The organism is Streptosporangium album, assembly GCF_014203795.1.
Lineage (GTDB): Bacteria > Actinomycetota > Actinomycetes > Streptosporangiales > Streptosporangiaceae > Streptosporangium > Streptosporangium album.
The window spans coordinates 229,285-284,556 of record NZ_JACHJU010000004.1 but is presented as its reverse complement, the minus strand read 5'-3'; the positions used below and the strand labels follow the sequence as shown (position 1 = coordinate 284,556).

The 55,272-nt window shown below is 68.1% G+C and carries 58 protein-coding genes and 4 pseudogenes (2 of these 62 cut by a window edge); 36 read left to right on the top strand and 26 right to left on the bottom strand.

All coding sequences use genetic code 11. From position 1 onward, the window contains the following. Positions 1–338, bottom strand: partial view of an IS701 family transposase gene (locus tag FHR32_RS35195; RefSeq protein WP_281391168.1) — the 5' end (the start) only. 571 nt of this gene lie to the left of the window's left edge; the window shows 338 of its 909 coding nt (coding positions 1–338); its start codon is at positions 336–338; the stop codon falls past the left edge of the window. 65 nt (positions 339–403) lie between these two features. On the opposite strand from FHR32_RS35195, the pseudogene FHR32_RS35190 reads away from it, so the two are divergent. Further along, positions 404–2,055, top strand: a pseudogene (locus FHR32_RS35190) (ISAzo13 family transposase). A 41-nt stretch (positions 2,056–2,096) separates the two neighbouring features. Here the strand turns inward: FHR32_RS35190 and FHR32_RS35185 are convergent. Continuing rightward, positions 2,097–2,441: pseudogene (locus tag FHR32_RS35185) on the bottom strand (transposase); the annotation flags it as partial. Between the two features lie 132 nt (positions 2,442–2,573). Here FHR32_RS35185 and FHR32_RS35180 point away from each other — a divergent pair. From FHR32_RS35180 to FHR32_RS35165, 4 genes are all read left to right on the top strand, one after another. Further along, positions 2,574–2,837, top strand: a complete 264-nt coding sequence (locus FHR32_RS35180) for a hypothetical protein (RefSeq protein WP_184758843.1) — start codon at positions 2,574–2,576, stop codon at positions 2,835–2,837. Beyond that, positions 2,813–3,337, top strand: a complete 525-nt coding sequence (locus tag FHR32_RS35175) for a hypothetical protein (protein ID WP_184758842.1) — start codon at positions 2,813–2,815, stop codon at positions 3,335–3,337. The genes FHR32_RS35180 and FHR32_RS35175 overlap by 25 nt, the downstream gene beginning before the upstream one ends. A 488-nt stretch (positions 3,338–3,825) precedes the next feature. Then, a complete protein-coding gene (locus tag FHR32_RS35170; protein ID WP_221466671.1) occupies positions 3,826–4,683 on the top strand; it encodes a GNAT family N-acetyltransferase in 858 nt (285 codons plus the stop codon). Positions 4,684–5,170: 487 nt separating this feature from the next. Further along, positions 5,171–6,469 (top strand): ISAs1 family transposase, encoded by a 1,299-nt coding sequence (locus FHR32_RS35165; protein ID WP_184758840.1) that lies wholly within the window; start codon positions 5,171–5,173, stop codon positions 6,467–6,469. A gap of 213 nt (positions 6,470–6,682) precedes the next feature. On the opposite strand, the gene FHR32_RS35160 is transcribed toward FHR32_RS35165, so the two are convergent. Then, a complete protein-coding gene (locus FHR32_RS35160) occupies positions 6,683–7,891 on the bottom strand; it encodes an FAD-dependent oxidoreductase (protein WP_184758839.1) in 1,209 nt (402 codons plus the stop codon). Between the two features lie 53 nt (positions 7,892–7,944). Here FHR32_RS35160 and FHR32_RS35155 point away from each other — a divergent pair, with 53 nt between their 5' ends. The 3 genes from FHR32_RS35155 (at position 7,945) to FHR32_RS35145 (ending at position 10,065) form a co-directional block, all read left to right on the top strand. Beyond that, entirely contained in the window at positions 7,945–8,637 is a 693-nt protein-coding gene (locus FHR32_RS35155) for a TetR/AcrR family transcriptional regulator (protein ID WP_184758838.1), read from the top strand. 269 nt (positions 8,638–8,906) lie between these two features. After that, entirely contained in the window at positions 8,907–9,119 is a 213-nt protein-coding gene (locus tag FHR32_RS35150) for a hypothetical protein (protein ID WP_184758837.1), read from the top strand. Positions 9,120–9,585: 466 nt separating this feature from the next. Continuing rightward, the gene (locus FHR32_RS35145; RefSeq protein WP_184758836.1) at positions 9,586–10,065 is read left to right on the top strand and encodes a hypothetical protein; all 480 of its coding nucleotides are present in this window, start codon (positions 9,586–9,588) and stop codon (positions 10,063–10,065) included. A 91-nt stretch (positions 10,066–10,156) separates the two neighbouring features. On the opposite strand, the gene FHR32_RS35140 is transcribed toward FHR32_RS35145, so the two are convergent. Beyond that, on the bottom strand, positions 10,157–10,564 hold the full coding sequence (locus tag FHR32_RS35140) for a RidA family protein (protein ID WP_155346770.1): 408 nt from the start codon (positions 10,562–10,564) through the stop codon (positions 10,157–10,159). 142 nt (positions 10,565–10,706) lie between these two features. Here FHR32_RS35140 and FHR32_RS35135 point away from each other — a divergent pair, with 142 nt between their 5' ends. Further along, the gene (locus FHR32_RS35135; RefSeq protein WP_184758835.1) at positions 10,707–11,102 is read left to right on the top strand and encodes a winged helix-turn-helix transcriptional regulator; all 396 of its coding nucleotides are present in this window, start codon (positions 10,707–10,709) and stop codon (positions 11,100–11,102) included. A gap of 4 nt (positions 11,103–11,106) precedes the next feature. On the opposite strand, the gene FHR32_RS35130 is transcribed toward FHR32_RS35135, so the two are convergent. After that, positions 11,107–12,147, bottom strand: coding sequence for an IS3 family transposase (locus FHR32_RS35130; RefSeq protein ID WP_281390987.1), 1,041 nt, complete (start codon positions 12,145–12,147; stop codon positions 11,107–11,109). Beyond that, a complete protein-coding gene (locus FHR32_RS35125; RefSeq protein ID WP_184754836.1) occupies positions 12,144–12,614 on the bottom strand; it encodes a hypothetical protein in 471 nt (156 codons plus the stop codon). Before FHR32_RS35125 ends, FHR32_RS35130 begins: the two co-directional genes overlap by 4 nt. Before the next feature lie 1,084 nt (positions 12,615–13,698). Here FHR32_RS35125 and FHR32_RS35120 point away from each other — a divergent pair. Next, positions 13,699–14,334, top strand: coding sequence for a reverse transcriptase domain-containing protein (locus tag FHR32_RS35120; RefSeq protein ID WP_221466670.1), 636 nt, complete (start codon positions 13,699–13,701; stop codon positions 14,332–14,334). Here the strand turns inward: FHR32_RS35120 and ltrA are convergent. Continuing rightward, positions 14,265–15,539 carry a group II intron reverse transcriptase/maturase gene (gene ltrA, locus FHR32_RS35115; protein ID WP_184758833.1) on the bottom strand — a complete coding sequence of 425 codons (1,275 nt, stop codon included), beginning with the start codon at positions 15,537–15,539 and terminating at the stop codon, positions 14,265–14,267. The genes FHR32_RS35120 and ltrA overlap by 70 nt on opposite strands. A 661-nt stretch (positions 15,540–16,200) precedes the next feature. On the opposite strand from ltrA, the gene FHR32_RS35110 reads away from it, so the two are divergent. Then, entirely contained in the window at positions 16,201–17,280 is a 1,080-nt protein-coding gene (locus tag FHR32_RS35110; protein WP_221466669.1) for an amidase, read from the top strand. 38 nt (positions 17,281–17,318) lie between these two features. Here FHR32_RS35110 and FHR32_RS35105 read toward each other — a convergent pair whose 3' ends face one another. From FHR32_RS35105 to FHR32_RS35085, 5 genes are all read right to left on the bottom strand, one after another. Next, positions 17,319–17,759, bottom strand: a complete 441-nt coding sequence (locus tag FHR32_RS35105) for a MerR family transcriptional regulator (protein WP_246468300.1) — start codon at positions 17,757–17,759, stop codon at positions 17,319–17,321. A 10-nt stretch (positions 17,760–17,769) separates the two neighbouring features. After that, the gene (locus tag FHR32_RS35100; RefSeq protein WP_184758832.1) at positions 17,770–18,654 is read right to left on the bottom strand and encodes a DUF2268 domain-containing putative Zn-dependent protease; all 885 of its coding nucleotides are present in this window, start codon (positions 18,652–18,654) and stop codon (positions 17,770–17,772) included. A gap of 820 nt (positions 18,655–19,474) precedes the next feature. Then, positions 19,475–20,062, bottom strand: coding sequence for a recombinase family protein (locus FHR32_RS46890; protein ID WP_184758831.1), 588 nt, complete (start codon positions 20,060–20,062; stop codon positions 19,475–19,477). Positions 20,063–20,124: 62 nt separating this feature from the next. Then, positions 20,125–20,994: a plasmid pRiA4b ORF-3 family protein gene (locus FHR32_RS35090; protein WP_184758830.1), complete on the bottom strand. Its 870-nt coding sequence runs from the start codon at positions 20,992–20,994 to the stop codon at positions 20,125–20,127. A gap of 77 nt (positions 20,995–21,071) precedes the next feature. Then, complete coding sequence (locus tag FHR32_RS35085) at positions 21,072–21,290, bottom strand: hypothetical protein (protein ID WP_184758829.1); 219 nt, start codon at positions 21,288–21,290, stop codon at positions 21,072–21,074. Positions 21,291–21,401: 111 nt separating this feature from the next. On the opposite strand from FHR32_RS35085, the gene FHR32_RS35080 reads away from it, so the two are divergent. The 4 genes from FHR32_RS35080 to FHR32_RS35065 all read left to right on the top strand — a co-directional run bounded on the left by FHR32_RS35080 (position 21,402) and on the right by FHR32_RS35065 (position 24,645). Next, positions 21,402–21,812 carry a CBS domain-containing protein gene (locus tag FHR32_RS35080; protein WP_184758828.1) on the top strand — a complete coding sequence of 137 codons (411 nt, stop codon included), beginning with the start codon at positions 21,402–21,404 and terminating at the stop codon, positions 21,810–21,812. Positions 21,813–22,177: 365 nt separating this feature from the next. Beyond that, complete coding sequence (locus FHR32_RS35075) at positions 22,178–22,621, top strand: helix-turn-helix domain-containing protein (protein ID WP_184758827.1); 444 nt, start codon at positions 22,178–22,180, stop codon at positions 22,619–22,621. Between the two features lie 3 nt (positions 22,622–22,624). Then, on the top strand, positions 22,625–23,047 hold the full coding sequence (locus tag FHR32_RS35070) for a hypothetical protein (RefSeq protein WP_184758826.1): 423 nt from the start codon (positions 22,625–22,627) through the stop codon (positions 23,045–23,047). 236 nt (positions 23,048–23,283) lie between these two features. Further along, positions 23,284–24,645: an ISAs1 family transposase gene (locus FHR32_RS35065; RefSeq protein WP_184758825.1), complete on the top strand. Its 1,362-nt coding sequence runs from the start codon at positions 23,284–23,286 to the stop codon at positions 24,643–24,645. A gap of 74 nt (positions 24,646–24,719) precedes the next feature. Here FHR32_RS35065 and FHR32_RS35060 read toward each other — a convergent pair. Beyond that, a pseudogene (locus FHR32_RS35060) lies at positions 24,720–25,427 on the bottom strand (IS256 family transposase); the annotation flags it as partial. Between FHR32_RS35060 and FHR32_RS47795 the strand changes: the two are divergent. The 10 genes from FHR32_RS47795 (at position 25,408) to FHR32_RS35015 (ending at position 35,203) form a co-directional block, all read left to right on the top strand. Beyond that, complete coding sequence (locus tag FHR32_RS47795; RefSeq protein ID WP_486389403.1) at positions 25,408–25,833, top strand: hypothetical protein; 426 nt, start codon at positions 25,408–25,410, stop codon at positions 25,831–25,833. The pseudogene FHR32_RS35060 and the gene FHR32_RS47795 sit on opposite strands and share 20 nt — an antisense overlap. A gap of 51 nt (positions 25,834–25,884) precedes the next feature. Further along, positions 25,885–26,373: a S26 family signal peptidase gene (locus FHR32_RS35055; protein WP_312882842.1), complete on the top strand. Its 489-nt coding sequence runs from the start codon at positions 25,885–25,887 to the stop codon at positions 26,371–26,373. Between the two features lie 26 nt (positions 26,374–26,399). Then, positions 26,400–29,345, top strand: coding sequence for an AfsR/SARP family transcriptional regulator (locus tag FHR32_RS35050; protein ID WP_312882841.1), 2,946 nt, complete (start codon positions 26,400–26,402; stop codon positions 29,343–29,345). A 78-nt stretch (positions 29,346–29,423) separates the two neighbouring features. After that, entirely contained in the window at positions 29,424–29,612 is a 189-nt protein-coding gene (locus FHR32_RS35045; protein ID WP_184758822.1) for a hypothetical protein, read from the top strand. Between the two features lie 115 nt (positions 29,613–29,727). Then, a complete protein-coding gene (locus FHR32_RS35040; protein WP_184758821.1) occupies positions 29,728–30,258 on the top strand; it encodes a MauE/DoxX family redox-associated membrane protein in 531 nt (176 codons plus the stop codon). Positions 30,259–30,317: 59 nt separating this feature from the next. Beyond that, the gene (locus FHR32_RS35035; RefSeq protein WP_184758820.1) at positions 30,318–30,827 is read left to right on the top strand and encodes a hypothetical protein; all 510 of its coding nucleotides are present in this window, start codon (positions 30,318–30,320) and stop codon (positions 30,825–30,827) included. A gap of 50 nt (positions 30,828–30,877) precedes the next feature. Beyond that, the gene (locus FHR32_RS35030) at positions 30,878–32,698 is read left to right on the top strand and encodes an ABC transporter ATP-binding protein (protein ID WP_221466667.1); all 1,821 of its coding nucleotides are present in this window, start codon (positions 30,878–30,880) and stop codon (positions 32,696–32,698) included. A gap of 197 nt (positions 32,699–32,895) precedes the next feature. Continuing rightward, positions 32,896–33,090, top strand: a complete 195-nt coding sequence (locus FHR32_RS35025) for a site-specific integrase (protein ID WP_184758818.1) — start codon at positions 32,896–32,898, stop codon at positions 33,088–33,090. A gap of 251 nt (positions 33,091–33,341) precedes the next feature. Next, entirely contained in the window at positions 33,342–34,295 is a 954-nt protein-coding gene (locus FHR32_RS35020) for an MBL fold metallo-hydrolase (RefSeq protein ID WP_184758817.1), read from the top strand. Continuing rightward, the gene (locus FHR32_RS35015) at positions 34,292–35,203 is read left to right on the top strand and encodes a DUF2867 domain-containing protein (RefSeq protein WP_312882840.1); all 912 of its coding nucleotides are present in this window, start codon (positions 34,292–34,294) and stop codon (positions 35,201–35,203) included. The genes FHR32_RS35020 and FHR32_RS35015 overlap by 4 nt, the downstream gene beginning before the upstream one ends. A 209-nt stretch (positions 35,204–35,412) precedes the next feature. Here FHR32_RS35015 and FHR32_RS45160 read toward each other — a convergent pair whose 3' ends face one another. Together FHR32_RS45160 and FHR32_RS35005 are read right to left on the bottom strand one after the other, a co-directional pair. Beyond that, positions 35,413–35,745, bottom strand: a complete 333-nt coding sequence (locus tag FHR32_RS45160; protein ID WP_246468299.1) for a sigma-70 family RNA polymerase sigma factor family protein — start codon at positions 35,743–35,745, stop codon at positions 35,413–35,415. A 518-nt stretch (positions 35,746–36,263) separates the two neighbouring features. Then, positions 36,264–37,634 (bottom strand): aspartate aminotransferase family protein, encoded by a 1,371-nt coding sequence (locus tag FHR32_RS35005; RefSeq protein ID WP_246468297.1) that lies wholly within the window; start codon positions 37,632–37,634, stop codon positions 36,264–36,266. Positions 37,635–37,636: 2 nt separating this feature from the next. On the opposite strand from FHR32_RS35005, the gene FHR32_RS35000 reads away from it, so the two are divergent. Continuing rightward, complete coding sequence (locus tag FHR32_RS35000; RefSeq protein ID WP_221466666.1) at positions 37,637–38,608, top strand: LysR family transcriptional regulator; 972 nt, start codon at positions 37,637–37,639, stop codon at positions 38,606–38,608. A 22-nt stretch (positions 38,609–38,630) separates the two neighbouring features. Here FHR32_RS35000 and FHR32_RS34995 read toward each other — a convergent pair whose 3' ends face one another. From FHR32_RS34995 to FHR32_RS46885, 4 genes are all read right to left on the bottom strand, one after another. Then, the gene (locus FHR32_RS34995; protein WP_184759025.1) at positions 38,631–38,921 is read right to left on the bottom strand and encodes an aldo/keto reductase; all 291 of its coding nucleotides are present in this window, start codon (positions 38,919–38,921) and stop codon (positions 38,631–38,633) included. Between the two features lie 2 nt (positions 38,922–38,923). Continuing rightward, positions 38,924–39,148: an ATP-binding cassette domain-containing protein gene (locus FHR32_RS46315; protein ID WP_221466665.1), complete on the bottom strand. Its 225-nt coding sequence runs from the start codon at positions 39,146–39,148 to the stop codon at positions 38,924–38,926. After that, on the bottom strand, positions 39,145–39,267 hold the full coding sequence (locus FHR32_RS47790) for a permuted SH3 domain-containing protein (RefSeq protein WP_512700856.1): 123 nt from the start codon (positions 39,265–39,267) through the stop codon (positions 39,145–39,147). Before FHR32_RS47790 ends, FHR32_RS46315 begins: the two co-directional genes overlap by 4 nt. Positions 39,268–39,638: 371 nt before the next feature. Further along, entirely contained in the window at positions 39,639–39,854 is a 216-nt protein-coding gene (locus FHR32_RS46885; RefSeq protein ID WP_184758816.1) for a hypothetical protein, read from the bottom strand. Between the two features lie 53 nt (positions 39,855–39,907). On the opposite strand from FHR32_RS46885, the gene FHR32_RS34980 reads away from it, so the two are divergent. After that, positions 39,908–41,626 (top strand): ATP-binding SpoIIE family protein phosphatase, encoded by a 1,719-nt coding sequence (locus FHR32_RS34980; protein WP_184758815.1) that lies wholly within the window; start codon positions 39,908–39,910, stop codon positions 41,624–41,626. Between the two features lie 38 nt (positions 41,627–41,664). Continuing rightward, on the top strand, positions 41,665–42,330 hold the full coding sequence (locus FHR32_RS45145) for a hypothetical protein (protein ID WP_246468295.1): 666 nt from the start codon (positions 41,665–41,667) through the stop codon (positions 42,328–42,330). An 11-nt stretch (positions 42,331–42,341) separates the two neighbouring features. Here the strand turns inward: FHR32_RS45145 and FHR32_RS47430 are convergent. The 3 genes and pseudogenes from FHR32_RS47430 to FHR32_RS34960 all read right to left on the bottom strand — a co-directional run. Then, positions 42,342–42,461: pseudogene (locus FHR32_RS47430) on the bottom strand (transposase); the annotation flags it as partial. Positions 42,462–42,559: 98 nt separating this feature from the next. Beyond that, complete coding sequence (locus tag FHR32_RS34965; RefSeq protein ID WP_184758812.1) at positions 42,560–43,165, bottom strand: response regulator transcription factor; 606 nt, start codon at positions 43,163–43,165, stop codon at positions 42,560–42,562. Next, entirely contained in the window at positions 43,162–44,358 is a 1,197-nt protein-coding gene (locus FHR32_RS34960) for a sensor histidine kinase (RefSeq protein ID WP_184758811.1), read from the bottom strand. Before FHR32_RS34960 ends, FHR32_RS34965 begins: the two co-directional genes overlap by 4 nt. Positions 44,359–45,319: 961 nt before the next feature. Here FHR32_RS34960 and FHR32_RS45135 point away from each other — a divergent pair. The 3 genes from FHR32_RS45135 to FHR32_RS45125 are packed head-to-tail and all read left to right on the top strand — an operon-like array spanning position 45,320 to position 47,746. Beyond that, on the top strand, positions 45,320–45,937 hold the full coding sequence (locus tag FHR32_RS45135; RefSeq protein ID WP_246468287.1) for a DUF4158 domain-containing protein: 618 nt from the start codon (positions 45,320–45,322) through the stop codon (positions 45,935–45,937). Beyond that, positions 45,895–47,166, top strand: coding sequence for a Tn3 family transposase (locus FHR32_RS45130; protein ID WP_312882839.1), 1,272 nt, complete (start codon positions 45,895–45,897; stop codon positions 47,164–47,166). Before FHR32_RS45135 ends, FHR32_RS45130 begins: the two co-directional genes overlap by 43 nt. Then, complete coding sequence (locus FHR32_RS45125) at positions 47,063–47,746, top strand: Tn3 family transposase (protein ID WP_312882860.1); 684 nt, start codon at positions 47,063–47,065, stop codon at positions 47,744–47,746. Before FHR32_RS45130 ends, FHR32_RS45125 begins: the two co-directional genes overlap by 104 nt. 353 nt (positions 47,747–48,099) lie before the next feature. Here the strand turns inward: FHR32_RS45125 and FHR32_RS34950 are convergent, their stop codons facing one another. Then, complete coding sequence (locus FHR32_RS34950; RefSeq protein WP_184758810.1) at positions 48,100–48,843, bottom strand: SDR family NAD(P)-dependent oxidoreductase; 744 nt, start codon at positions 48,841–48,843, stop codon at positions 48,100–48,102. A gap of 99 nt (positions 48,844–48,942) precedes the next feature. Here FHR32_RS34950 and FHR32_RS45120 point away from each other — a divergent pair, with 99 nt between their 5' ends. Continuing rightward, complete coding sequence (locus tag FHR32_RS45120; RefSeq protein WP_184758809.1) at positions 48,943–49,221, top strand: MerR family DNA-binding transcriptional regulator; 279 nt, start codon at positions 48,943–48,945, stop codon at positions 49,219–49,221. A 65-nt stretch (positions 49,222–49,286) separates the two neighbouring features. On the opposite strand, the gene FHR32_RS34940 is transcribed toward FHR32_RS45120, so the two are convergent. After that, positions 49,287–49,745: a hypothetical protein gene (locus FHR32_RS34940; RefSeq protein ID WP_184758808.1), complete on the bottom strand. Its 459-nt coding sequence runs from the start codon at positions 49,743–49,745 to the stop codon at positions 49,287–49,289. 300 nt (positions 49,746–50,045) lie between these two features. Between FHR32_RS34940 and rox the strand changes: the two genes are divergently transcribed. Both rox and FHR32_RS34930 read left to right on the top strand, forming a co-directional pair. Beyond that, on the top strand, positions 50,046–51,473 hold the full coding sequence (rox, locus tag FHR32_RS34935) for a rifampin monooxygenase (RefSeq protein WP_184758807.1): 1,428 nt from the start codon (positions 50,046–50,048) through the stop codon (positions 51,471–51,473). Between the two features lie 235 nt (positions 51,474–51,708). Further along, complete coding sequence (locus FHR32_RS34930; protein WP_184758806.1) at positions 51,709–52,143, top strand: ATP-binding protein; 435 nt, start codon at positions 51,709–51,711, stop codon at positions 52,141–52,143. Between the two features lie 405 nt (positions 52,144–52,548). Here FHR32_RS34930 and FHR32_RS34925 read toward each other — a convergent pair whose 3' ends face one another. Together FHR32_RS34925 and FHR32_RS34920 are read right to left on the bottom strand one after the other, a co-directional pair. Beyond that, positions 52,549–52,785, bottom strand: coding sequence for a hypothetical protein (locus FHR32_RS34925; RefSeq protein WP_184758805.1), 237 nt, complete (start codon positions 52,783–52,785; stop codon positions 52,549–52,551). A gap of 164 nt (positions 52,786–52,949) precedes the next feature. Then, on the bottom strand, positions 52,950–54,347 hold the full coding sequence (locus tag FHR32_RS34920) for an MFS transporter (RefSeq protein ID WP_184758804.1): 1,398 nt from the start codon (positions 54,345–54,347) through the stop codon (positions 52,950–52,952). 91 nt (positions 54,348–54,438) lie between these two features. Here FHR32_RS34920 and FHR32_RS34915 point away from each other — a divergent pair, with 91 nt between their 5' ends. Continuing rightward, complete coding sequence (locus FHR32_RS34915; protein ID WP_184758803.1) at positions 54,439–55,044, top strand: TetR/AcrR family transcriptional regulator; 606 nt, start codon at positions 54,439–54,441, stop codon at positions 55,042–55,044. A 163-nt stretch (positions 55,045–55,207) separates the two neighbouring features. After that, a protein-coding gene (locus FHR32_RS34910; protein ID WP_246468283.1) for a GNAT family N-acetyltransferase crosses the window boundary here: on the top strand, positions 55,208–55,272 show its 5' portion. It continues 454 nt past the right edge of the window; 65 of the gene's 519 nt are visible here — the first part of the coding sequence; its start codon is at positions 55,208–55,210; its stop codon lies beyond the right edge, outside the window.

The following is a 55,272-nucleotide window of genomic DNA, read 5'->3' as shown; positions in this document are numbered from 1 at the left end:
GCGTAGGTCAGACCGCGCTCGGTCAGGCCCTCACGGAAGCCCGTGGCGTCCCCGTACCCCGCGTCGGCGACGACCGGCAGATCGGGCAGTTCCCAGTTGCCGCGCACCTCGTCGAGCATGTCCAGTGCCAGGCGCCACTTCTCCCGGTGGCGTGCCGCGTCGGGGACGGCGGCCTTGGCGCGGCGGCGCCGGATCGCCCCGGCCAGCGGCGCGTCCTCGCCGTGCTTGGCGTCGTCCCAGCTCTCGGGCAGGAACAGGCGCCAGTCGACGGCCGAGGACGCGCGGTCCGACACCAGGTTCACGCTGACGCCGATCTGGCAGTTGCCGCGCTTGCCCAGGGCTTGTTCGTGAATAACTGTCAGAGTTGATCTGCGGGACCGGGTCGACGGTGAGACGCTGGAGCATGACCGCCTCTTCGAAGGAAGATGTACCCGCAGCCGAGCTGCGGGCCAAGTTCGAGCAGATCCTGCCGCACCTTGACGAGCGGTGCCGTCGCCTCTACCTGGCCAGCGAGGCCGCCGTGCTCGGCCATGGCGGGATTGCCCTGGTGGCCGCAGCCTCCGGCATCAGTACCGCCACCATCGCGCGTGGCATCATCGAGCTGGAGACGCACCCCGCGCCGACCCGCCGCATCCGGGCCTCGGGCGCCGGGCGCAAACCGCTGACAGTCACCGACCCCGGCCTGCTACCGGCCCTTGAGTCACTGATCGAGCCGCACACTCGCGGCGACCCCGTCTCCCCACTGCGCTGGACCACGCTGTCGCTGCGCAGCCTGGCCCATGCCCTTTCCGCGCAGAAGCATCCGATCGGTGCCACAACCGTCGGCCACCTGCTGCACGGCCTGGGCTACAGCCTGCAGGGCACGGCCAAGACCACCGAAGGCACCCGGCATCCGGATCGCGACGCCCAGTTTGCCCATCTCAACGCCACCGCCGCCGCCTTCCTCGACGACGACCAGCCGGTGATCAGCATCGACACCAAAGCCAAAGAGTGGCTCGGCAACCGCGACCGGCCTGGACGTACCTGGCAACCGGGAAAGAACCCGATCAAGGTGGACAGCCACACCCTCGTCACCAGCGACCAGCCAGTGGCCATCCCCTACGGAATCTACGACCTCGCCACCAACAGCGGCTGGGTCAACGTCGGAACCGATCACGACACCGCCGAGTTCGCGGTGGAGTCCGTCCGCCGCTGGTGGCGACGCCGCGGTTGTCTCGACCACCCGCACGCCACCCGGCTGTTGATCACCGCGGACGCCGGTGGCTCCAACAACCCCCGCTACTGGACATGGAAGAAGCAACTACACGACTTCGCCCGCGAGAGCGGCCTTGAGATCACGGTCTGCCACTTTCCTCCCGGCACTTCGAAGTGGAACAAGATCGAGCACCGGATGTTCTGCCACATCACCGCCAACTGGCGTGGCCGCCCGCTGACCAGCTACCAGGTCGTCATCGAGACGATCGCCGCGACGACAACAGAGGCCGGACTGAGAGTCAGCGCCGAACTGGACACCGGCAACTACCCACTGGGCACCGCCGTCACGCCCGCCGAGTTCCATGCCCTGCCGATCACACCCGATGCATTCCACGGCGACTGGAACTACACCCTGGCCCCCACCCCTCCCAGACTTTCCGAAGAAGCCGAGACCAACCAACCGATCGATCCGGACGTGACCTGGATGCTCACCGATCCGGCCCTGACCGGCATGCCGCGCTCGGACTTCGCCCGCCTGGTGCAGATCTCGGAGCCCTACTGGGACGCGCTGGCAGAGGCGGCCTTTCAACGCCGTTTCCACCGCCCGCGCCGCTACCTCCATCCGCAGACCAGCAGCCTAGATCACTTCCACCGGCTCCTGACCGCTTTACTCCGTCGCCGCAAGGCCGCGACCAGCACCCTCCTAGCCCGCCTGCTGGGCGTCACCCGCACCAACCTGTCCAACCAGTTCCAAGATGGCCACCGGATCCTCGACCTGCACAAAATCTCCGTCACGCCGATCCCCGGATCGCCCGCACGTACGCTCGAGCAACTGCAAGATCGTATTACGTCCGCCGATGACTGCCCCGCAGATCAACTCTGACAGTTATTCACGAACAAGCCCCCAGCGCGCCGCAGTACATCCGCGCCACCCCCGGCGAGTCGTAGCCGTCCTTGGGAAAGCCGACATCGTCGATGGCATACGCCTCGGGAGCGATGTGCGCCGCAGCCCAACGGGCCAGCCGCTCGCGGACCTTGGCGTAGTCCCAGGTGGAGGAGGATACGAACTGCTGGAGTTGCTGGTGATCCACACCCAGACGCTCGGCCATGGGCTGCATGGACTTGCGCTTGCCGTCCAGCATCAGCCCGCGTACGTACAACTCGCCCTTGGCCCGCTGATCCCGACGGGGCAGCGAGCCCAGCATCTCCGCCGCGAACGCCTCCAGGCGCGGACGGATCTCTTCCATCTCCTCAGGTGCCACAGCTGAAAGAAAACCACGACACTATCTCTGATGGGTGTAGCTCGTTTTCAGGGACCTGTTGACCTGGGAGGTTGAAGGTCTGCTCGCCGCGGGCGGGATCGTCTTCTACCGTGCGAGGTGGAGGCGATCGCGATGGGCTCGTTGCTGGAGGAACTGGTTCGGCGGGAGGCTGCGGCCAGGGAACGGGCCGAGGCGATCCGGGAGCAGATCGACCACTTGGGCCAGCGGCCGGCGGCCGAGGAGGAACTGCTGTCCCGGCTGGTGGTGGTGTCGGTGGACGGCAAGGGCGCGGACGGCACGGCCATCGGCCGCTGCGACCCGGACCCAAGGCCCGCGGTAAGTGGCTGTGCGGGTCGGTGTCCGCCGACCCCGACGAGGTGATCGGATCGGTGTTCGACCAGGCCGAGGCCCGCGACCCGGCCCATGTGCGGACCTGGGTGGTGCTGGTCGACGGCGCCCGCCATCAGCTCGACCTCGTTCATGCCGAGGCCGAGCGCCGCGGTGTGCGGATCAACGTCGTCATCGATGTGATCCATGTGATGGAGTATCCGTGGAAGGCGGCGTGGTGCCTGCACACGGGCGGTGATCCGGCCGCTGAGGACTGGGTCGCCACTCATGGGCTCGCCGTGCTGGCCGGTCACGTCGAGGACGCTGTGGTGGCCATCGACGCTCAGGCCGGCGCCGTCGGCCTGGCCCGCGATCGCCGCGGTGGCGTGGATGCGGCCGTCCGTTATCTGCGGGGCAACGCCGCGTTCTTACGCTACGACGAGGCGTTGGCATCCGGTTGGCCGATCGCCACCGGCGTCATCGAGGGAGCCTGCGTGCCGAGCATGGCGACCGGTTGCCATGCGGGCTGTCCCCGGAGCAGGCCGCACCTTTGATCATCGCGGTCAACGACGGGCTTCAGCTCCAATGGCTGCTCAATTCCCATGACGTGGTGATCGGCGAGCTGTTCCGGGCGTTCCTGGCCACGTTGGAGGGCGAACCGCCCGCGCGGACCCGACCCGGACGCGGTCCTCAAGGCCTCGGGGAAGGGCGGATCGGACCTTGATGGGGTGCGGCCGGAATACGGGGGAACGGGCCGCGCCGGGCCACCGACCGGACAGAACCTGGATTCTGCCCGGTCCCCGTAACCGCATCTCCGCAGGTCAGCAACCTGGCGTCGGCTTGGGTGCCAATCCGGTCTCACGCCCCGCACGACAGTCTGCCGCCGAAACCCCAGTTCCCGACCCCACCGTCCGACCTGCGGTTTCAGGTGGACGCGGCCCGTTCCCGCCGTATTCCGGTGGCACCCCTTACTGACTGCCGGCGGGAAATTCGGGTGCGGAGGGTCGGTGGGATGGTGTGTGATCGGGGGATGATGATCGAGATGGGTAGGCCGGGGGTCGACGGGCTCGGTGACGTGGTGCGGGTGTTGGGGGAGTGGCAGTACGACGGAGGGCCCGTGCAGTTGCATCCGGGGGATGTGGGGTGGTTCTGGCAGTTCGGTGCGGAGCGGATGGCGGAGGCTACGCGGACCTGGAGTCGGGCTGGGGATGTTCTGGCGGTCGGGCTGCTGGATGGTGCGGAGTTGCTGCGGTTGGCGTTCGCGCCGGAGGCGTTGCGGGACGAGGAGTTGGCGCAGCAGGTGGTCGAGGACGTGTCGGCGCCTGAGCGTGGTGTGCTGCTCGAGGGCAAGGTGTACGTCGAGGCGCCGACGGGTGCGCTGGTCCAGGACCTGTTGTTCAAGGACGGCTGGGAGAGTGGCGAGCCGTGGACGCTACTTCGGCGTGACCTCGGCGCGCCTGTGCCGGATCCCGGCGTTCGCGTCGAGGTGATCGGGCCGGAACAGGCGCACGAGTGGTCCGCGGTCCTGCGGGCGTCGTTCGACGGGTCGACGTTCACCGACGAGCACTGGCACGCGATGGCGGCAGGTGCGCCGTATGTCCACGCGCGGTGCCTGGTCGTGCGCAATGAGCAGGGCGAGGCGGTGGCGGCCGTGACCGTGTGGTCTGCGGGTGAAGGCAAGCTAGGGCTGATCGAGCCGATGGGGGTGCACCGGGCACACCGCGGTCACGGTTACGGCCGAGCGATCACGGTCGCCGCGGCGCGCGCACTCCAGGAGTTGGGTTCGTCCAGCGTGGTCGTGTGCTGCCCGAGCTCCAACGTCGGCGCCGTCGCCACCTACCAGTCGGCCGGCCTCGAGCAGTTGCCCGAGAGACGGGACCTGTACCGCAACGCTTCCTGAGGCTTTCGGTGTGGGGTCGGGGTGTGGCCAGTGATCGCGAGGCCGGTCTCGGCGAGGCAGCCGTCGATCAGCGGCCAGCGCCTCCAGCACGCCCGCGTGCGCGGCCAGCACCGTGATGTCCAGATGCACGTCGCCGGCGGTTGGTCCGGCCTGGTCGAATCGGTCGGCCACACGTGCGCTGGCCCCTGCGGCGGATTGGTGCTGCCGGAGGTCAGGGGAGGTGAATCAGCACCGTGACGTCCGGGCTGGGCAGGTTGTGGATGTCGGTCAGCCCTTGATGGAGAAGAAGATCGTGTCCGGGGCGTGCCCATGCTTGAGGTCGTACTGCCATTCGTCGTGCTCGAACTGCCACGGCCCCGGCGTTGTTCCGGCTTGATGTGATGGGTCTGGTTGGTCCGGTCGCCATCTGGGCGAGTTGGCAAACGAGCACGACTTCTGCTGATCTTTCAGGTCTCTAGGCCAAAAGATCTTCACAGGAGTCGTGCTCGTGTCCGTATCTTCCCCGATCGGCCCCGTCCTTGACCAGCTCGCCGATCTGGCCCTGTGGGAAGCCGAACTGCAAGCTGACCCGATCCGGGTGGAATCCTCACTGGTCAGCAGGCTCGCCCGGGTCCCAGATCGGCGTCGCCTGCGTGGTCGCAGGCATCCGCTGCCGGTGGTGCCGGTCTTGACCGCGTGCGCGACGCCGGTGGTGGGCAACGACTCGGTCGCAGCGATCCGGCAATGGGCGGCGCGGACCTCCCAGGAGGTGCTGGAGAGCCTGGGTGCTCGCCGCGATCCTCTGCTGGGCCGGTCCGTCGTGCCCGGCGAACGGACCTTCCGGCGGGTGCCGGCGGACCTGGACGCGGACGCGCTGGAGGTGGCGACGTGCGGGTATGCCGCCGACGTCGTGCGGGGCATAGCCCCCGTGCCGGTGATTGCCCGAACCCCCGGACCGGCCGAGTGCGAGGAACGCCGTGCCGTACGAGACACGGCCCGCAACCCCGCTCCGGCCGGACTGCTGCCAGGCGTGGCCGTGGACGGCAAGGCCCTGCGCGGGGCCCGCACCGCCGACGGCCGGGTGTTTCCGGTCGGGGCGATCGCTCACCGCGGCGGCGTGGTCTTGGGACAACGCCGGGTCCCCGACAAGCGCGGTGAGAACACCGTGGTCAAGGAACTGCTGACTCCGCTGGACCTGGCCGGGATGGTGGTGGCCCTGGACGCTCTGCACACCACCAAGAAGACCGCCCGCCTGATCACCCAAACCCTCCACGCGCACTATCTGCTGATTTTGAAGGGCAACCAGCCGCCGGCCCGGCAAGCCGCGCGTCTCCTGCTGACCGGCACCGACGCCGAGTTCGTCGAGGCTACCGACGTCGACGACGACCGCGGCCACGGCCGGGTCGAGCGCCGGACGCTGCGCACCGCCCCCGCCGACGCCACCTTGCTCCCCGGTGCCCGCCAGGTCTTTCGGCTGCGCCGCGACAGCGGGGACCTCGATGGCGTCTGGACCGGCAAGGAGATCGTCTTCGGCGTCACCAGCCTGCCTGCCGACCTCGCCGGTCCCGAGCATCTCAACTTTCACGAACGCGCGCACCGGTGTGTGGAAAACCGGCTGCACTGGGTCCGCGATGTTACCTTTCACGAAGACTCATCCCAGCTCAGGACTGGTACCGCACCGCGCCCCCTGGCCGGCTTCCGCAACCTGGCGATCAACACCTTCCGCCTGGACGGACGCGCCAACATCGCCCACGCCCGCCGCGATCTCCTCAACCACAACGACGCCTTCGCCGTCTACGGCATCTGATCAACCGTGCCAGAGGGTCTGCCTGCATCGGACCGCCAGGTGGCGGTAACCCCGCCCACTCTGGCTCGCTAACGCCACTGGCCGTTCGGTTGCTGCTCACCGCCCCGTGGCGGAGTTCGTATGGCGGGCGGTGGATCTGCCGGAAGGAATCCCGGCGGTGCCGTGCTGTCCCGTGAAGCCGTGGCGAGCTGCTGGTGCTCTCGCGCTTGGCAGTCAGGATGGCTGAACTTCGTCGAAGAGGGCGAGGGCTTCGGTGGGGTCCGGGCTCACGAGGCGTTCCAGACCGGCCGTCGTGATCTTCGCCCATCTGCCGGCCCGTGCCCACATCTGTTCCTCGAAGGCGCGGACGGCCTCGTCCAGATCGCCAGGGCCGGGGGCGGCGGCGACGGACTCGGCGAGTTCGGCGCCTTCCAGCATCGCGAGGTTCGCGCCCACCCCCAATGGGGGCATCAGGTGGGCGGCGTCGCCCAGTAGCGTCACCCCGGGGACGTGGGCCCAGGTGTGGGACACGGGCAGGACGTAGAGGGGGCGGTGGACGAAAGCGGTGCCGTGGCGGAGGAGGTCGAGGACGGGAGCGGCCCAGTCGTCGAACAGAGCCAGCAGGCTTGATCGCACGGCCTCGACGTCGGCCAGGTCCAGGCCCGCGTCCATGCTTGCGTCCAGGCCCTCGTCCATGCCTGCGTCCAGGCCCGCGCGCCGGTTCAGGCCCATATGCCGGTCCAGGTTCGTGTGCCAGTCCAGCGGCGCGCGGAACTGGGCGTACACCTTGACGTGGCCGCCGCTGTTGCGCTGGGCGACGAGGGCGCGGTTCACGCCGTACACGGCCATGGAACCGTCGCCGATCAGCCGGGCGAGGTCGGGGTGGCGGGTGTCGACGTCGTCCAGGGAGGTCTCGACCGAGGTGACGCCGGTGTAGTGCGGCGTCGCGGACGAGATTGCCGGGCGGACCCGGGACCAGGCGCCGTCTGCGCCGATCACGAGGTCGAACGTCTCCTGTCGCCCGTCCGCGAAACGGACCAGCACGCCGTCCCGGGTCCCCGGCACTACCTCCGTCACGCCCCGCCCCCACTGAACGTCGAGGGGGCCGAGCAGCAGGTCACGGAGTTGCCCCCGGTCGATCTCGGGATTGGCCCGGTCACCCGGACGGGGTTGCCAGTCGCGGAGGACGGTCCCGTCCGCGTCCAGGATGCGCATGGCCTGCCCCTCGGGACGGGACAGCGCCTGGAACTCCGCCAGCAGCCCCGCCTTGCCCAGCGCGAGCTGGCCCATCCCTTCGTGCAGGTCCAGCGTGCCGCCCGGGGGACGGGTGTCGGGGGCGGGATCGCGTTCGAGGACGGTGACGGGGTGACCGTGGCGGTGCAGGACGCGGGCGAAGGTGAGGCCGGCGGGGCCGCCCCCAATCACGGCGATACGATGTCTCATGTCGATATACTGTATAGTATCAATACGGTGTATCGCAACAGTACGATGCAACCATGACTGTGTGGGACCGGCCGGAGCCGCCGACTCGCCCCGTGCCGCTCGACCGGGAGCGAATCGTCGCCGCCGCCATCGCGCTGGCCGACGAGGGCGGGCTGGAGGCGGTGTCGTTGCGCAAGGTCGCCGCCCGGCTGGACGCCGGCCCGATGCGGCTGTACGGATATATCTCCACCAAGGAGGAGCTGTTCGACCTCATGGTGGACGAGGTCTACGCCGAGATCCTCCCCGAGGAGCAGCTCGGCGACTGGCGGGAGGTGTTGCGCATCCGCGCCCACCGCACCAGGCAGGCCACCCTCCGTCACGAATGGCTGGCCGACCTGCTCGGCGGCCGTCCGACCCTGGGCCCAAACGCCCTCGCCGTGACTGAGGCCACGCTGGCCGCCCTCGACGGCCTCGCCGACCTCGACACCGTCATGCGCGCCGTGGAGACTGTCAGTGCCTACTTCACTGGCGCGATCAGGCGCGAGATCGCGAATCTGCGGGCCGAGCGCGCCACGGGCCTGTCCAAGCGCGACTGGCAGCGCGCCTCCGGCCCGCATGTGAGGAGGATGCTGGCCACGGGCCGCTTCCCGGCGCTGGCCAAGGCCGTGTACGACGGCACGGAGGTGGACGCCGAGGCGTCCTTCGCGACCGGGCTGGACTGGGTCCTCGACGCCGTGGCCGCCAAACTCGCCCGGCCGCCGGCGTGACGCTCAGGATTTCCAGGTGACATCCGTGGTACCGCATAACGCCGCCAGACTGCGCACCTACCTGCTCGACTGGTTCAGAGGCAAGCTCTGACGCCGGACGACCGGGCGGCGCTGGAAGGGCTGCGCCATCTGCAGCGGTACGCGGGCTCCTACGCTCATGTCCATGGCCAGCAGCCGCAGACCCTCGGATTCGCGCTCACCGACTCGCCGGTCGGCCTGCTCCCCTGGAACAGCCAGGCCATGGGCGGTCTCGACGCCGACACGGCACCTTGACCCACCAGTCCGTCAGGCTGGACTTCGGCGCCACACACGGCGCCTGGCAGAGTCAGAGATTCTGGTGCGCCGACACGCCGGTCCCCATCCAGGTCTATGGGCAGAGGAGTCACGGCGACACCGTCGATCTGAAGGTCGGCGCGACCAGCGGCGTCTTCAACACCTACAACTACGGCCCGACCTTCCGGGTCAGCATCGGAACCGACTGATCCCGTAGCGCACCACCGGGGACCGCGCGCCGACCATCAGACACGCATGTCGGGCGCGGCCCCCTTCTGTGTCAGCCGATCAGATGCGCCTGGGGACGCTAGAAGTTGCGGACGTACTTCTCCGAGTGACCCGCTTTAGCTGCCCGGTCGGCCAGGGTGACGCCATCCTGTCGCTCTTCATCGAAACCCTCCTCCACCTGCCTGATCACACGCTGTTACTGACATTCAGTGTCGCGGCCCACTGGCGTTCTCTTGTCGCTCAACAGACGCGCCGCCAGGCGGACGCGGGCGGGACCGGCCCCAGGTCGTATGCCCGGCCGCCTGGCCGCCGGAGCGCGCGGCGGGACGCGCCGGGCGCGGGCCGTCCTTGACGGCCCTCCGCTCGGGTCGGCGTCACCGGGGGAAAAGTTGCTCTACTCAGAACCTTTACCGGCGTTTCGCAGTCATACAGAGCATGATGAAGACGATGATCGGGGCCTCGCTCCTCGCAGGCTCGCTGCTGGTCTCCGGCGCCACCGCGGCGGACGCCCAGACGAAGCCGACGCTGGGTCCCTACGGTTATGGCGCCGTCAAGTTCGGCATGACCGTCAAGCAGGCCAAGACGACGGGGGACGTCGTCAAGAAGATGCCGGGCAACGGCGGCTGCTCCGGCTGGGACCTGAAGAAGTTCCCGACCCCCAAGGACTCGGTCGGCATCTACATCTCGCCGAACGTGGGACTGGCCGCCATCTTCGCCGCGAAGGGCATGAAAACCCCGGAAGGCATCAAGATCGGCTCCACCGTCAAGCAGGTGAAGGCGGCCTACCCGCACATCAAGAAAGACGTCCACGGCTTTTATGTGATCACGGTCCCCGGCAACAAGGAGGCTTACTACACCTTCGGCGTCACGCACGGCAAGGTCACCCAGTACGGCATCGCGCTCAACAAGCAGGACTGTTTCAACTAGACGAGCCATTCCGATGTGTGACTGAGCACGCTGGTTGGCCACTGAGCGCCGTAGTTGGCCACTTTGGCGCTCAGTGGCCAAGAGCATCTGTTCAGTCGAGGATCGCGGTGGCTTCGATCTCGACGAGATGGTCGGGGACGTCCAGTGCCGCAACGCCCAGCAGCGTGGCCGGCGGGACCGGAGTGACCCCCAGCTTCGCGGCCGCCCGGGAGATCCCCTCCAGGAGTGTGGGCATCTTGTCGGGGGTCCAGTCGACGACGTAGACGGTCAGTTTCGCCACGTCGTGGAAGGAGCCGCCGGCCTCAGCGAGGGCGGTGCCGATGTTGAGGTAGCACTGCTCGACCTGCGCGGCGAGGTCGCCCTCACCGACCGTTATCCCCTCGGCATCCCAGGCGACCTGCCCGGCGATGAAGACCAGCTTCGACCCGGATGCGATCGACACCTGCCGGTAGACATCGATTTTGGGCAACTCGCTGGGGTTTACCAGGGTGATGGCCATGCTGCCTGCCTCCTTGTTATGAGGGCCCGAGGGCCCGCGTCCATCCGATCAAGACATTCTTGGTATCTTGTGGTTACTCAGGAACCGTAGGAGAGTGGCTACTGACATGGAAGAACGCACTTTTCAGTGACTGGGGAACCTGATGGTGACCAAGCAGTTCAAGGGCGGCTCGGCCGACGAAGCGGACCTGAGGCGCGCGGACTCCCTGGCACGGGAGATCTTCTCGGACATAGCCAACAAGTGGGCATTTCTGATCATCGAGATGCTCGGTGAACGCACCCTGCGCTTCAGCGAGCTGCGGAACGAGGTCGAGGGCATCAGCCACAAGATGCTCACCCAGAACCTGCGCATGCTGGAGCGCAACGGCCTGGTCGAGAGGACGGTGCACCCCACCGTGCCGCCGCGGGTCGAGTACACCCTCACCGAGCCGGGCCAAGCCCTGCGCGCAACGGTCGATGGAATGTGCGGCTGGACCCACCAGTACCTCGGTCACATCGAGGTCGCCCGCCACCGCTTCGGAATCTGTCAAACCGGTTGAGACATCAGGCTACTTGTGTGGTTTGTGGTGAAGGATCGACCTCTTGGGTCGTGGGTGGTTTGTTGATCCACACTCGTGAGGGCAGCGGCGGCGGACAGGGCCGCCGGCCGTGGAACCGCTCGGGGTGGGCCAGGAACGCCGCGTTCAGCGTGGCGGCCCGCCTGGCGTGGATCTCGGCCGCGGAGCCGTCGTGCACCGATGCCGGGGTGTGCATTCCGATGCCGGAATGGCGATGCTCATTGTTGTAGTACCGGAAGAACTGGTCGCAAAAGACGTTGGCATCTTCGATGGACCCGAACGTGCCAGGAAACGCGGGACAGTACTTGAGTGTTTTGAACTGCGCTTCTGAGTACGGATTGTCGTTGGACACACGCGGCCGTGAATGGGACTGGTCGATTCCCAGCAGCGCGAGCAGCCCGGAAACGGTGTTCGAGGTCATCGAGGTGCCACGGTCGGCGTGGATCGCGCCGGGGGCGATCCCGCCGTTGGCCTCGATCGCGTGCTCGATGAACTCCCTGGCAAGGGTTCCCGTCTCCGTCGGCCAGATCTCCCACCAGATCACTTTCCGCGAGAAGATATCGATGATGACATACAGCAGGTAATAGACGCCGCGCACCGGTCCTTTTAGTTTCGTGATATCCCACGACCACACCTGATTCGGCCCGTCGGCTTCCAGTTCGGGTTTCTTCTTCGCCGGATGGACGGCCTGGACGCGCCGCTCACCGGACTGGCCGCGCTGGCGCAGCAGCCGGTACATCGTGGCCTGCGAGCACAGGTAGACGCCCTCGTCCAGCAGGGTCGCCCACGCCTGGCCCGGTGACTTGTCGGCGAACCGGGGCGAGTCCAGCACGGCCAGCACCTGCTCGCGCTCGTGTTCCGACAATTGGGCCGGGTGATGAAATGGGCGGCGTGGACCCAGCCGGGGCGGGGTGGGATTACGGCGCCGGTGCAACGTGGCCCGCGACCTTCCCAAGATCGCACATGCCCTGGCCGTGCCGAGCAACTCCTCCATTTCCGGGAAATGCTCGTCGATGACCCGAGTCAGTTCGTGTCGGAGTCCGCGCTGCTTGAGATGTCCCGAAGCAGCGCGAATGCTTTTCCCGCGATATCAAGCGCGGTCCTGGTCTTCCCGAGTTCGCCGCTGAGCTTCTCGTTTTTGGCCTCCAGTTTCGCCGCGTCGGCCTTGAGCTTTCTGTTCTCGGCCCGCAACCGGGCCAGCTCCTCCGACTCCGTGCTTTTTTTCGGCTTACCCGTCGAAGCGGCCAGTGTGCCGTTCTCCTGCTGCTTTCGCCAGTGCTCGATGTGGGAGTGATACAGCTTCTCGGTGCGCATCAGCGCGCCACGCTCGGGGCTGCCCTCGGGCAGGGCGTCATAGGCCGCCAAGATCCGCGCCTTGTAGGCGGCGGTGAAGGTCCGGCGCACCGGCCGGCGCACCCGATCGTCGGTCACCAGACCATCCTGCCCCCTCATGGCGGCCTGGTCTGCGAGGGTCATCGTCACTGTCTCGATCATCCTGTCTCGCCCTGTTTCACATCATGAAGACTCATTCATCCCATGTCTCACAAGAGTCTGACAGAGAGGGCTTCGACGCCTGACGGCTGGAGCGCGCGCACGCGCAGCCATCGGGGTTGAGGAACAGCGGAACAGCCGTTGGCGGTACGCCGCTGCGTCGCAGGTCGCGGAAGGTTATGCAGGGCGTCGGGGCGGTGTTTCCCGGGGCCGCGCCCTCGCGTCAGCGGGCTCCAACCGCCTGGCCCTTTCGCATTCGACCAGCTCACCGCCACAACGAGAAACAAGATCTTTCTCACGTGCGTCCAGTAGGGATAGGTGGTTGATCGAAATGGGTGGTTAACGATTGATCTCGTAAGTTCGTCGTCGCTTGCCGGTGCGAGTCCGGTCCGGGTAATCGTCAGGGAGCCCGGTAGCAGGCTGGCGGCTCCGTCTGGAAACGGTCGGAGTCGAAGCCCAGCGTCAAGCGTCCCTTGGGGGCGTGCAACTGTGCGGTCCGCAGCATGAAGCGAAGCCTGCCGCGTCGTTAGATCTCTCACCCGGTGACGGGTGGGGCGAGGGGATGCCGAGCCCGGCTGAGAAGGGCGAAGGCCATGGAAGCGGTGAAGATCCTGAAGATGCAGCCGTGAAGGATCCCCCGGCGTAGAGGGCGTGGAACGTACAGATAGTGGCGGCGGGAACTGGAGAGGCCCTCCCCGGCCCGGTGACCTGCGCAGTCGTGTTGCCGGAGCGTGGTGTCCCATAACCGATGACCTCGGGAAGTGGATGGCTGGCCGGGTGGGCGTCGGAGGGGGCCGTAGTACCGCTTGAGCCGATCGGACAGCATAACCGGCGGTGAGGGAAGGGCCCCTGCTTCGTCGACGCGTGCTGATGCAGACGCCCCAGATGATGCCGGGGCAGATGGAGGTGCCCGGTGAGTGCCGAGGTTTCGGCTGGTCCCATCGCCCTGGTGAAGGCTCCCTTGGACAAGGTGCGTGCCCTGCAGCACACGCTTTACCGGACGGCCAAGGCCGATCCCGGACGACGGTTTCACGCGCTCATGGACAAGGTCTCCCGCAGGGACGTCCTGTGGCGTGGGTGGGCCGCGGTGCGCGCCGACAACGGCGCACCCGGCATCGACCAGACCACTTTGGACCAGATCGAACACGAGTACGAGGCAGTCCGCCTTGTGGACGAGCCGGCCGCCGAACTGCAAGAAGGCCGATACCGTCCGCTGCCCGCGCGCGGGGTAATGATCCCCAAACCGGGACGGGCGGAGGAGTACCGGCCGCTGTCGATCTCGACGGTTCGGGACCGGGTCGTGCAGGCCGCTTTGAAGATCGTGCTTGAGCCGGTCTTCGAAGCGGACTTCCTGCCGTGCAGCTTCGGGTTCCGGCCGAAACGCGCGACTCACGACGCGCTTCAAGTCGTCATCGATGAGGCTTGGCGGGGCCGCCGGTGGGTGGTCGAGACGGATATCGCCAACTGCTTTTCGGCGATTCCGCATGACCGGTTGATGCAAGTGATCGAGGAACACGTCTGCGACCAGGCGGTCTTGAAGCTGATCCGGCAGATCCTGCGAGCCGGTGTCATGTGGGTCGGGTGGCCGGAGGGAATCTCACCCTCCGGCTCCCACAGATCCGGACGTAAGCCTCTCGACTTATCCGGCTCCTGTCATCCAGCTCGCGCCGCTGCTGATCTCCTGAGCGCATTCCGCTTCCAGTGCGCGAAGAGCCCCGGATAAGATCTCATGATCTTCTTCAGGGTCTCCCACGCCCGACGTGGAGAGCGCCGCAGGTGCTTGTACTTCCGTCGGGCCCACCGAACGAGATACTGATCGACGTGAGACAGCACATGAGCCGCCTCCGACGGGCGAAAGCGCCCGAAGTAGACGGCCCACGGCCCGACCTTGACATTGATCAACTTGGCGATGTCCTTGAAGCTCAGGTCGCTGCGCAGGTGAAATCGCATCCGGCGTAGTTCCTGCCGGATCGCTTTGGCGCTGCTACCGCTGATGGCCGGAGAGAAGGTCGTGAACAGCGCTCCGCCCTTCTGGATGGCCATCCGCGGTTTGAAGGTGTACCCCAGGAAGTCGAACGTCACGGTGTCGTGCCTGCCGTAGCGTCCAGTCTGCTTGCAGTACACAATGCGGGTTTTGTCCGGATGCAGCTGCAACCCGCCACACTCCGCCAGTCGCCGGGCGATCGCCTCTTTCACCCTGCAGGCCTGCTGCTCGCTCACACAATGCACGATCACGTCATCGACGAACCGCTCGAACGGCACAGACGGAAATTCTCTGGCCATCCAGGCATCGAAGGCGTAACGCATGAACAGGTTGGCGATCAGCGGGGAGATCGACGCGCCCTGGGGGCTGCCCCGATCCCGCGCGGCAAGCGTTCGGTCCGGCATCGACAGCGGGGCCTTCAGCCACCGCTCGACATACAGCAGGATCCACGCCTCGGCGGTGTGGGCAGCGATCGCCTTGAGGATCAGATCGTGATCGAGATTGTCGAAGAAACCCGCGATGTCCAGATCGATCGCCCAGGCACACCGGAAGCAGCGCTCCCGGCAGGTGGCCACCGCATCCAGCGGCGACCTGCCTGGCCGATACCCGTAGGAGTCTTGGTGGAATATCGGTTCCACCAACGGCTCCAGATAGGCGACCGCCACCGTCTGCGCGATGCGATCTGCAACGCACGGCACTCCAAGAATCCTCGATCCCGAGCCGCTCTTCTTGGGGATCTCCACCATCCGCACCGGGGCCGGGAAGTAACTCCCCGACGACATCCGGTTCCACAGTTTGTACAGGTTGTCCTTGCGGTCCTGTTCGAACTGCTCGACCGTCACGCCATCGACCCCGGCCGCCCCCTTCTTACTCCTGACCTTCTCAAACGCCGTCACGAACACCTGCCTGGAGATGTCGTACGGCTTCGAGCCTGGCTCGTTCATCCGGCTCCTCCCGAGAACTTCGGTTGACCATCAGACAAACCTGAATGACCCGTCCCCTTCGCTCCACGCCCATTACGGCGCTTCACCGCTACTACGAGACGGTCCGCCCCTGTGCCCGGCCACCGGTACTCAGCCCCTTGCAAGCTCATCGCTCCTTGGGGTTCTCCCTCTCGCCCCGACTGGCCGCCGGGGACACTTTCACGGGCGACAGGTTCCCGCGTTCCATGCCAGAGCCCAGATCAAGCTCGCGCCATCTCCATGCCGGACGCCGCCCGAGCGGTAGACAGGTATCCCCCGGGCTTGTCCCGAAGGCAAGAGCAGCCCCCGGTTTCGACGTCGTCTGTTTCTTTCGACACTTCAGCGATGGTTCGCTCGCGCTCGCCTTCTTGATCCCTACCTGACGCGGTCCCGCCGCGCCGTTTCCGCATCGCTCACCACCCCGGCTCTTAACCGACGCAGCATGCGGTGGTTTGGGGCCTCCTCCTGCAAGGCGGCTCCGGAGGGCCTACCTCCATCTCCAGCACAGTTACACACAGCCACGAACGTCCGACTACATCGGACCCTCCTCACTGCGCTCGCGGCGCACGCTCTTCGATTTTGAGGGGGACGCTCACCCTCATGCCGCTGGCACGTTGATCGTTTGATGTGTGCAGTGCAACCGTTGGGGCTGCAAGATGTGCAGAGCTTCAACGAGATCTACGGCACCACCAACAACCCGTGGGATCACGGTCGCACGCCGGGTGGATCCTCCGGCGGATCAGCGGCGGCCCTGGCGGCCGGATTCGGCGCGCTGTCCATTGGCTCCGACATCGCCGGTTCGTTGCGCACCCCCGCGCATTTCTGCGGTGTCTACGGACACAAGCCGACACTCGGGCTGGCGGCGAACCGCGGTATGGTCCCGCCGCCCGCGCCGGCATTGCCGGCCGACCTTGACCTCGCCGTCGTCGGTCCGATGGCGCGCATTGCCCGCGACCTCACGCTCCTGCTCGACGTAATGGCCGGACCGGACCCGCTGACGCTCGGCGTGGCGCACGACTTGACGCTGCCGCCCGCGCGCCACGAGCGGCTCTGCGACTTCCGGGTCTTGGTCCTCGACGAGCATCCGCTCATTCCGACCGGGTTCGCTGTGCGGGCGGGCGTGAACCGGGTGGCCGACGCGCTTGCCGACGGCGGCGCCCGCGTCGAACGGCACAGTCCGCTGCTGCCCGATCTGGCCGAAGCCGCGATGCTCTACACGCAGTTGCTGTTTTCGGGCTCCATTGCACGTTTTCCCGTCGAAGCGTACGAGCAGCTGCGGACCCGCGCCGCCGGACTGAGCGCAGACGACCAGAGTCTCGATGCGGCGCGGCTGCGCGGCATGGTGTTCAGCCACCGCGACTGGATGGAGGCGAACAACCGTCGCGAACTCCACCGCCACGGCTGGCGGCAGCTCTTCGCCGAGTTCGATGCTGTGGTGTGTCCGATCACGCCCACTCCCGCGTTCCCGCACGACCACAACCCCACTCTGGAGGAACGGCGGATCGATATCGACGGCGTCGAGTACCCGTACTTCGACCAGCTCGTCTGGGCCGGTCTGGCCACCATGCCCGGCCTGCCCGCCACCGCCATACCAGCGGGTCGGTCCCCCGAGGGTCTGCCGGTGGGAGTGCAGCTCATCGGTCCGATGTTCGAGGACCGCACCCCGCTGCGGCTGGCCGAACTGCTCGAGCAGAAGATCGGCGGCTTCCAGGCACCGAAATAGAGCGTATTACCTGGTGTCCGTCGAGGACGAGGTGCGGATCACGACGAGATCCTCCGATTGCGCGCAGTCGCTGCCCGGAACGCGAATGTCACCCGCCTCCCCGCAACACGGTTGAACCCCGCCAGCATCACGTCCATCCGCGGTTTCGCCCCCGCCTGCAGGGCCTCGAGCGTGTGACGCACGGACCGGAGCTGCCGTTCGATGCGGTCCCGTTCCTCCTCCAGTGCGGCGATGTGGGCGCGGAGCCCGTCGAGTGCGTTCACCTCGTCGGCCAGGACCTCGGCGATGGCCGGCAAGCCCATGCCGAGCCGGCGCATGAGCAGGATCCGCTGCAGCCGGGCGACCGCGGCGGGGTCGTAGAAGCGGTACCCGTTCGCGCCGACCCGGGACGGGGCCAGGAGCCCGAAGCGGTCGTAGTGACGCAGGGTGCGGCTGGTGATGCCGGCCCTCGCCGCGAGCTCCTGGATCGTCCACTCCATCGTTCCAGTGTTACCTGCTGCGGAGAGTGGTCGCGATGATCTCCGCCGCGTCAGCGCGCAGGGCCTGCGCCGCCGTCTGCCCGGTCGCCGCCAGGTAGGTGTCGACCAGCCGGTTGCCCGCGGCGTACCCGGCGCCCATCGGCAGTCCCACCGGGGTGACACCGAGGTGCTCGGCGCCGGCGTCGCCGTGCACCCAGGCGGTGAAGTTGTGCATGCCTGTCACGTCGAGCCCGGTGAGCACCTTGGCGAAGACCTCGTCGTCGTGCAGGTGCGGCACGCCGATGCGGGCGGGGCCGAGCTCGTCGCCGTAGAGTTGCCGGGCGAAGGCGTCGGCCAGGCCCTCGCCGACGATGTGCTCGCCGACTGTGACGGTCATCGGGTCCCACACGACACCGCCCGGGCTCCACCGCAGGTTGTGGTTGAGTTCGTGCACGGCGGTGGCCTCCAGCCGCTCCACGTTCTCGGGGAAGGGCCAGAACGTGATGGCGATGTGGCCCGAGATGCCGCCGAACCCGGTCAATCCCTTGCAGGGGCCCATGAAGTGCTTGTCACCCGGATCGCCGAGGAGGAACAGCACGGTGATGTCCGGGGCCTCCAGCCCCGGCGTCGCCTCCAGAAGTACGGCCAGAGCGTCGTCGAGCGCGCGTTGCATCCGCTCCCAGGCTCCGGCCGCCGCCAGGGTTTCGAGCGCGTCGAGGCAACGCTGCTCGTCGCGGTCGATGGGGAACCCGGACGATTGGAGGTGCACGGCGACCAGGTCGATTTCGCCGGGGTGGTAGCGGTACATGCCCTTGTTGGCCTCCAGCATCGAACGCAGCAGGTCAACGCGGTCCGCGACCGGGGCCAGCAGGATCCGCCTCATGGCGGAGTAGGTGTCAAGAACAGTGATCGACATGGCGCCGATGCTAGAAGTTGACGCAGCGTCAAGGTCAAACCAGCGACGGCTCTTCGTCGAGATACAGCCAGGCATGCCGTCACCCGGTCCCGTCGCGATCGGCGGTTCGCCGCTGCGATGGACTCACGCAACTTGGTCAGCCGCTGTTCCAGTGTGCGCGGCTCCTCGGTCTTGCGATCCGCGGTGAACAGCATCCACCGCTGCACCCCCGCCGTCGCCAACTGCGCCAGAGAGCCTCCTCGGAGGCCTGTCGGCGCGACCCGACAGACACAGCACCGCGACCGCGATGACCGGCGATCGCCAACCTAACCCGTCACACGGAGCTACTTTGCCCGTGGTGACGCCGACCCGAGTGGGGGCCTGGGGGTGGGGTGTCTGATCAGGCGCTGGTCGGCTGGGCCTGCGCGTGGTCTGTTCGTCGTGGTCGCGGAGCATGCGCAGGACGGTGGCGGGTGATGGGTGCTGGCCCTTCTTCTCGCCTGTGGTGATGACGAGCCGGGCGGCGATGTCGCGCTCGGCGACGCCGTACATCCGCTCCAGATAGCCGGCCAGTCGAGCGGGCATCGAGGTGTGCGCGGCGTCAGGGTGCACACGCGGGCCAGCTCGATGGGGCACTCGCGCAGCACCTTCCAGAACGTCATCAGGTCGCGGTCCAGGTCGTTGACCGTCTCCAGCCGGGATGGCTTCTTGGCCAGGAGGACGGCCAGGGATCTGGCGAACGGTTCGAGGTAGTGGGTGTGCTCGGCAGCATGGCGGCGATTTGCTCGGCGAGCTTGGCCTTGCCGCCGTAGTAGGTGATGGGGGCAGCACTGTGCTCCTCCTACGCCGAGACCGGCTTGTCGGGGTCAAGGTGGCGGTAGATCGTGGCGCGGCTGACGCCGAGCCGGTCGGCGATCTGCTGGACGGTGTAGCGGCGCTTGCCGTCCTCGCCCTTCATCTCATACAGGGCCCGGGCCATCTCCACCCCGTGAGCATCGAGGGCCGGGGGACGCCCGCCGGCGCGGCCGCGCGCCCGGGCCGAGGCCAGCCCTTCGAGCGTCCCCTCCACGATGAGCTCGCGGAGGAACTCGTCGAAGGCGCCGAACATGTGGAACTGCAGGCGTCCACCCGGTGTGGAGGTGTCGATGCCTTGCTTGAGCACCAGGAGGTCGACCTCGCACTCGCGGAGTTTGGCCGCCAGATCCAGCAGGTGACGCAGGGAACGGGCCGCCCGGGACAGGCGGGTGATGACGAAGGTGTCACCGGGGCGGAGGTAGTCCAGCGCCTTGTCGAGCTCGGGGCGCCGATCGATCCTTCCCGATGCCTTGTCGACGAAGATCCGGTCGCATCCTGCCGCGGTGAGGGCGTCGCGTTGGCTGTCGGGGTTCTGATCGCGGGTGGAAGCCCGTCCATAGCCGATCCTGCTCACCTTGCGAGTGTCTCATAAACGGTCTTCCTGCGGGATAGTGAAACATAGTTTTCGTACGCGGATTATGAGACGTGATTGCGGGGTTGAGGTGAGCGGAACGAGGTGTCGTTGAGGGATGTCTCAGAAATGATCGTTCGTTTTCGGGACGGCCATTCGGGCGCTCCTCGCGGTCGTCGTGGTCGCCGAGAAGGTTGTCGTCCCGGTCGACCGCCCCCAGACACCCCCCGGCCGAGTGGGCGCGTCGGCTTGTCGGCGGCTGCGGAGAATTCGGTGAAGGCCTGCGCGGCGCGCTGGGCGGCGACGGCGCGTATCCGCTCATGGAAGGCCGCTTCCTCAACACGGCGGGCCGCGGCCTGCTCGGCCAGGTGCACGGCGAGCTTGGCCAACTCGGTGTTGATCTCGTCTTTGTCCCAGGCGGCGCCGTCCCACGTGGCCGTCCCGAACAGGTGGCGGGCCTGCTGGTACTTACCGCCCTTGCGGTGCCCCAGCGCCCGCAGGTGCTCGACGAAGCCGCCCGGGCCGCCGCAGTCCTCGGGCGGGCAGGCCCGGCCGCCGGCCGTGCAGCGCGGGTAGGTCGTCTTCGCCCCGGCCTGGTGGATCTTCTCGACCTGAAGGTCGTGGTCCCAGCAGTCGCCGAAGTCGTATCGGTAGGCCAGCCGGCCGCCGACCGTCGGCAGCAGGGCGGCCAGCGTCACGTCGTACTCGCTTTTGGCGTTGTCACCGTACTCGTCCCAGCCCTTGACGAACACGTGCAGATGCTCGTTGTCCCACCCCATCGCCACCTGGATGATGTTGTGCAACTCCCACAGATTCGCCGTCGACGGCACATGGATCCGCCGCCACACCAGAGGGCGGACATCCCGCAAAGTGACCTTCAACTGATGGATGCCGCCCACGGCGAACCGGCCCTTCATGACGACGACGGGCGCCACGGTAGCGGCTGATCACCGATACGGGACGGTTCCGGGACTACTCCGGATTCGCCCGCCTTCGGGCGGGTGGCGGTGGCCTACCAGTCCACGATCACCACGAGGCTGTCGTTGAAGGGCACGATCCCGGCCGGTTTGGCCAGCGCCAGGATCCGCTGGAAGGGTCCGCGGACGTAGGCCAGGCGCAGCCAGCCGCCCGCTGCGGCGGCGCGGCGATGGCCCTGCACGCCAGCGGACCGGTAGCCGCCGGGCATGGGCGCGATCGACACGAGCCGGCACTCCAAGAAGGGCTGTCCCATGCCCAACGCGGTACTGGAACATCCAGGTCAAGGATGCTTCGAACGCGTTTCGCATCCTTGCAGGCAGAGCAGGGAACCGACAAACGGGCCTATATAGGTAGAAGATCGACCATGACTACAGCGCATGACGTTATGCACCCTGGCTGTGAGCGCCTGAGGATCAACGAGAACCTCACCGACGCGGCCCGGCGGATGGCTGAACTGAACGTCGACGCCTTGCCGGTCTGTGGCCAGGACGGCCGGCTCAAGGGGATCATCACCGACCGCGACATCGTGGTGAAGTGCATCGCGAAGGGCAAGAACCCGACCGAAGTCAAGGCCGGCGACCTCATCGAAGAAGCCCATGTGTGGTGGATCGACGCCGACGCGGACATCGACGAGGTACTGCACCAGATGGCCGAGCACAAAATCCGTCGCTTGCCCGTGCTGGAGAACAAGGAACTGGTCGGCATCATCAGCCAGGCCGAACTCGCAACGGAGCTGCTGGAGTTGGTGGAAGCCATCTCCAGTACTTCGCAGTGAAAGAGGCAGCACGGCCCACCGGCCACCACGAGCACAACGGAAGGGAGGTGAAGCCGTGAGCAACACCGAGCAACACCTGAATCCGAAGAGCTGCAGGCCGAGGAGCCGACTAATGAGTCGGAAACGCAGGGCGAGGGGACGGCCACGGAAACGACCGATGGTGAGTCAGTCCACGAGGTCAAGGCCGACCGAACCCGACGGGGTCCTGCCAGCAGGGGGCCGAACCCCGTCTCGCGTCAGGACTGGGAGCGAAAACGACCTGTCTTAACGGCACCCCTGGTTGGTCTTCCCGCTCGGACTCATTCTTTGCTTGCTATTGCAAGCATATTGTCCGTAATTGCAAGCATTGGTGATGACTATGGGGTATGGAACTACCCAAGGTCGGCTCGATTGGCGAATACATCCGCCAGCAGCGGCAGCAGGCGAAGATCTCTCTTCGTCAGCTCGCCGCCCAGGCGGGGGTCTCCAACCCTTACCTGAGTCAGGTCGAACGCGGCCTGCGCAAGCCGAGCGCGGAGATCCTCGACCAGATTGCCAAGGGTCTGCACATTTCCGCTCGGGCGCTGTATGTGCGGGCGGGGCTCATCGAGAATCGCGAGATCGACAGCGACGTGCGGGCGGCGATCTGGGCCGACGTCACCATCACCGAGCGGCAACGCCAGGTGCTGATCAATATCTACGAGTTGTTCCGCAGGGAGGACCGGGCCGAGATTGCGCGGGCCCAGCCGACGCAACCGGCTGAGCCCCCACTTGGTGAGCCGATCTTCTCGCTGAACGGCCAGGCCATACCGAATCGCAGGGAGGGGTGACTCATGGCGCTCACCACTGGGGTCAAGAAGATCACCACGTCCAAGCCGTTCTACGCCGTCGCCGGCGCCGCCGGCTACGCCGTGGAGACGCTGTGCAAGGTGCCCGAGCAGCTGCAGGCGCGCCGGGGCGAGCTCCGCGGAGCGGCCAGGGACCTGCCGGGCAGGGCGTGCGAGAGCGTTGCCAAGGACCTGCCGGGGCAGGCCCGCGGGTACGCCCACACCGCCGCCGCCAAGGTCAACGACTTCTACGACGAGCTGGCCGCCCGCGGCCGCAAGATCGTCAGCAGGGCGAGCCGCGAGGCCGCGCACGAGCTCGAGGAGGTCTCTGAGTCCGCCAAGCCCGCGATCGCCCCCAAGGGGGCGGCTCCGGCCGAGAAGCCTGCCCCGCGCCCTGCCCGGCGCGCCAAGACAACGTCCAAGGCGTGACGCGAGACCATGTGGCCCGCACCCGGTCGCCCGGGGCGGGCCGTCGTGCGCCTGGTGAAAGGAGGAGCGGGGCGTTTGTGTGAGCGTCAGGCACGAGCCTTGCCGAAAGCGGGGCGCGAGGTGCGATGAGAGGCCCATGCGCCCAAGGTGACAGGGCCCCGGCGTTCTTGAGTTCTGATGCGGTATGACGCGGTTGAGGGTTTCGGCAGGTGACATGCGAAAGAGCGCGACTTCTGGTGATCTTTCAGGTCTCCAAACCCAAGATCGCAGCAGGAGTCGCGCTCGCGCCCCCATCTTCCCCGACCAGCCCCTGTTCCGTCCCGTGTCTTGACCGGCTCGCCGACCTGGCGTTGTGGGAAGCGGAACCGGCCGCCGACCCGGTCGTGGTGGAATCGGCGTTGTTGGGCCGGTTGGCGACAGCGCCCGATCAGCGCTCGGCCTGCGGGCTGCGGCATCCGCTGGTGGTCATCTTGGCGTTGACCGCGTGCGCGACGCTCGTGGTCGGCAGCAACAGCATCGCGGCGATCTGGCAGCGGGCCGCCCGGACCTCCCAGCAGGTGCCGCAGCGGCTGGGCGCCTACCGTGACCCGTTCACCGGTCTGTTCACCGTGCCCGGCGAACGAACTTTCCGCCGGGTCCTGGCCGACGTGGACGCCGACGCGCTGGACGCGGCGATCAGCGGCTACGTGGCCGATGCCGTACGCCAGGCGGCACCCATCCCACAGATCCCCGATACACCCGGCCCCGTCGAGCGCGAGCAACGCCGCGCAGCCCGACGGCAGCTCACCCATCCCGCCCCGGACGGGCTGCTGCCCGGTGCCGCCCTGGACGGCAAGGTCAGCCGCGGCGCCCGGACCGAGCAGGGCGGGCGCGTCTTTCTGGTCGGGGCGATCAGCCACGAGCACGGGGTGATCCTTGGACAGTGCCAGGTCGCCGGCAAACGGGGCGAGGGCCCGGCCGCCCGCACGCCGCTGCCGCAGCTGGAGGTCGCCGGGATGGTGTTGACTCTGGACGCCCTGCACACCACCAAGGCCACCGCCCGCTTGATCACCGAGCAGTTGGAAGCCCACTACATCCTCATTTTGAAGGGAAACCAACCGCTGGCCCGCACCGCCGCGCAAGCCCTGCTGAGCGGCCCGGATGCCGAATGGAGCGACACCACCGCCATCGAGTGCGATCGTGGGCACGACCGCACCGAACGCCGGACCATCCGCACCGCCGAAGCAGACGACACCCTCTTCCCAGGTGCCCGGCAAGCCTTCCGGCTCCGCCGCGACGTCGGCGATCTGGACGGCGCATGGACCAGCAAAGAGATCGTGTACGGCATCACCGGCATGCCCACCACGCTGGCCGGGCCCGCCCAGCTCAACCATTACGAACGCGCGCACTGGGGAGTGGAAAATCGTCTCCACCGGGTCCGCGACGTGACATTCCGGGAGGACCTCTCCCAGCTCCGGACAGGCACCGCACCCAGAGCCCTGGCCAGCTTCCGCAATCTGGCGATCAGTACCGCCCGTCTGGCAGACCGAGCCAACATCGCCCATGCCCGCCGCGACCTCCTCGATCACAACGACGCCTTCGCCGTCTACAACATTTGATCAACCCGAAGAAGCGGGACATAGCGAATCAACGCCGGGGCCCTGGGGGTCAGGCGGCCTTCGAAGGTGATGGCGATGGCGTCCCAGTGCTGACGGGCGGCATACCGGAACGAGGCGCGCAGCAGGTGCACCACACACGTCTGCACGACCGCCTGCGGCCATACCTGCTCGATCGCGTCCGGCAGGCCCTTGAGGCCGTCGCAGACCACCGTCAACGCGTCGGCGGCACCGCGGTTCTTGATCTCGGTGAGCACGTGCAGCCAGAACTTGGCACCCTCGCCGCCGTCACCGGACCATAGCCCGAGGATGTCGCGCTCACCGTCGACGGTGATCGCCACGTAGATCGGCCGGTTGGCGACCTGCCCGTCGCGGATCTTCACGTGGATCGCATCGATGAGGACCACCGGGTAGACCACATCCAGCGGCCGGTTCTGCCACTCGGTCATGCCGTCGATGACCTTGTCGGTGATGGTGGAGATGGTCTGCTTGGAGACCTCGGCGCCGTAGACCTCGGCCAGGTGCGCGGAGATCTCCCCGGTGGTCAGGCCCTTGGCGGCCGGCGAGATGACCATCTCATCGACGCCGGACAGCCGCCGCTGCCGCTTACGCACGATCTTCGGCTCGAAGCTGCCGTTGCGATCGCGCGGCACGGTGATCTCCACCGGCCCCACATCGGTGATGACCGTCTTGGTGCGGGTGCCGTTGCGGGAGTTGCCCGCTTCGCCTCCGGCTCGTTCGTGCTTGTCGTAGCCGAGGTGGTCGGTGATCTCGCCTTCCAGCGCCGCCCCCGAACCCCTGCCAGGCGAGCGCATCGCCCGCCCAGCGGGCGCGGGGGCTGGGCGTGGTGCAGGGCGGACGACGCCCTCGCTCCGGACCCCGGGGGCAGGGTCGTCACATCCCTTCGGACGTCGCATCTCGGGTGGGGCCGCTTCAGGCCGGCATCGAGTTTCCGAGATCATCGGCGAGGCCGGGTGGGTCCAGGTCAAGCCGTCCGGGTGGGGCCGTTCCACCGTCATAACCACCCGTTCCCGCACGAAGCTGCCGTCCGGTCGTTTCCAGGCTCGCTATACCGGGCCTGATGACGTGGAGCGCAGGGCTCCGGAGACCTTCGCGACCAAACGCGATGCTGAGGTCTGGTTGAGCAAGAAGGAGTCCCTCTTTTTTTCCTGCGCGGGAGCCGCGGGTTGACAGGCCCCACGGCCAGCGGAGACCGTTTCCCCGGAACAGATCGGCCCTTCCTTGGGCCGGCAGCGGAAAGGTACGGCGACGTTGATCATCGGTGGGCTACTATTCGGTGTTCTCCTCTTGGCCGCGGGCGCTTCCTGGGCTCGCCGAAGCTATTTGGTGATCACCGTTGACGGAACGAGCATGACGCCGACGCTGGCCGACGGCGACCGCGTCCTGGTGCGGCGGCGACGGCTCGATCAGGTGGGCCGGGGCGATGTCGTCGTGCTCGAGCCTCCGCTAGATCCTTCCGGTCGGTACATGCCCGGGCCGTCCGGTCCGGACGGCCGACGCTGGAACATCAAGCGGGTCGCCGCGTTGCCCGGTGATCCGGTGCCGGCGGGGATTACGGCCGGTGCCGGCGTGGCTCTGGTGCCTTCCGGGGCGATGGTGGTCCTCGGCGATAACCCGGCGGACAGTGTCGACTCCCGGCAGCGGGGGTTCTTTCCCGCGGACCAGGTGCTCGGCGTCGCGCTGCGCCGGTTGGGCGGGTCGGCCCTGTAGCCGACGCCGGGGCTGGCGAGGAAAGGATGATCTTGAGGTTTCGACTCCTTGGGCCGATGCGGGTCGAGGTCGACGGTTCACCCGTACAGATCACGGCACCGAAACAACGCACCGTCCTCGCCATGCTGCTCGCACGTGCCGGGCACGTCGTCCCGGTCCGTTCACTGGTGGCCGAGGTGTGGGACGAACGACCGCCCCACTCGGCGGTGGCGAACCTGCGCACCTACCTCATGCAGCTGCGCAGGCTGGTGCCTTCCGCCGATGATCCGGCCGACGAGCGGCTGGTCACCACGGAGGCCGGCTACCTGCTGCGGGTCGAGCCGACCGAGTTCGATCTCTCCCAGTTCGAGGCGCTGTTCGCGTACGGTCGCCAGGCGCTGGCCCGCCGGGACCTCGGCACCGCACAGGACGCGTACGCCCGAGCTCTCGCACTGTGGCGAGGGACGGCGGCCGAGGACGTGCCGCTGGGGCCGGCCCTGCGGGAGGTGATCGCCCGTCTCACCGACCAGTATCTGAGCGCGGTGGAGGAGCACACGGAGATCCAGCTCATGCTGGGCGGGCACACGAAGGCGGTCAGGCGGCTGCGCGAGCTGATCGGGCAGCATCCGCTGCGGGAGCGGCTGTACGGCCAGCTGATGGTGGCGTTATACCGGTGCGGCGACGTGGTCGGCGCGCTGGACGTATTCGGGATGGCTCGCCGGGTCCTGGCCGAGGAACTCGGGCTCGACCCCGGACCGGACCTGCGCCGGCTACAACAGGCGGTCCTGCACCGGGACGCGGATCTGATGTCGCCGGACAGGCCACCGACCGGCGGGAACACCGTGGTCGCGGGAGCCTCGGACGGGCGCCTCAGGCCACGTCAACTGCCACGGGAGCCGACGGTGTTCGTCGGCCGGGCGACCGAACTCGCCCGGATGCTCACAGTGCTGCGTGGTCATCCGGAGGCGGGTGCCGAACCGCCGGTCCTGGCGCTGCACGGCCCCGGCGGGGTCGGCAAGTCGACGCTGGCGCTGCGGGCGGCGTACGCCATGGCCGATCGCTACACCGACGGCCAGCTCTACGTCGACCTGCAGGGATCGAGTCCGGGCCTGCCGCCATTGCAGCCCGCCGAGGTGCTCGGCCGCTTCCTACGGGCCCTGGGAGTGCCGCACGGCGACATCCCCGCGGCGCCGGCGGAAGCGGCCACCCATTACCAGTCTCTGCTGGCCGACCGGCGAGTCCTGATCGTTCTCGACAACGCCGTCGACGCCGCCCAGGTCGCGCCGTTGGTGCCGGCGAGCGGCGGCTGCGCGGCGCTGGTCACCAGCCGGGCGGCGCTGACCACCATGGAGGCCGTGCAGGTCGCCGTCGAGGTGCTCGACGAGGCGGACTCGGTGCGGATGCTCGCGCAGCTGGCGGGTCGGTCGCGAGTGACCGCCGAGGCCGGGGCGGCGGCCGGCATCACCCGCCGGTGCGGTTATCACCCACTCGCGTTGCGCATCGCCGGCGCCCGTCTGGCTGCCCGCCCCGATTGGTCACTCGAGCGGTTCGGCGAGCGGCTGCGGAGCCGGCAGCGTCGCCTGGACGAGTTGCAGGCCGCTGACCTGGCCATCCGATCCTGCTTTGAGATCAGCTACGAAACGCTGAGGAGCGGCGTGAGCGCGGCGGCGCGCGCCTTCCGGCTGTTCGGAGTGCTCGATGTGCCGGAGGTCAGCCTTGAGCTCGCCGCCGCCCTGCTCGACGTCGAGCCGAAGGTGGCCGAGGCGGCGCTCGACGAGCTGACGGAGGTTCGCCTGCTGGAGCCGGTCGGCGACGGGCGATTTCGCATGCACGACCTCCTCAGGCTGTTCGCCGCCGAGCTGGCCGTGGCCGAGGATCCGCCGACTGATCGGGTACGGGCCGTCCGGCGCGCATTGGACTGGTACCTCGATCTGTGTCGGCAGGTGAGCGACCTGGTGGAACCGCACTTGCGGCCAAAAGTGGGCCCGCCGGACGGACGGGACACAGGCGTGGCCTTCCGGAGCCCCGCGGAGGCGGTGCGCTGGTTCGAAACCGAGGTGCCGTGCCTGGTCGCGGCCGTCGCCCAGGCGGCGACGGGGGAGCCCGAAATCGCTCGCTTCGTCACCGATCTGATGCCGCTGGTCAGAGCTCGGGCGACGAAGTGCGGCCACTGGCGGGAGCTTGAGACCATGACCCGGCTCGCCATCGAGGTGGCGCGGCGGCATGGTGACAGGACCGGTGAGGCGTTCACACTGACGACGCTGGGGGTGGTGGAATGGCGCACCGGCCGGATCGACGCCGCTCGCGACTGCCTGCACCGCGCCCTCGAACTCCGGCGCGACCTGGGCGACCAGGAGGCCGAAGGGCTGGCGCTGCACAACCTCGGCTGGCTGAGCATGCGCACCGGTGATCTCGATGACGCCCTCGACCACATCACCGCGGGGCTGCGGCTGATCGAGGCACACGGGTCGAACCGGACCGGCATGGTCAGGCACAACCTGGGCGAAGTCCTGCTCCAGCTCGGCCGTTCGCCAGAGGCAGCCGATTGCTTCGAACGGTGCCTGTCCGTCCGGAGGGCGGACCGTGACCTGTTCGGGGAGAGCATCACCCTGGCCGCGCTCGGCCGTGCCTACTGCCTGCTCGATCGTCGCGGCGAGGCACTGGCCACGTTCGAGGACGCGCTGAGCCGCTGCCGGGAGACCGGTAACCGGGAGGACGAGTGGGAAGTGCTGCTCAGCAGGTCCGAGATCTGGCTACGGCACGGTGATCCTGCCGCGGCTGTGGCCGACCTGGCCCAGACGCTGGAGCTGACCGCTCAGGTCGGTGACATCTACGGCCAGGCCGCCGCCACCCGCCAGCTCGCCAGGGCGCGTGCCGCGCTGGGCGACTCGCATGCGGCGGCGGAGGACGCCCGCAGGGCCGAGGACCTCTTCGCGACACCCGGAATGCGGCGCGATCCGGTGCTGGAGATGCTGCTCACCGCCCGGTTATAGCGCGGCTGTATCGGCGGCTGTATGCCCCCAAAATAGCGTTTCGGCTGCCCACATCGCTCGATGAAGGACTGAACCCACATGAACGTTCTGGGAAAGCTCGGCGACCACCTCCTCGAGAAGCTGGTACCGAAGGCGACCGCGAAGGCTGACGCTTCCTTCTGGCAGACCTGCGCCTGCTACGGGACGACCAGATACGCCCAGCTCTGCTACATCGTCGGCGGTACGACCGGCTGCTCGGGCGGCTGCGTGAAGCACGGAAGTTGCTGACCGAGTCGAGCCCGTAGTCCGGACTCCGAGCGTGTTTCGCGGATCCTCACCGCACGGGGATCCGCGAAACACGCCGGACGGTACGACTCGTGAGACGGTGAAGATGCTCTATCTGATGATCACATGCCAGGCGTTGCTGGCCGGCGTCTTCGTGATCGCGCTGGCGGGCAAGGTTCGCGGGCGGGCGGCGCTCGACGAGTTCGTGGCCTCGATCGTGGCCCTCGGGATGTTCCCGCGCGCAAGGTCCGTGGTGGCGGCGTACGCCGTGCTGGGGGCGGAGGCCGTGGTGATCCTCGCACTCGTGCTGCCGTACACCCTGCTTCTGGGCTTCGTGGCGGCGACGGCGTTGCTCATCGTCCTGACCGCCGGTATCTCGGCCGCCCTGCGACGGGGACGGCGCGCGCCGTGCCGGTGCTTCGGCGCCTCCGTCACCCCGCTGGGCCGGACACACGTGGTGCGCAATCTCGTTCTGACGGCGGTCGGCTGCGTCGGGCTGGCGGCCGGTGCCGCCGCCGGCGACGCCGGGTCCGCGGCGCACCCGGCCGGTGTCGTCCTCGCGCTGGCCACCGCCGCCGTGGGCGCCCTGATCGTGGTGCGCCTCGATGACCTGATCGGCCTGTTCTCCACTTCCGTCTCGCCGCGCTGACGTGCGAGGCGTGCCGGTCTGATGTCCCTAAGCCTGATGTCCTCAAGTGAGGTTGTCCGATGACTTTCCTGATCGCCGCCGTCGTGCTGGTCGGCGTGCTCTGCGTCTTCGACCTGCTGCTCACCTTCGCGGTACTGCGCCGCCTTCGCGAGCACACCGCCGAGTTGGCACTCCTCGCCGGACAGTCGCGATTCGCTCCTTACAACCCGGGAGTCCTGGTCGGACGCACCTTGCCCCAGACCGACACGGACGGCGTCGACCGGCCGCAGCTCGTGGCGTTCTTCGACGTGAACTGCGATGCGTGCCACGAACACGCGCCACAGTTCGCCGTCGCGGCCCGCACCTACGCCGCCATGGCGGTCGTCTCCGGTGGCGGTCCGAGGGCCGACGACCTCCTCGAGGCGGTTGGCGGCGTGGCGAGCGTCATCACGGCCGAACGCGCCGACAGCCTGGTGAAGGCGGTCGGCATCGAAGCCTTCCCGACATTCCTGCGCGTCGGCCCGGACGGCACGATCGTGGAGGCGCAGACGGAGCTTTCGGCCCTCGCCGAGATGGCGCCGGCGAGGTGACGACATCTCCGGCCTTGGCCGCGAAGCCAGATGGAGGTCGGCTGCGGCGGATGCTGCGAGCCGTCGGCACGGTGACGTCACTGTGCTGGCGGGCCGGACCCGGTCTGGCGGTGTCCCAGTTGGCGGTCACCGTCGTCGGCGGCCTGCTGCCCGCAGGGACCGTGTGGGTGACGAAGCTTCTCATCGACACGCTGGCGACCGGTCGCCCCGACCACGTACTGCTGCCGGTCGGCGGCCTCACCGCCATCGGGCTGGTCTCCGGGGTGTTGCCGCAGCTCATCATGTACCTGCGGGCCGAGTCGGAGCGCAGGCTGGATCGTCTGATGCAGGACCGCCTGTACACGGCGGTGAACCGATTCCAGGGCCTGTCGAGGTTCGAGAATCCGGCGTTCCTGGACGGGCTGCGCCTGGCCACCCAGGCTTCGGGAAGCATGCTGGCGCCCATCACCTCGGGGCTGTTCGACATCGGGCGCAATGCCATCACGCTGGTCAGCCTCTTGGCCGCCTTGGCCGTGCTGAGCCCGCTCATGGCGGGACTGGTGGCGCTGGCGGCGATTCCCGCCCTGGTCGCCCGGATGTCGCTGGAGAAGCGGCGGATGATGATGATCGCCGGGCAGTCCACGTCGATCCGGCGGCAAATCTTCTACTCCTCCCTGATCACCGATGTGCAAGCCGCGAAAGAGGTCCGGCTCTTCGGGCTGGGCGGCTTCCTCAAGGACCGGATGTTCGGGGAACTGGCCACCGTCCAGGCCAGTGAGCGGCGGCTGGACCGGCGGGAGGCGCTCACCCAATCGCTGCTCGCGGCGCTCTCCGCCGCGGTCAGCGGCGTGGGGTTGATCTGGGCGGTGTACGCGGCGGTGGACGGCCGGTTGACCCTCGGCGACGTGACCGCGTTCGCCGCCGCCGTGGCCGGAACGCAGGGTGCGCTGATCTCGGTGGTGGAGAACGTGGCCAACGCCCGTCAGGCGCTGTCCCTGTTCGGTTACCACGAGCAGGTGACATCGCTGCCCGACGATCTGCCGCCGCCGTGTCGCTCCACGGAGGGACCGGCCGCCATGCTGCCTGCGCTGCGGCGGGGCATCGAGCTGCGCGATGTGTGGTTCCGATACGACGAGAGCCACCCGTGGGTGCTGAGGGGAGTCGACCTGACGATCCCGCACGGCGCGTCGGTCGCGCTGGTGGGGCTCAACGGGGCCGGCAAGAGCACTTTGATCAAGCTGCTCTGCCGGTTCTATGATCCGTCCCGGGGGGCGATCCTCTGGGACGGCGTGGACCTGCGCGCCGTACCGCCTGCCGAGCTGCGCGCCAGGATGGGCGTGCTCTTCCAGGACTACATGAGCTACGACCTGACCGCGGCGGAGAACATCGGGGTGGGGGAGATCGAGGCTCTGTCCGACCGCGTCAGGATCCAGGCCGCCGCCGGGATGGCGGACGTCCACGAAATCGTCGAGGCGCTGCCCCGAGGCTACGACACGCTGCTGAGCCGGATCTTCTTTGGGGACGAGGAGGAGGATGACGCCCAGACCGGGGTGCTGCTCTCCGGAGGCCAGTGGCAGCGCCTGGCCCTGGCCCGCACGATGGTGCGCGAGCAGCGCGACCTGCTCATCCTCGACGAGCCCAGCTCGGGCCTGGACGCGCAGGCCGAGTACGAGATGCACCGGCGGCTGCGCGAGCATCGCATGGGGCGCACCAGCCTGCTCGTGTCGCACCGGCTCGGCTCTGTCCGCGACGCGGACCTGATCGTCGTACTCGGCGACGGCCGGATCGTCGAGCAGGGAACGCACGACGACCTCATGGCCGCAGGCGGAGGGTACTCCCAGCTGTTCGAGGTGCAGGCCAGGGGCTATCGCGAGGATGCTGGCGTTCAGTGACCGCGTGCGAGGCGGGTCGCCATATCGGTTGATCTCCGTCCCCGGGCCGGGCCCTACGCACATGCGCGAGGACTGGTTGTCCGGGCTGTGGTGGCTGGTGGCGCTGCGCGGCCGGACTGCGCTGGCTGGACGTCGACCTGGAGCGGCGTGAGCTCACGGTCGCGCACCATCTGGTGCAGACCGACGATGGTTTGATCTTGTGTGAGCCGAAGAGCGTGGCCAGCCGGCGGGTGATCGCGCTGGATCCGGAGACCGTGCGGCTGCTGCGCCGGCAGGAGCTCGTTCAGCGGCGGCTGCTGGGGGAGCGGTGGTCGGAGACGTCTCCGGTCTTTACCCCCGGAAACGGGGCGGCGGTGCAGCCGGACTCGCGTGGCTATGAGGGGTCCCGGTAGTAATCGCTGCAAAAGCAACGGAAATGCTGGTCCGAGCCTCGGCGAACGGTCTTCCAGGGCCAACCTTGGAAGGACTCCTGACCGGAAAACTCCACGGTCAGATAGGTACGGCGAGATAGCCCCTCGGCGGTGACGGCTGGGGGCTCTTTCCCGCTGGTTCGCGACCGCTGGTGAGGCTGGTCAGGCGGTCGCCGGGGCGAGGGTGACGTCGTGGCCGATCCCTCGCCGATCCGGCCGCCTTCCCCGGCTGGTTGCGAGACGGCGACGTCGTCGAGCTGACGGTCGAGGGGCTGGGCCGTACCCGCCAAACCGTTCGCGCGTCCGCCGCGCTGTACCCGCTGACGCCCCGGCACAACCCCGACCGCCGGCCGCCACGCCCGCGCGTCAACCGCGCCCCATCGAAACTGCCCTACACCCGCGGCCTGCACGAGGTCGGCACGGGCGTGTGGGCTTGGCTGCTACCCGACGGCGGGTACGGCTGGAGCAACGCGGGACTGGTCGCGGGCGAGGGCACCTCCCTCCTGATCGACACCCTGTTCGACCTGCCGCTGACCGCCGAAATGCTCGGCGCCATGCGATCAATCACTGATCGGCACCCGCTCACCCACGCCGTCATCACCCACTCCAACGGCGACCACACCCACGGCAACCAACTGCTGGGCGAGCACGTCCAGATCATCGCCGCGGAGGCCACCTGCACAGAGATGCAGCACGAGATGCCTCCGGAGATGCTGACCGCCATCCAGGTCATAGACATCGGCCCCGCGACCCCCTACTTCCGCGAACGCTTCGGCGCCTTCGACTTCAGCGGCATCCGCCTGCGGCTGCCCGACCTGACCTATGACGGGGAGCTGACCCTGGACGTCGGCGGCCACGAGGTGCGGGTGATGAACCTCGGCCCCGCCCACACCGGCGCCGACACGATCGTCCCCGGCCACGGCCCGGTGACCGACCCCGACGGGATTCGCGCGGTGCGTGGCTACCTCACCCACGTGGTCGAGCAGGCGGACGCCGCCCACGCCCGCGGCCTGTCCTTCTCCGAGGCGGTCGAGGCGGTGGACCTCGACAAGTACGCCACCTGGCTGGACGCCGAGCGGATCGTGGTCAACCTTCACCGCCGCTACCGCGAACTCGACCCCGCCGCCACACCCCAGCTGGACCAGATGACGCTGATGGCCATGATGGCCGAAAGGGAGCTCTCGTGAACCTGCCGAAGACCGCGCACACCTCCCACCCGTGGCGCATCCACGAACTCACGAGTGACTTCGCGGTCGAGGATGTGTGGTCGTTCCGCACTCCCGGAGCCGGGCCTAACGACTTCCCGACGATGCTCGCAGCGATGCGAGCTGCCGGCGGACCCGTGAAGTGGCGCATCCACGAACTCACGAGTGACTTCGCGGTCGAGGATGTGTGGTCGTTCCGCACTCCCGGAGCCGGGCCTAACGACTTCCCGACGATGCTCGCAGCGATGCGAGCTGCCGGCGGACCCGTGAAGCAGCCCTGGCTGGTGAGGTTCTTGTTCGCCGTTCGGTGGAAGCTCGGCGTACTCCTCGGCTGGGATAAACCATCAGCGGGCGTCGGTGCGCGGGTTGCCTCGCTCCGCGACCGCCTGCCCCGCGACGTCCGCGACGCTCCCCGCGGCCCAGACAACGAGAGCATGCCCCTCAAAGCGATCTACGAGCTCGACATGGAGTCCGCACGCGAGCTGGCGAACAAGACCGTGCACACCGTGATGCATCTCGGCTGGGTTCAAGGAGCGAACGGCGACTATGAGCTGCGGATGGCCGTCCTCGTCAAGCCCAACGGATGGTTCGGGCGGCTCTACATGGCCGCCATCGCGCCTTTCCGATACCTCCGGGGTGGCTGTGCCCGCCGGGATCGGCTGGGGCCTCGCAACGTGGTGCGTGTTAGGCGGCGTCCTTCTTGTGCCATCCCCGTTCTTCGCCGGGATCATCTCCGGGGCACTCATCATCTTGGCAGCGCGGAAGAAAGATCGGCCGGGAGCAGCCCGAGACCGGGAGATGGACCTGGCGTGATTCGCGCCCGCCGGCGGCGGTGGGGGAGCTCGGCGGAATCCGGGGCCGAAGAACAACGGACCGGAAACGTGCGGTAGAGCCAGCGCTGCTGGCCAGGCTGCGGTGCGATCGATTGCCCAGGCGTCCGCTACTGGGCCCACGTGCCCGAGCTTGTCGGGGTTGATCACCGAGCGGATCGTCTGGATCTGCCCGTCGAGTACATCGAGCGCCAGGGTGTGGAGCACTTTGCCGTCCCGGTCACGGAAGATCGCGCCCGGCTGGCCGTTGACCTCGTGCGGCTCGAACGTCACGTCGATCCGGGCCATCCGGGGAAGACGGCGGCAAGCAGCCGAGCCACATTCTCGGCGCCGATGACGGCCCTGGCCAGCTGCGGGGCCTTGCCGCCGCCGTCGCCGACCATCGATACGTCGGCGGCGAGCAGTTCCTGCAGGCCGGCGACGTCGCCTTCGCGGAGGGCGTCAAAGAACCGCGACGCCAATTCCTCCCGCTCTTTGCGGACCGCTTCGAAGCGCGGCCGCCCGGCCTCCATATGCCGCCGCGCCCGCACCAGCAGCTGCCGGAACGCCGCCGCGGCGACCTCGTCGAACCCGAAGCCGAACACCTCCCGCAGCACAAACACCGCCCGCTCCAGCGGGCTGAGCCGCTTAGTGTTCGCGAGTTCGCCGAAGCCGGGCAGTCGTGTTGGCGCAGCAGGCAGGAGAAGGAGCGGGCTCCAACCTCGTGGCGGCAGTTCGACACAGTGGAAGCCGATGGCGGCACCAGAGAGACAGCAATGATGGATCGGAGCGTTGGGCTCCCCCGAAGGTTTTCGGAACCCATTGTGGTTATTCCGTGACGCTAAGTAATATTTGGTGCTAGCGTAAGACTCAGTAGTGGCATGGCTCACGCAGCTAGCGGATCACCTCGATGCTCCTTGTGACCGCTGCAGTGGCCAAGTTGCCATTGGCTCCCACCAGCGCTGAGGTGGGCCGCTTTGTGTCCTGATACGGCCCGCCAGATCGGAGGCAGGCGTAGATGCCCTCTTTCACCCCTGATGCAGACCACGGTACGACGCCTGAGCCCGAATCGGAGCAGTACCTTGAATCCCTGCACGAGCTTCGAGGGCCGACGGCGACGGGCGTGGGATACTGATTCACATCACCTGGCGGCGGCGTCGAGCACGGCTTTGAGAGACGCCTCGAGGATGTCCACGCCGGTGTGTAGTTCGTCGTCCCTGATCGTGAGAGGCGGGGCGATGCGGAAGATGCCGCCCATCCCAGGTAGCTGGACGATGTTCATGTGCAGACCTCGTTCGAGACAGGCCGAGGTGATCGCGTTGCCCAGTGCATCGGCGGGCGCCTTGCTCTTCCTGTCCTTGACGAGCTCGACACCTTGGAGCAGGCCACGGCCGCGAACGTCACCGACGACTTCGTAGTTGTCGCGAAGCGCCAGCAGTCGGTCGGTGAGCTGATCGCCCAGCGTCGCAGCACGCTCTGTGAGGTTCTCGCGGTCGATGACGTCAAGGACCGTCAGCGCGACGGCAGCCGCCAAGGGGTCGGAGACGTGGGTGGTGTAGAAGAGGAAACCCCGGTCGTGGCAGACCTGCTCGATTTCGGCAGTCGTGACGACGGCCGCCACAGGCAACCCGGCTCCCAAGGTCTTCGACAACGTCAGGATGTCGGGTGCGACCCCGTCGCGCTCGAACGCGTACATCGCTCCGGTGCGGCCGAGACCGGTCTGCGCCTCGTCCAGGATGAGCAGCATCCCGCGTTCGTCACACATCTCTTTGAGGCGACGCAGATACCCGGGGGGCAGGTCGATGATCCCGCCTGAGGACAGGATGGGCTCGATGAGGCAGGCGGCGAGACTCCCGGCGGATTGCTGGTCGACCTGGGCAAAGCCGTAGGCGAGCTCAGCCTCCCAGTCGTGTGACCCGTCGGAGGATCGGAACGGCGAACGATAGGCATTCGGCGCGGGCAGCGCGAGGTTTCCCGGTGTCGGGGGACCGTAGCCGCGCCGCCCGGCGGAGAAGGTCGCGGCAGCGGCTCCTTGGGTCATGCCGTGCCAAGAGCGGTCGAAGGAGACGATCTCAAAGCGGCCGGTGGAGAGCTTGGCCATCTTGATCGCAGCCTCGTTCGCCTCGGCTCCTGTGGTGAGCAGCAACATCTTGCCGAGTGTTGAGGGCAGGGTCGCGGTGAGCCTGTGGGCGAGCTCCAGCACGGGAGTGCTGAGCATGCCGCTGAAGAGGTGGTTCAGCGACGCGACCGCGGACGAAACCGTTGCCACGATATCCGGGTGCGCATGGCCGAGGATGGAACTCATCTGCCCTGAGGTGAAGTCGAGAATCGGCGTGCCCTGGCGATCGAAGACATACGCACCAGAGGCACGTTCGATGACCCGCGGGGTGAAGCCGGCTCCGTAGCGGATCAGGAGGCGGTCCGCCTCGTCCCAAAACGTCGTGTCCATCGCCAACCCTCTCTCACCGCGCCCGAGACGACGCCGAATGTCCTGCTTGATGCCATCTTCCATCGATGGCAAAGCTCGTAACAAGCAAACAAATGCGGCTCATCATTCGGCATTGCCTTACCTTTGATGCCATGCTCAACCCGCAACGTCTCGCGATCTTGTGCGCAGTCCTGGCAGCTGGGTCGATCAACAAAGCGGCGCGGAACCTCAGCTACTCTCCCGCGACGATCAGCCAGCACATGACCACCCTGGCGAAGGAAACCGGACTAGTCCTTTTCGAGAAGCAAGGACGCGGTATCAGCCCCACCGATGCCGCACGGCACCTGGCAGATCAAGCTCAGTCGCTCCTCGCCGACTTCGGACGCCTTGAACGAGTCGTTGCAGACCTCCGGGGCGGTCAGTCGCAGCATCTGGCGATCGCCTGCTTTGCTTCTGCGGCCGAGCGGTGGATCCCAGAGGTCGTGCGGACCGTTCGCCGACACCACCCGAACCTCACCGTCGAGATCAGCCTCAACGAACCCGTCGATGGGCGCGGCCGCCGACGACCAGACCTCGACATCCGGACTGAGCCCGCCAACGGAGCCGAAGTACACCTTGACGGCTACCAGCGTCATGAACTCACCATCGAGGAGCTCGTCGCCGTGCTCCCCGGTGCCCACCTCCTCGCCGATGCCCGCGAACTCGCTCTCCGGGACCTCGAAGGTGAGCCCTGGATAGATCACGACATCTACGACAGCCCGATCGGACAGATCATCTTGACCGCTTGCAGGGCCGCCGGATTCACGCCGCGCTATGCCGCCCGCTTGGACGATCACCGGGCGGCGCTGCGACTTGTGGAGGCGGGCATCGGCGTCACCGTCCTGCCGCGCCTGGCCGTTGCGGAGATCCCCGACGGAGTCGTCGCCAGGCCCGTGGTTCGCCCCACCGTCTTGCGGCGCATCGTCGTCCACGCCCGCCAGGATCGACGCCGCAGCGACCTCATCGCCCGCGCGGTGGCACAGCTTCGCGACAGCGCCCGCAAGGTAGAACCCGCGTAGCACGGAGGTGTGAGGCGGCGACTCAGCTGAAGTCGCCGGGCCCCACCGCATCAGGGGCGGGCCCGCCTCGCACCCCGGTGTCGATCGCATCGATCGCCGCGACCTCGTTGGCCGTGAGGGCAAAGTCAAAGACGTCGAAGTTCTCCGCGATGCGGTGCGGGCGGACGGACTTCGGGATCGCGGACAGGCCGTGCTCCAGATGCCAGCGCAGGACGACCTGGGCCGCCGTCCTGCCGTGCCGGGCGGCGATCTCGGTGACTGTGGGGTGATCGAGCGGGTTCCTGGCCGCGTTGCGCCCGTCCTCCCAGTACATGTTCACCCCGCCCAGCGGGGACCAGGACTGGGTGACGACGCCGAGCCGGCGGTCGGCCGGTCGAGGGTGCCGATGAGGTTCAGCAGGGTGGACTTCCCGGACCCGCTCGGGCCCACGACGGCCACAAGCTCGCCCTGATCGATGGTCAGGCTCACGCCCGCGCAGGCGAGGACCGCCGGCTGACCGTAACTGCGCTCGACGCCGTCGAGCCGGATGATCTCGGTCATAGCTTCGGGATCACCACCTTCTGCCCTGCCTCCAGTCCGTCACCGGAGATCTCGACCCGGTCGCCCGCGAAGAGTCCCGTCGTGACAGGGACGCGGCGGACCGAGCCTTTCGGGCCCACGACTTCGACGCCGAAGTGCTCGTCGTCGAGGTCCGTTTCCGGGCCGCGCCCGAGAACAGCTGACGGCCGGCGTGGAGCGCGGCTGCCGTGCCGACCGTCGGACCGCGCCCATTCTGACCATTCACCACCGCGCCCGTTCGGCAGGCTTGGTGGGGTCCGCTGCTCGGATCAGGTCATGTGGTGTGGCTGGCCGTGCGGTACCGCGCCCTGACGGAGACGAGAAGGACGGCTGCGGTGGCCCGTATGACACTTGTCATGCGTGAGTCGTGCGGAACGCCGACGAAGTCGTTACGGACGACACTGGGGAGCGAACCCGTGCGGCGGGAGTGTGGAGACATGACTACGATCGCCCCGATTCTCCAACAGGTTCCTCAGGTCCTGCCGCCCGAACGCCACACGCGGATCGGAATGCCGTTCCACTCAAGGGTGAGCGACGCCGCGGTGGTCCGCAGCCGGCCCCGCCGGGTGTTCCGTATCACCGTGTCCTCTCCGGTGAGAAGCGCCGGATCGGGCGAGACCTTCTCGCCTTCGTGCTCCTGATCGGCGGAATGTGCGGCAGCGTGGCGGGCCGGCAGGGCGGCGGTCAACCTCCCCTTATGTGTCCCCTCCGGTCCGGGTCCGAGCGGGGCGACGAGCCCGCATGACCGGCAACGTCGTGATCAACCCGCATTCTCCCGAGCGCAGGCGGCTGAGCAGCCCCGCCTCGACCAAGGAGCAGCTCGCCCTGCTCAACGAGGCCAGCCGTACCATCGGCAGCACCCTGGACCTCGGCCAGACCGGCCGTGAGCTGATGGACGTGGCGGTGCCCCGCTTCGCCGACGCGGCGGGCGTCCTCGTGCACGAGCGGCTGGTCGTCGAGGGCGAGTTCCCCGCGCGCCCGGCCGACGGCTCGCCGCTGGTGCGCCGGATCGCGATGGGCCTCAGCGAGCGTGCCGACGACTACCAGGCGGCCTTCCCACCGGACGAGGTGGGCGTCCACCCCGCCTGGTCGCCGCAGGCGCGCTGCATGGCCACCGCGCAGCCGATCCTGTACCCGCGGATGGACGCGATGACCGCCAGGAAGCTGGCGATCGCCTGGAAGCGCGACATCATCGCCTCCCTGCTGGAGGACAGCTCGTTCCTGGTGGTGCCGTTGCAGGCCAGGGGCAGGGTGCTCGGGTTCGTGGTGTTCACCAGGAACGCCGGCAGCTCGCCGTTCCACGAGAAGGACGTGAGCCTCGCCGAGGAGCTCGCCGCCCGCACCGCGCTCTGCCTGGACAACGCACATCTGTACGACCGGGAGCGGCGCACCGCGCTGACCCTGCAGAGCAGCCTGCTGCCCAACGAGCTGCCCACGCCGCCCGGCCTGGAGATCGCCTCCCGCTACCTGCCGGCCAGCGACCTGACCGGCGTCGGAGGTGACTGGTACGACGTGATCCCGCTGCCCGGGCACCGCACCGCGCTGGTGGTCGGCGACGTCATGGGCCACGGCACCCGCGCCGCGGCCACCATGGGCCAGCTCCGTACGGCGGCGCGCACCCTGGCGGGCCTGGACCTGCCGCCCAACGAGGTGCTCTACCGGCTCAACCGGATGACCCAGGACCTCAGCACGACCCAGATCGCGACCTGTGTCTACGCCACCTACGACCCCATCTCGCATACCTGCGCCATCGCCCGCGCCGGGCACGTGCCGCCGGTGCTGCTGCGGCCCGACGGGCGCACCGAGCTGATCGAGCTGCCTCCCGGGCTGCCGCTCGGCATCGGCGGCGACCCGTTCGAGATGCGCGAGCTGACGCTGCCCGCGGGCAGCGTGCTCACGCTGTACACCGACGGGCTGGTCGAGAGCAGGGACCGGGACCTCGACTCCGGGATCAGCGACCTGTGCCGGCTGCTCGAATACTCGCACCGGGACCTTGAGGACCTGTGCGACGCGACCATCGCCACCCAGCGGCCCGGCGACGAGCGAGACGACATCGCGCTGATGCTGGCCAGGGTGCACGACCTGTCGCCGTCGGAGTATGTGACCTGGACCCTGCCCTTCGACGCCCGCTCGGCCGGGGAGGCCAGGCGGCTGGTGCGGTCCACGCTGCGCGCCTGGGGGCAGACGTCCGTCCTGGAGGTGACCGAGCTGATGGTCAGCGAGCTGGTCGCCAACGCGGTCAACCACGGCACCGGGCCGATCGAGCTCAGCCTGCTGCGCGGCGCGACCCTGCTGTGCGAGGTGGCCGACCGCTCGCCGCAGCGGCCCACCCGCTTCCAGCCCACGCAGGAGGACGAGTCCGGCCACGGCCTCAACCTCATCGACCGCTTCTCGCACCGGTGGGGCAGCCGGCCGACCGCCATCGGCAAGATCGTGTGGTGTGAGGTGCAGCTACCGTGACAGGGTCGTAGAACCTGAGAAGAGGGGAGGGCGGTCGCATGGCCGTGGAGGTGGTGAGCGCACGCCGGTTCGAGAGCTACGTGCGCTGGTCGACATACGCCGTCGTCTCCACCCCGATCTCCACTCTCCTCGGCGGCCTCGCCAGCGCCCAGCCGCTCACCACGGAGAACGTCGCCGTGGTGAGCGCTGTGGCCGTCGCCACGTTGGCACTGGTGTGTTGCGACATCGCGGTCAGCCGATGGAGCTTCAATACCCTCGAAGGACGCGGCAAGCGCCTCCCGATCGCTCTCCTCGTCACGTGGCTGCTCCTGCTCGCCGCCGTCCTAGCGGGGACCGTCGTCCTCCCGATACCGGCCATGCGGGTGGCGGCGGCCGCTGCGATCGCCTCTGCGGCCGCGAGCATCGTCCCCATCCTCAACGCCCGCCGCACGCTACTTCGAAGAGTAGGCCTTGTCGCACATCACGACGGCCGGCCGGGTCCGTGGACGACCCTGCCCACGGCGTGGAACGCGGACCTGGCTCATGACCTGCTGGAACATGATGCCGTCATGGCGCTGTCCGGCGCTGTCCGGTGCGCCCGGTTGACCGTGGAGTCCACACTCGTCGTCCACTGGTCGCCTTCGGCCTCGTCGCAGCCGGCCCGAAGCCGATCAAGGATGTTTTCCCAGGTTCCATCGATTGACCAGCGGCGATGGCGCCCGTAGACGGTCTCCCAGCGCCCGTAGCGCTCGGGAAGATCACGCCAGGGCGACCCGGTCCGCGTCTGCCGCAGAATTCCGTTGATCACGGTTCGGTGGTCCGCCCACCGGTGCCCCTGAGGCGGATGGGCCGGCATGAGCGGTTTGAGGAGGAGCCACTCCGCGTCGGTCAGGTCATGGCGATCTTGCACCATGATCTTCTATCGCATCACGGCGAAGATCCACAAAACGGCTCCTAGATCCAGCCGTGCTTGGTGGCGATGCGCGCGGCCTCGTGCCGGTTCGCAGCGCCGAGCTTCGCGATGGCGGCTGCGAGGTAGTTCCGCACGGTCCCACGGGAGAGCGAGACGCGTTGCGCGATCTCGTCAACGGGCGCGCCGTCGCGCGCAAGGGCGAGAACATCGGTCTCGCGCGGAGTGAGCGGAGAGTCGCCCGCGCCGATCGCCTCCGCCGCGAGCTCGGGGTCGACGTACCGGCCGCCACTCGCGACCTTTCGCACGACGTGTACGAGGGTGCGAGAGGAAACGGTCTTCGGCAGGAAGCCGCGCACACCCGCAGCGAGTGCCGACTTCAGATAGCCGGGACGACCGTGCGAAGTCACGATGACGCAGCGGCAGCCCGGCAGCTCGGTCGCGAGCCGTCGGGCCACCTCGATGCCGTCAGGCTCGGGCATCTGCAGGTCGAGCAGGGCCACGTCGGGACGGAGTCTGAGGGCCGTTGCGATCGCCTCATCACCTGACGCCGCCTGCCCGACGACCTCGAAGTCGTCATCGAGGGCGAGCAGCCCGGCGATGGCGTCGCGGATGAGATGTTCGTCGTCGGCGACGAGGATGCGGATCATGCGCGGTCTTTCTCCGGGAGCGGGATCGTGGCCTCGAGCAGGAACCAGTCTCCGTCGCGGCGCGTTGCGATGTGCCCTCCGAGCGCTCGGATCCTCTCGGACATCGCACGCAGTCCCGTGCCGGCGTTGGGGGTTGCCGCTGCGGGTCCGTCTGCCGCGTCGGTCTCCACGGAGTCGACGGGGTCGGCCCCGTCATTCGCGATCGTGAGGAGAACCTGCCCGTCCTCGTTCGTCGTCGCGAGCGTGACCTGCGTCGCCGCCGAGTGGCGCAGCACGTTCGTGACGCCCTCGCGGACGACCCACGCGAGCGCCTCGGCGCACTCCTCGGGTACGGGGTCACCGGTCACCGTGCAGCGGATGCCGGCAGAGTCGAGCAGCGAACGCGCGCCCGACACCTCGCCATCCCAGGTCGCACGAAGCTCGCCGCGCACGACGCGACGGACCTCGATTCCCGCCTCCTCGGCGAGCCGCCGGACGCCGGTGATCTCATCGGCTGCCTGTTCGTCGCTGCCGCGGCGAACGAGTTCCGATGCGAGTTCGCTCTTGACCGCGATCGTCGCGAGGGTGCGGCCGAACACGTCGTGGAGGTCGCGCGAGATGCGCAAGCGTTCGTTCGCGAGCGTGAGGGCGGCGCGATCCTCGTGCGCTCTCTGCAACTCGCGCAGGACCCGCAGCATCCACGCGCTCGACCAGCAGGTCCACAGGATGAGGCTGATCACCGCCGCCCCGACAATGAGGAGCGGGATGTCCGCGACGGCCGCGAGCGGGACAGCCAGGACGAGAATCGCCGCGTTGAGGTGAAGCGTCCGTCGCACGTCGAGCACAGGCACGAAGCTCGCGGCGACCGACCCGATTGCCGCCGCGACCGTCACGCCCATCGCGGGGACCGGAATCGTGAGGGTCGCGGCGACAAGCGCCACGAGGGCGAGCCCCCAGGCGATGACACCGCCGACTGCGAGCCGCCGGGCGCGGCCGCCGAGGACGTCGAAGCTCCACCGGCTGACGAGGATGTTCCCGGTGACGAGCGCGAGCGCGACGGCCACGAAGAACACGACGAGGTGCGTCCCGATGAGTCGGTAGGCGCTTATCACTCCAGCGGGGAGGGTGACGATCGGGGTCGAAACGGCGCTGTATGTGGACCAGCGCGCGTAGGTCTCGAACCGACGCGCGCTGACCGCCGACCAATCACCCATGAACCTCATTCTGCCGTCAATAACCTAGACGGATCACTTCTATCCGAGGGGGTGAGGGCCGGTCCCGTCCGACGCGTGCGCAGCCACACTACCACCGTGATTGCGATGAGGAGGATGCAGGGAATCAGCACGATGATCGACCCGGCACCCGCCGACCCGGCACCCGCCGACCGGGCACCCGCCGACCGGGCGGGCCGGGGCCGGGAAAGGCGGGCGGGGTCCGCCGCAGTCACGGCGCGCCGGGCCTTCTCCCCGCCGTCTACGGCGTCGGCGGCAAGGCCGCGGCCTCGCCCGGTTCGGGCGGATCGGGCGGCCGACGGCGAACGGGTTGGCCCAGTTCGAGCCCTCTCCCACCCACACCGCGGTGGGCGGCAGCGGCGGGTTGGTGCCGGACCGGTGGCACGGCGGCCGGGGCGGGCGCGGCCCGGCCGGAGGCCGGGAGGCATCAGTGGGGACGCGGGTCATGAGACCTTCCATGCGAAGACGCGGGCGGGGGACGCGGATGGCCTTACCGGATGGGTGAAAAGGTGTCTTGTCCCACTGATCATGGGGTGATCCTCATTGTGGTCGCATATGGCCGAGCCAGGTCAGGAGCGTGCCACCTTACATATCTGAGGTATCCGAGCGAATGTCCCACGATCAGCGGGACGCGCCTCGGGCAGATGCGACCGACCATCGAAGTGGTGCTGCTATTTCCAGCGGCAGCCGTTCGAGAGGGCGCTCACCGACCCTGAGTACATCGCGACTCCGCGTTGCGCCAGTCTCGAAGAATGTCCTCCGCGTCCACCTCGGTGAAGGCCCTCCACTCGGGTCCGCGCGATGAGCCCCAAAGTAGCTGTGTGTGACGTTGCGAAACCGGCACGTAGTAGTCACGGCTGGGTGATGTCAGTCGGTAGTCGCGTGATCACGTTTCACATTTCTTCTGGCGTTCGGTGCGAGTCGGGAGAAAGGGAGCGCGGTCATGCGGCGGGAGTGGGAGCTGGAAGACCTCATTGAGCGCTGGACGCTGGATGAGGCGGAGCGGGAGCTGCTGGCGAACACGTCCGGGGCGACGCGGCTGGGGTTCGCCCTGCTGTTGAAGTTCTTCGAGCTGGAGGCGCGGTTCCCGCGGTGGGAGGACGTGCCGACGGTCGCCGATGAGGACAAGCTGGTCTTCTGGCTCGCCGCCGAGATCTGCCCGCTGAAGATGTCGCGGGACCGGCTGCGGGCGGCGCTGCTGGCGCGGTGCCGGGAGGAGAGGATCGAGCCGCCCCGGCCGGCGCCGATCGAGCGGTTGCTGGGTGCGGCCGAGGCGATGTTCGAGCGGCAGTTCACCATGCGCACGCTCGACCGACTGTCGGCGGAGGCGGTGGTGAAGCTGGAGGAGCTGATCGCGGTCGATGACCCCGATCCCGACGGTGGATCCGGCGGGATGCGAAGTTTCCTGCAGGAGCTGAAGGAGGATCCGGGGCCACTGCAGCTGGAGACGCTGCTGGCCGAGATCGTCAAGCTGGAGCGGGTCAAGGCGACCGGTCTGCCGAAGGGTTGTTCGAGGGGGTGTCGGAGAAAGTCGTGGAGGGCTGGCGGGCCCGGGCGATGAAAATGTATCTCTCGGACTTCGCCGCCGCCCAGGCCCCGGTACGGCTGACGCTGCTGGCCGCTTTGTGCTGGGTGCGTAAGACCGAGATGATCGACGGCTTGGTCGATCTGCTGATTCAGCTGGTGCACAAGATCAGCGTGCGGGCCGAGAAGAAGGTCGAAAACGAGATCAACGCCGAGCTGCGCGGCTCCTACTCGAGGCACTACCGGCGGGGTCTGCCCAAGCTGCTGCGCGCGGTCACCTTCGGTTCTTCCAGCACCGCGTTCCGGCCGGTGATGGACGCCCTGGCGCTGCTGGACCGCTACGCCGACTCCGAGGCGGTGTTCTACGACGCGGCCGAGCAGGTGCCGATCGAGCACGTGGTGCCCGAGGACTGGCGGGACGCAGTCGTCGATCCGGACACCGGCCGGATCGAGCGGATCCCGTACGAGCTGTGCGTGCTGGTCGCGCTGCGCCAGGCGATCCGCCGACGGGAGATCTGGGTGGAGGGCAGCAAGGTCTGGCGCAACCCCGACGCCGACCTGCCGCCAGACTTCGAAGACAACCAGGACGTGCACTACCAGGCGCCGTCCAAGCCGAGGGACCCGGCCGAGTTCGTCGCCGACCTGCAGAAACGCCACGTGGCCGCGCTGAACCGGCTGAACAAGGCCCTTCGGAAAGGCACCACCGGCGGCGTGCGGATCACTCGTAAGAAGGGCGAGCCGTGGATCGCCGTCCCGCCGGTCACCAAGCAGCCCGAACCGGCCAGGCTCAAAGCGCTGAAGGAGGAGATCTCCCGCCGCTGGGGTGTGATCGACCTGCTGGACGTGCCCAAGGACGTCGACCACGTCACCGGCTTCACGGCGGACTTCACCTCGGTCGCCTCCCGCACCGTGACCGATGCGGCCGTGTTGCAGCGCCGGCTGCTGTTGTGCCTGTATGGGCTGGGCACCAACGTGGGCATCAAGCGCGTCGCCGACGGTGATGAAGTCGATAACGAGGCGGCGCTGCGGCGCACCCGCCGGTTGTTCATCAACCGCAACAACCTGCGTGCGGCGATCCGCACCGTGGTGAATGAGACGCTGAAGGTCCGCGACGCCAGCCTGTGGGATCGACCGGCAGTACACCGACACCCACGGCGCCTCGATCGTCGGGCTCGCCTTCTCCCACCCGCTGGGCTTCCAGCTCCTGCCCCGGTTGAAGAACATCGGCTCCGCGCGGCTGTACCGGCCCGGGACCGGCGAAGATGAGGCGTGGCCGGGGCTGGATGAGATGCCGTCGAACAAGACGATCGATTGGGACCTGATCGCCCGGCACTACGACCAGATGATCAAGTACGCCACCGCGCTGCGGCTGCGTACCGCCGAGTCCCACCAGATGCTGCGCCGGTTCGCCCGCAGCGGCCCCAAGCACCCCACCTACCAGGCCATCGAAGAACTCGGCCGTGTCATCCGCACCATCTTCATCTGCGACTACCTCGCCGACGAAGAACTCCGACGGGAGATCCACGAAGGCCTGAACGTGGTGGAGAACTGGAACTCCGCCAGCAAGGACATTTTCTACGGCAAGGCCGGCGACCTGACCGGCGACGACCGCGAACACGTGGAGGTCTCCGCCCTCGCCCTGCACCTGGTCGCGGCCACCATCGTCTACCTCAACACCCACCTGGTCCAGCTCGTCCTACGCGACCCCGCCTGGAACAAGCGGCTCACTGCCGCCGACCGGCGCGGCCTGTCCGCGCTGTTCTGGACCCACCTGAACCTGTACGGCCGCTTCGAGCTCGACATGAACCGGCACCTGCCCGGCCTGTTCCCCCCGCCTGCGTCCTGACACCCTCGACGTCGCCGGCGCGCTGGGCCTGTCCGCCATGCGCATGGCGGACCTGAGGCAGGCTCCGTCGCGCTCTCGGTGTAGCTCATGGACAGGCGAGCCGAGGACCTGGGCCATCGGGTCCAGTCAACCGTGCTCGAAGGCACGTTCGGCTGGCACCGGCTGGAGGTGACGCCCGACGTCCCGGTCAGGGCCGGGGCCATCGCCTTCGGCGTCCGGCTGCGGGGGCGAGGCGCCGTCCACGTGGCATACGTCCAGTTCGGGGCGGTTGCGCGACGATCTCCCGGCCGCCGCGCAACCTGGACTTCAGCGACGACGCCTGACCGGTCGAGGGCGGGGCCGCGGGCCCTGCCTCACCGTCTGCCGTTCCTATCGCGCAGCCAGCGCTCGAATTCGGCGGCGACGATGCGCTCGTCATGCACGCCGGCCGCATCGTCGGACGCCAGCCACACGATGGGCGGACCCATCACCTCGGGCTCCAGGAACTTCCGGCCCTCGGGCACGGCGTCGAGGGGCAGCATCCCCGTGACGGTCGCGCCTCCGGGCAGCAGCACGTTGACGGTGACGCCCGTGTCCCGCAGATCGGCGGCCATGATCCGGGACAGCGCCTCGCTGCCGGCACGCGACGGCCCGTAGGGGACGAACCCGGCTCGGTGCATGGTCGACTCGCTCACCGAGATGTTGACGACACGGCCACCGCCGGCGGCCAGCATCCGCAGCGTGACCTCGCGCGCCACCAGGAAGTAGCCGGTCAGATTGGTCTCGATCACCGCACGGAAGCCGTCGGCCGGCACCTCCCAGAAGCCCTGCGAGTGCGTCATGAAGCGGGGGTTGACCGTGCGCATGCCGATCCCGGCGTTGTTCACCAGCATGTCGATGCCGCCGAGCCGCGACCACGCCTCATCGACCGCCTTGGCCACCGACGACTCGTCTTGCACGTCCAGCTCGATGCCGACCGCCCCCGGCAGTTCGGCGGCGACCTCGCTCGCACGACGGCCGGATCGGCCGGTCAGCGCGACCGTCGCTCCCGCCGTTGCCAGGGCGGAGGCCATGGCGAGTCCGAGTCCGCTCGTCCCGCCGGTCACCAGCACCTTCATCGGGACACCCCCATCCCACGGACGGCCCGCCCGTACTCGCCGGCCGTGATCTTCGACAGCTTTGAAGCACTCATGACCACGGACGCTAGGACTTAGAGCGTGCTCGAAGTCAAGCAGCAGCCGGGATCCGGGCCCGCTCGCTCCGTCCCTGAGGCGGGCGTGAGCATCGCCGAGGCCGCTCGGCGCACCGGGGTCAGCGTGCACACCCTGCGCTATTACGAGCGCGCTGGTCTGGTCGTCACCCCGGTGGGTCGCACCGTCGGCGGCCGACGGCGCTACCGTCAGCTCGATCTCGACTGGATCACCGTCTGCACCAGGGGCGTTAGTAAGAACTCTGCGGCCAGGGGCCAAACTGTCGATCATGTGCAGGCGGACTGAGACAGCCCTGCGCAGATCCGGGTCACGAGCAGCGTGTGCGCCGCTGGTTCGTGACCCTTTGTAGATCAGGCGGGCACGCCGACTCGTTGCGCGAAGTCGCGAAGATCCGGGAGAGTGCGACGTCGGTCGGTTCGCATCAGGTCTTCGACCATGCGATGGACGGGCGGCCGGTGCCGGACCTCGGCGGGGGCGGCCTGCTCGGCGGCTAGAAGCGCCTGGTAGCACCGGTCTGGTTTGCCCCATTGGTGGAAGGCGCGGGCGACGTCGACCCAGTAGCGGCCACGGCGTTCGGCGGTCGGGATGGCGCCAGGGGCGACGGTCCGGGCGCGTTTGATCGCGGTGCCGTTGTCGCCGAGGACCTGGGCGATGCTCACCTGGTAGAGGGCAACGCCGGTGGCGTTGAACGCGGTGAAGCGGTGGTTGGCGTTCCCGCTGACTCGTCCCGTGACCTCGACCGCTTCGGTGATCAGCTCGCGGGCGCTGGCACGGTCACCGTCGACCGCCGCGTCCACAGCGGACGGCAAAAGGCAAAGGCAAAGGCAAGGAGGTTGCCCACTCCTTGCCACTCTCAATGTATAGCGCACCGGGGGGCTTGCGGCAAGACCCGGGTCATGCTGCAGAATCTCCGACCGAAGCCAGAACCTGTGGAAATCAGGGATTCGCGAAGTACGTGTGCTTTTGTCGACGTGTGGGTCTCGCGGATGTCGAACCCCGGTGGGACTCGCGGTGCGGTTGCGGGCACTCGGCGCGCAGCAGCGAGTGTGCGCGCCGCCGGACTGCGCGGAGCGGCTGGCCGAAATGCAACCTTGTTGAATGGGGGGTTCATGATTGATGTGATCGTGGTCGGCGGCGGACCGACCGGCTTGATGCTGGCCGGCGAGTTGCGGCTGCACGGCGTGCACGCGGTCGTGCTGGAGAAGGAGGCGGAGCCGACCAGGATTGTCCGCGCGCTCGGCCTGCACGCGCGCAGCATCGAGGTGATGGACCAGCGCGGTCTGCTGGAGCGGTTCCTCGCGCTCGGCCAGCAGTACCCGGTCGGCGGTTTCTTCGCCGGCATCAGCAAGCCGTCGCCGGACCGGCTGGACACCGCGCATTCGTACGTCCTCGGCATCCCGCAGACCACCACCGATCGCCTGCTGGCCGAGCACGCCACCAAGGTCGGCGCCGAGATCCGCCGCGGCTGCGAACTGGTCGGGCTGAGCCAGGACGAGGACGGGGTGACCGCTGAGCTGGCCGACGGCACGCAGCTGCGCTCGCGCTACCTCGTCGGCTGCGACGGCGGCCGCAGCACGGTGCGCAAGCTGCTCGGCGTCGGCTTCCCCGGCGAGCCCAGCAGGGTCGACACGCTGCTGGGCGAGGTGGAGCTGACCGTGCCGCCGGAGACGCTGGCCGCCGTGGTGGCCGAAGTCCGCAAGACCCAGCTGCGGTTCGGCGCCATGCCCCTCGGGGACGGGGTGTACCGCGTTGTCGTGCCCGCCGAGGGGGTGGCCGAGGACCGCTCGGTCCCGCCGACCTTCGAGGAGGTCAGGCAGCAGCTGCGGGTGTTCGCCGGCACCGACTTGGGCGTGCACTCACCGCGCTGGCTCTCCCGCTTCGGCGACGGCACCCGGCTGGCCGAGCGCTACCGGACCGGCCGGGTGCTGCTGGCCGGCGACGCGGCGCACATCCACCCGCCGATGGGCGGGCAGGGCCTCAACCTCGGCATCCAGGACGCGTTCAACCTCGGCTGGAAACTGGCCGCCGAGGTCGGCGGCTGGGCACCGGAGGGGCTGCTGGACAGCTACCACACCGAACGGCACCCGGTAGCCGCCGACGTGCTGGACAACACCCGCGCGCAGATGGAGCTGCTGTCCCTCGAGCCGGGTCCCCGGTCAGTGCGCCGGCTGGTGTCGGAACTGATGGACTTCGAGGAGGTGAACCGGTACCTGATCGAGAAGATCACTGCGATCGGGGTGCGCTACGACTTCGGCGAGGGGCATGAACTGCTCGGCCGGCGGATGCGGGACGTGGAGCTGAAGCGGGGTCGCCTCTACGAGCTGATGCACGGCGGCCGCGGACTGCTGCTCGACCAGACCGGCCGGCTCTCGGTGGCGGGCTGGGCAGAGCGGGTCGACCACGTCGTCGACGTCAGCGAGGAACTGGACGTGCCCGCGGCGCTGCTGCGGCCGGACGGCCACGTGGCGTGGGTCGGTGAAGACCAGCAGGAGCTGCTCAGCCAGCTGCCCAAGTGGTTCGGCGCTGCCGTCAGCTGAGCGCGCAGTTGTGGCTCGAAAGGGCAGGACCTATCTGCGGCCGTGTTCGGCGCGGTCCGGTGCCGTACCCCGCCAGTTCGAAGCCCCCGCGAAGTACGCAGACCCCCAGCAAGATCAACCTCATCGGGATTCCCAATCCGTAGGTAAGGGCGTTCCGAGGTAGCGGGTGCTTCCCGGGATGTTCGAGTACCGGATCGTGACATCTGGTCCTGGTGCTTGGGGTGGTGGCGGCCGCGTGGATTCCTTCGAAGCCGGTCACGAGGCCTACTTCACCACCTGCGAGGACCTCGTGCGCCGGTTGAAGAAGGCCATCGCCGAGCACCGCTTCCAAACCGGGCTGCGGTTCTTCGCCCAGCCCCGCCTTCTCGTGATCGACGGGTTCGGCTATCGCAAGCTTGACGAGGACGGCCGGTCCCTGCTGTTCGAGGTGATCAACGCCCACTATCTGAAGGGCTCCATCATTACCACCGGCCACGTCGGCATCAACGGCTGGGCCGAACGCCTCGGCGATCCCATGCTCGCTGCCGCGCTCATCGACCGGCTGCTGCACCGCGGGATCATCGTCGGCGTCGACGGCCCGTCCTACCGGATGCGCTCCCACCAGGCCCGAGCCGACGCCCTCCGCAAGGCCGCAGGCACACCCACCGCCAGCAGGGCGGCCGGGTCGTGACCCGCGCCAAGAAGCAGGTTCGCACCGCCACCCGCAAGTGCGCCACCTGCGGGCAGGCCTTCACCTGGACCAGCCGCAACCCCAAGCGCCGCTTCTGCGATCCCATCTGCAAGGCCCGCTGGTGGCGCGCCAGCAACAACGATGGCGACACGGCCGCCAGCACGGACACCGCCGAGCTCACCACGAACACAAGACAGCCCCATACCGACAGCACGACCGAAGTCGGTACGGCGAACGCCGTCACCATCCGTACCACCCGTACGAAGCCGGATACCGCACCGACCAGGCCCCGACCGGCATCCAGAACTGCCCGAACTGCCACGAACCGGTCGCCGTTATCAACCTGCTCGTCACGCCCGCGGCAGCGTACGTCAACGCGCCGTCACAATCCGTGACGAACCACAGCTAAAGCCGTACTCTAGAGATCAACCAGGTGAGCATTTTCGATGAGCAGCACTGGGCACTTCCATAGAGCGTCATCAGGAGATCAGCGCCGCGACCTCGAAGATCACCAGGGCGGTCACCGAGGTCGGGGCCGGCGAGCACCGCGAGGAAGGCGATCGCATAAGCGCCCACCTGGTTGAGGATGTGGATCCACAACAGCGCCTTGGCCGCCCTGGGCGGCGAAGCGAACGCCCACACCTCCGTTATGACACTGCGGATACCACCACCATCAGACCCGGACAAACCGGGCGAGTGTCATCGTGGCAAACTTCACCGACAGCATGGGGTCACACGAAGAGACCATGCCGCTTCAACCACCTGCCGCTGACGCATTCGAGCTGGTCGGCGCCGGGAGATCATCGTCAGCGTGTGTTGGCTCGGCCGGGTGTCAGGACGGCGGCCACGAGGGCCGCGGCACCTGCGGCGACCGCGGCGAGGATGAAGCCGTTGGTGAACCCGGAGAGCGTGTCCCCGATCAGGCTGGCCGCTGCGACGCTGGAGATGACAGCGGCTCCGATGGAGGCACCGAACTCGTGGAATGTGCTGACGATGCCGGAGGCGATGCCGGATTCGTGTGGGGCCACCTGGCCCAGAGCGGTCGCTGACGCGACGACGAACATCGCGCCGGTCCCGGCGGCTGCGACCGCTGTGCCCACCACCACGGTCGCGGGGTGCATCGACAGGGCGGGCACGGCCATGCCGACCGCGGTGACGAGCAGTCCGGCCACGGCGAGCCGGCGCGCTCCCGCCCGGGCGATGGCCCGGCCGGTGAGGTTGGCCCCGAGCATCGTCGCCACCGCGACCGGGAGGAACAGCAGACCGGTCTGCAAGGCGCCGAACCCTTGCGCGTGCTGGAAGTAGAAGGTGCCCAGGAAGAACACCGCGATCATCAGCGCCGTTGCCATCAAGATGAGGAACGTGCCGGTGGCCACCGGGTGCCGGGCCAGCAGCGCGAGGTCCATCAGGGGCGACCTGGCAGCCTTCTGCCTGGCCGTGAACGCCAGGTAGCCCATCGCGGCCGACAGCACGAGCCACCCGGTCGTGGCGGTGAGCCACCCGTGGTCTCCGGCACGGGTGATCGCGTAGATCAAGGCGCCGGATGAAGCGGTGACCAGCAGCGCACCGAGCACATCGAGCCGGGGCCGAGGCGCGGCCACGGCCTGGTGCGGCAGCATCCGGGCGAGAGCGGCGAGGATCATCAACCCGATGGGCACGTTGATGAAGAAGACCCATGGCCAGCCCGGGCCGGCGGTGAGCAGCCCTCCCAGCAGCACGCCGAGGGCCGCGCCCCCACCGCCGAGCGCGGACCAAACCCCCAGCGCCTTGTTCCGCTCGTCACCGTCGAACAGGCTCACCACCAGTGACAGGGCAGACGGGGACAGCAGTGCCGCGCCGAGTCCCTGCGCGATGCGGCCGCCCAGCAGCATGCCGGCCGAGTCGGCGAATCCGGTCACCAGCGATGCCGCCGTGAAGATCAGCAGGCCGGCGAGTACTACTCGCTTGGCCCCGATCAGGTCAGCAAGGCGCCCGCCCAGCAGCATCAGGCCGCCGAACGTCAACGTGTACGCGCTTACCGTCCACGTCACCGCCTGGCGGCTCAGGCCCAGGTCGATCTCGATGTGTGGCAGCGCGATGGCCACGACGGTGATGTCGAGGATCAACATCAGCTGGGCCACACCCAGGAAACCCAGGATGCGCCATCGCAACGGATGGGCCGAACCGCTCTGCGCGGATGTCTTGTTGATCTCCTGCTGTGCCATCCAGGACCTCCGGCAATAACTCGTATATTCGTGTACGGCTTCTAGTCCGGGAGGGTAACACATACATCCCCGTACGAGTTAGGATGGTGGTATGCCTACCGCCGCTGCCGGTCCGCGTCGGCGCGCGGACGCCGAACGCAACATCGCCCGCATCGTCTCCGCCGCACGCAAGAGCCTGAGCGGTGATCCGAACGCGAGCGTCGACGACATCGCCAAAGCCGCCGGAGTGGGCCGGATGACGCTCTACGGCCACTTCGGCACCCGGGCAGAACTAGTCGAGGCCGCCCTGATCGACGCACTGCGCGCCGGCGAGGAGACGCTGTCAGCCGTCGATCTCACCGGGGACGCTCAAGACGCTCTGGCCCGGTTGCTCGACTCCGGCTGGTCCCTCGTGGCCGAGTCCATGGCGTTGTTGACCGCCGCCCAGGGAACTCTTCCCGCCGGACGCATTCGCCAGCTGCACGCCGCCCCCGCCCAGCGTGTCGAAGAGCTCATTCGCCGCGGCCAGAACGAAGACGCGTTCCGCACCGACCTGCCGATCGCCTGGCTGGTCAGCGCCGTGCACTACATCCTGCAAGGCGCCGCGGAGGAGAACCGCGCCGAGCGCCTGAAGACAGAGGACGCCGCCCGCGTCGTCACCGCGACGGTGCAGTCGCTCCTATCGCCTCCCCCACCGGACTTCCACGGATCGAGGTAACACGACCCTGTAGGCCCGGCTCTCGCCCAGGCACTGCCAAGCACGAGATTCGGGCAGGGAACTGCCCGCGTTTCCTGGGGGACAGCATGTGGCTTCGCTGCCCGAACTCCCACCAAGCCCGCTATGTCCTGGTGACCGTCCCACCATGAAAGGAACCACTGCTTTGTCCCCTATCACCCGGTTGCCGGCCGATGAGTTCCGCGAGAACATCAAGAGCCTGGCCGACCT

Bases quoted from the DNA above. Each gene is read 5' to 3' on its own strand.
- FHR32_RS35170 (WP_221466671.1), top strand. From the start codon at position 3,826: ATGGGTAGGCCGGGGGTCGACGGGCTCGGTGACGTGGTGCGGGTGTTG.
- FHR32_RS35160 (WP_184758839.1), bottom strand. From the start codon at position 7,891: ATGAGACATCGTATCGCCGTGATTGGGGGCGGCCCCGCCGGCCTCACC.
- FHR32_RS35155 (WP_184758838.1), top strand. From the start codon at position 7,945: ATGACTGTGTGGGACCGGCCGGAGCCGCCGACTCGCCCCGTGCCGCTC.
- FHR32_RS35145 (WP_184758836.1), top strand. From the start codon at position 9,586: ATGATCGGGGCCTCGCTCCTCGCAGGCTCGCTGCTGGTCTCCGGCGCC.
- FHR32_RS35140 (WP_155346770.1), bottom strand. From the start codon at position 10,564: ATGGCCATCACCCTGGTAAACCCCAGCGAGTTGCCCAAAATCGATGTC.
- FHR32_RS35135 (WP_184758835.1), top strand. From the start codon at position 10,707: ATGGTGACCAAGCAGTTCAAGGGCGGCTCGGCCGACGAAGCGGACCTG.
- FHR32_RS35125 (WP_184754836.1), bottom strand. From the start codon at position 12,614: ATGATCGAGACAGTGACGATGACCCTCGCAGACCAGGCCGCCATGAGG.
- ltrA (WP_184758833.1), bottom strand. From the start codon at position 15,539: ATGAACGAGCCAGGCTCGAAGCCGTACGACATCTCCAGGCAGGTGTTC.
- FHR32_RS35105 (WP_246468300.1), bottom strand. From the start codon at position 17,759: ATGGAGTGGACGATCCAGGAGCTCGCGGCGAGGGCCGGCATCACCAGC.
- FHR32_RS35100 (WP_184758832.1), bottom strand. From the start codon at position 18,654: ATGTCGATCACTGTTCTTGACACCTACTCCGCCATGAGGCGGATCCTG.
- FHR32_RS35085 (WP_184758829.1), bottom strand. From the start codon at position 21,290: ATGGGACAGCCCTTCTTGGAGTGCCGGCTCGTGTCGATCGCGCCCATG.
- FHR32_RS35080 (WP_184758828.1), top strand. From the start codon at position 21,402: ATGACTACAGCGCATGACGTTATGCACCCTGGCTGTGAGCGCCTGAGG.
- FHR32_RS35075 (WP_184758827.1), top strand. From the start codon at position 22,178: ATGGAACTACCCAAGGTCGGCTCGATTGGCGAATACATCCGCCAGCAG.
- FHR32_RS35070 (WP_184758826.1), top strand. From the start codon at position 22,625: ATGGCGCTCACCACTGGGGTCAAGAAGATCACCACGTCCAAGCCGTTC.
- FHR32_RS35050 (WP_312882841.1), top strand. From the start codon at position 26,400: ATGATCTTGAGGTTTCGACTCCTTGGGCCGATGCGGGTCGAGGTCGAC.
- FHR32_RS35045 (WP_184758822.1), top strand. From the start codon at position 29,424: ATGAACGTTCTGGGAAAGCTCGGCGACCACCTCCTCGAGAAGCTGGTA.
- FHR32_RS35040 (WP_184758821.1), top strand. From the start codon at position 29,728: ATGATCACATGCCAGGCGTTGCTGGCCGGCGTCTTCGTGATCGCGCTG.
- FHR32_RS35035 (WP_184758820.1), top strand. From the start codon at position 30,318: ATGACTTTCCTGATCGCCGCCGTCGTGCTGGTCGGCGTGCTCTGCGTC.
- FHR32_RS35030 (WP_221466667.1), top strand. From the start codon at position 30,878: ATGCTGCGAGCCGTCGGCACGGTGACGTCACTGTGCTGGCGGGCCGGA.
- FHR32_RS35005 (WP_246468297.1), bottom strand. From the start codon at position 37,634: ATGGAAGATGGCATCAAGCAGGACATTCGGCGTCGTCTCGGGCGCGGT.
- FHR32_RS35000 (WP_221466666.1), top strand. From the start codon at position 37,637: ATGGCAAAGCTCGTAACAAGCAAACAAATGCGGCTCATCATTCGGCAT.
- FHR32_RS34995 (WP_184759025.1), bottom strand. From the start codon at position 38,921: ATGTACTGGGAGGACGGGCGCAACGCGGCCAGGAACCCGCTCGATCAC.
- FHR32_RS46315 (WP_221466665.1), bottom strand. From the start codon at position 39,148: ATGACCGAGATCATCCGGCTCGACGGCGTCGAGCGCAGTTACGGTCAG.
- FHR32_RS34980 (WP_184758815.1), top strand. From the start codon at position 39,908: ATGACCGGCAACGTCGTGATCAACCCGCATTCTCCCGAGCGCAGGCGG.
- FHR32_RS45145 (WP_246468295.1), top strand. From the start codon at position 41,665: ATGGCCGTGGAGGTGGTGAGCGCACGCCGGTTCGAGAGCTACGTGCGC.
- FHR32_RS34965 (WP_184758812.1), bottom strand. From the start codon at position 43,165: ATGATCCGCATCCTCGTCGCCGACGACGAACATCTCATCCGCGACGCC.
- FHR32_RS34960 (WP_184758811.1), bottom strand. From the start codon at position 44,358: ATGGGTGATTGGTCGGCGGTCAGCGCGCGTCGGTTCGAGACCTACGCG.
- FHR32_RS45135 (WP_246468287.1), top strand. From the start codon at position 45,320: ATGCGGCGGGAGTGGGAGCTGGAAGACCTCATTGAGCGCTGGACGCTG.
- FHR32_RS34950 (WP_184758810.1), bottom strand. From the start codon at position 48,843: ATGAAGGTGCTGGTGACCGGCGGGACGAGCGGACTCGGACTCGCCATG.
- rox (WP_184758807.1), top strand. From the start codon at position 50,046: ATGATTGATGTGATCGTGGTCGGCGGCGGACCGACCGGCTTGATGCTG.
- FHR32_RS34920 (WP_184758804.1), bottom strand. From the start codon at position 54,347: ATGGCACAGCAGGAGATCAACAAGACATCCGCGCAGAGCGGTTCGGCC.
- FHR32_RS34915 (WP_184758803.1), top strand. From the start codon at position 54,439: ATGCCTACCGCCGCTGCCGGTCCGCGTCGGCGCGCGGACGCCGAACGC.